The following is a 57,208-nucleotide window of genomic DNA, read 5'->3' as shown; positions in this document are numbered from 1 at the left end:
GACCAGCTGGGTGAGCCCCGGCTGGCTGATCTGCTCGGTCTTGGCGAGGTCGGTCAGCCGTTTCGGGCCGCTGGTGGCCAGTGTGTCCAGCACGGACAGTGTCGTGAACGACAGCTTCTGCACGGCGGGGAGCCGGATGTAGTAGCGGTTGAAGTTCTCGATCGCTCTGGTGAGGTCACCGACGTTCAAGTCGGTGTCGTGGTCGGCACGCTGAGTGAATGTCACCCTGGAAATGTATCGCAGATTTATATAAGCTCCTGATCGATCGCGTGCCGGCGCCTCGTCCAGGCGCACGGTGTGCATGGCACCTCGGCGCAACGGCGCGTCAGTGGACTTGTAGAGCGCTAGGTGAGGAACCCACCACATGACTGTGCGAATCGGCATCAACGGCTTCGGGCGTATCGGTCGCAACGTCTTCCGTGCGGCGGCCGCGCGGTCTTCGGAGCTGGAGATCGTCGCCGTCAACGACCTGGGCGACGTGCCCACGATGGCCCACCTGCTCGCCTACGACTCGATTCTGGGGCGTTTCCCCGAGGAGGTCGCCGCCGAGCCGGGCGCGATCCGCGTGGGTGACCGGACGATCAAGGTGCTCGCCGAGCGCGACCCGGGCGCCCTGCCGTGGGGTGACCTGGGCGTGGACATCGTGATCGAGTCCACCGGCATCTTCACCGACGCCGCGAAGGCGCGCTCGCACGTCGAGGGCGGAGCGAAGAAGGTCATCATCGCCGCTCCGGCCAGCGGCGAGGACATCACGCTGGTGATGGGCGTCAACGACGGTGACTACGACCCCGATCGCCACACCATCATCTCCAACGCCTCCTGCACCACCAACTGTCTCGCCGTACTGGCCAAGGTGCTGCACGACGCCGTCGGCATCGACACCGGCATGATGACCACGGTCCACGCCTACACGCAGGACCAGAACCTCCAGGACGCCCCGCACAAGGACCTGCGCCGGGCCAGGGCCGCGGCGCTGAACATCGTGCCGACCTCCAGTGGCGCCGCCAAGGCCATCGGTCTCGTCCTGCCGGAACTCGCCGGCCGGCTGGACGCCTTCGCCCTGCGGGTGCCCGTGCCCACCGGTTCGGTCACCGACCTCACGGTCACCACCCGCCGCGGTACGACGGTGGACGAGGTGAAGGAGGCGTACGCGGCGGCGGCCTCGGGGCCGTACAAGGGCCTGCTGTCGTACGTGGACGCGCCGTTGGTCAGCACCGACATCGTGGGCGACCCGGCCTCCTGTGTCTTCGACGCCGGGCTCACCCGGGTGTCCGGCCCGCAGGTCAAGGTCGTCGGCTGGTACGACAACGAGTGGGGTTACTCGAACCGTCTCATCGACCTGGCCCTGCTCGTCGGGTCGTCTCTGTAGTTCCTCGCCGGCCCGGCGTCCGCACCACCCGCACGTCAGCAACGGTCGGCCGCCGAAGCGGCGGCCGCCGCTTCGGCGCGCCCTGAACCGGCGCGCAGCGCACCCGACGCCAGCGATGCCGTCGGCGTGCCCGGATGCCCGACGAATCCCCTGCACGACGCTGCGAGGACAGGCTGATGAAGGAACTTCCGCGGTTACCTTTCGACAATCCGGACGTGCTCGGCATCGCGCCCCAGATGCGTGCACTGCAGCAGGAGGGGCCGATCACCAGGGTGGGGACCGCCGGTGAGGACGCCTGGCTGGTCACCCGTTACGACGAGGTGAGGGCGCTGCTCGCCGACCGCCGGCTCGGTCTGAGCAATCCCAAGCCGGACGGGTCGGCCAAGAGCGCGGCCAGGGCCTTCATGGTCGCGCTGATGGCCGGGGACGACTTCGACACCGAGACCGTCAGGCACACGCGGATGCGCCGGCTGCTGGTGCCCCGGTTCTCCACGCGCCGGATGCGGCTGATGAAGAGCCGGATCGAGCATCACGTGGACGAGCTGCTGGACCAGTTGGCGGCCAGTGCCCCGCCGGTCGACCTGCACCGTGCGCTGTCGTTTCCGTTGCCGACCATGGTGGTCTGCGATCTGCTCGGCGTGCCGCTGGCCGACCGGGAGCGGTTCGGGCAGTGGGCGAGGGGCACCTTCGACCAGAGCGACAACCAGCACTCGGCGAACACCTTTCAGCAGGTGGTCGACTACACGACGGAGCTGGTGGCGCGCAAGCGCACCGAGCCCGGCGACGACATCCTGTCGGAGCTGATCGCCGAGGACGACGGAGCGCTGTCCGACGCGGAGATCGCCCAGTTGGGCAACGCGGTGCTGCTGTTCGGCTACGAGACCACCATCGTCCGTATCGACCTGGGCACGCTGCTGCTGTTGCGCAATCCGGCGCAGTGTGCGCTGCTGGCGGAGAATCCGGACCTCGCGCCGGCCGCGGTCGAGGAGATCCTGCGCCTGGGCGTGGGCGGCAAGGGATCCAACGCGATCATCCCCCGCTACGCGCACAGCGACATCGCCGTCGGCGGGACGGTGATCCGGACCGGGGACGCGGTGATGCTGGCCATCGGCGCGGCCAACTACGACAGCCGGGCGTTCCCGGACAGCGATCTGTTCGACCTGGGCCGGCACAAGCCCAAGTCGCATCTGGCGTTCGGGCACGGCGTGCGGCACTGCATCGGCCGCACGCTGGCCCGGATCGAGCTGACCGCGGTGTTCGAGCGGCTGTTTCGCCAACTGCCCGGCCTGCGGCTGGCGGTGCCCGAGGAGTCGCTGCGCTGGCAGGAGCACCGGATCACCGGCGGGTTCGATGAAATCCCCGTCACCTTCTGAGTGGCCTCGCACGAGCGGAACCCTTCCCCCACGTACAGTCACGAGGACAAGGAACCATGACGGACACCTTCGGCGACTACGTCGACTGCACGCCTCTTCTCGACGACCGTGAGGCCCTCGACCGGTTCTACGACGAGCACGGCTACCTCTATCTGCGCGGTGTCCTGGACGGCGAGCTGGTGCGGACCGCCGCCGAGCAGATGCTCGAGGGCCTGGTCGCGCTCGGTCATGCCGCGCCCGGCACCACGCTCGACACCCTCACCATCGAGTCCTTCGAGGCGGTCGACGAGGTGGCGATGCACGACTACGTCAGGTACGACGACCTGTGGAACCACCCCTCGAGCCTCAAGGTCTGGGAGAAGGTGTTCGGCGAGCCCGTCTTCGTGTTCAAGTCGACGACGATCCGCTACTACCCCTCCGCCGCGGGCTCCGCGGAGCCGAGCTTTCTGACGCCGCTGCACCAGGACGGCTTCTACATAGGCCCGAACAAGGACTTCCGCACCGCCTGGATACCGCTGCTGGCGACGACCCGCGACACAGGCGGGGTCGCCGTCGCCGACGGCAGTCACAAGAAGGGGCCGCGCGAGCACGTCGTCACCGAGAACTTCCGCCGATTCGGCCACCCGGTGCGCGGTATCCCGGCGGAGGAGTTCGGCGCGGACGAGCAGCTGCTGTTCTCGCCCATGGAGCCGGGTGACGTGCTCGTCTTCCACGCCTTCATGTGCCACAAGTCCATCCCGAACGTGTCGCTGAACCCGGCCGGCATGCGGATGTCGATGGACACCCGCATCCAGCCCGCCTCTTCGCACCGCGGGTTCAACGCGCTGACCCCCTGGCCGCAGTCCGCGAAGGACGCCTCCAAGGGGATCATGTCGAAGATCACCGGCACCCCCACCACCGTCGAGTGACGGTGGTGCCCCGCACCCGTCTCAACCGTCCCCCCACACACGCCTGGTAGGCAGCGCATGACGAACCGCGAGGGCCTCCCCCCTCTGCAGGGGCCCACAGCGACACCGGAGTCCTCGACCCGTACACAACCGGCCGCCGCGGGGCTCGGCGGCATCGCCCTCGTGGTGGTGCTCACCGGATACGCCCTGTCCATCGTGGACGCCTCCATCGTCAATGTGGCGCTGACCTCGATCAGTGACGACCTCCACGGCGGCCCCGCCGCGCTGGAGCTGGTGGTGTCCGGCTACGGCCTCACCTACGCCCTCGGCCTGGTGCTGGGCGGACGGCTGGGCGACGCGTTCGGCAGGCGGCGCCTGTACGCCTACGGGCTGGCCGCGTTCACCGTCACCTCGGCGCTGTGCGGGGCCGCCCCGACCATCGAGTTCCTCGTCGCGGCCCGGCTGCTGCAGGGGGCCGCCGCCGCCATGCTCGTACCGCAGGTGCTGGCGACGATCCAGGCGGCCACGGCCGGCCAGGCGCGCGCCCGTGCGATCGGCCTGTACGGCGCGACCGCGGCCCTCGGCATGGTCGTCGGGCAGATCCTCGGCGGGCTGCTGGTCTCGCTGGACGTCGCCGGGATGGGCTGGCGGTCGGTCTTCGCGATCAATGTGCCGATCGGGGTGGCCGCGCTGCTGGCCGTCCGGCGCGTCCCGGCGACCAGGGCCGGCGCGAGGCCGGGCTTCGACCCGGTGGGCACCGTGCTGTTCGGCGTGACCATGGTCTGTGTCCTGGCCGTGGTGGTGGCGGGCCCCGACCTGGGCTGGCCGCTGTGGCTGTGGTCGCTGCTCGTGGTCGCCGCGGTGGGGGCGCTGGCGCTGGCGCGGGCCGAACGCGGACTGGAGGCGCGGGGCGGCTCACCGCTGCTGTCCCCGTCGGTGCTGTCGCATCCGGGGATGCGCAGGGGACTGGCGGCGGTGGTGCCGTTCTCGGCCGGCTTCGGCGCCTTCCTGTTCGTCTACGCGCTTCTCGCGCAGGGCCACTTCGGGTTCGACGGGCTCGCCTCCGGTGCGGTGCTGTCGCCGTTCGCCGTGGCGTTCTTCGCGGTCACGCTGTTCACCCCGAGGATCGCGTCGGCCCTGGGCGGCCGGATCGTCACCCTGGGCGCCCTCGTGCAGGGCGCGGGCGTGCTGCTGCTGGCGCTGGTCGTCCGGCTGGGCTGGCCGCATCCCTCCCTGGTGCTCGTGCTCGTCGGGATCGCCTTCTTCGGCATGGGCGCGGCGCTGATCGGCCCGACGCTGTTCCGGATGATCCTCGCCGACGTACCCTCCGCGCAGGCCGGCATGGGCAGCGGTGTGCTGGTGACCAGCCAGCAGATGGCGACCGCGCTGGGCGCGACCGTCGGCGGAACCCTCTATGTCTCCCTGGCCGGTGCGCTGTCGACGGTGTCGGCGGCCGTGGGCGTGCTCGCCCTGCTGGCGTGTTTCTCGGTGACCGTTCTCGTGATCAGCCTGAAGCTCCCCGACCCCGGCTGATGCCCGCGCTGCTCGAACGGCGCGATCTGATCCAGACCTTCTCGTGGGCAACGGCGCGCCGTTCGTCGGCGTGCCCGCGCGCAGAAGCGGAGGCAAGCCACGTGCACGTACAGGCAAGGGCAGCGGTGGTGACCGGCGCGGCCAGCGGTATCGGTCTCGCCCTCAGCGCCCGCTTCGCACGGGCCGGCGCCGGTGTGGTCATGGCGGACGTCGCGGGCGACGCACTGCACCGCCGGGCCGCCGAACTGGCCGCGCAGGGCGCCGACGTCACCGCCGTGACCGCCGACCTGACCGACCCGGACGCCGTCGAACGGCTCGCGGACACGGCGTTCGGCCTGCTCGGCGACATCGACGTGGTGTGCAACAACGCCGGGGTCCTCGGTCCGGTGGGACAGCCCCTGTGGGAGGTGCCGCTGGAGCGGATGCGGCAGGTGTTCGAGGTGAACCACTGGGCGCACGTCCTGGTGGCCCGTGCCTTCGTCCCCCGGCTGCTGGAGCGCGGCCGGCCCGCCCATCTGGTCCACACCGCTTCGATGTCCGCCTTCGTCGTCGGTGCGGGCAGCGCCGCCTACGCCGCCTCCAAGCACGCCGATCTCGCGGTGGCCCGCTCTCTGCGCGCCGATCTGAAAGGCACCGGGGTGCGGGTGTCGGTGCTGTGTCCCGGCCGGGTCGACACCCCCATGGTGCAGGGCCTGACGGCTCCGCGCGGCGCGGGCGGCGACACCTCGGTGAGCGCCGAGGACGTCGCCGACCTCGTGTGGGAGGCCCTGGGCTCCGACCGTTTCTATCTCTTCAGCAACCCCGACGCCCCGCTGCGGCTGCGCGATCAGTTCGACGACGTATGGCGTCATGTTTCCCTTCCGCCCCCTTCCCCCGAGGAGGAGCTGTGGCCCGCGCCGAAAGCGACGACCGAAGCGAGGAAACACCGGCCATCGACCTGGAGGCGGTGAGGGAGAAGTACCGGCAGGAACGCGACAAGCGCCGCTTCGGCCGCACCTACCAGTTCGCGCGCGGTGACTTCCGCCGGTACGCCCGCGACCCGTACACCGAGCGGCCAGAGCGCGAGCCGCTTGCCGACGAGGTGGACGTCGCCGTCGTCGGCGCCGGCATCGGCGGTCTGCTGACCGGCGCCCATCTGCGCAAGGAGACCGGCCTGGAGCGGATCCGGCTGATCGACGAGGCCGGCGACGTCGGCGGCACCTGGTACTGGAACCGCTTCCCCGGTGTCCGGTGCGACGTCGAGAGCTACATCTACATGCCGCTGCTGGAGGAGATCGGCACGATACCCACCGAGAAGTACGCCACCGGGCCCGAGATCTTCGCCCACCTGCAGAAGATCGCCCGCACGTACGACCTGTACCGCGACGCCCTGTTCCAGACCGCCGTCACCGAGCTGCGCTGGGACGAGGCCGCCGGGACGTGGCTGGTGAGCACGGACCGCGGGGATGTGTTCCGGGCCCGGTACGTGGCCATGTCGATCGGTCTGATGCACCGGCCCAAACTCCCGGCGCTGCCGGGCCTGGAGACGTTCGCCGGGCACTCCTTCCACACCAGCCGCTGGGACTTCGACTACACCGGCGGCGACAGCACCGGCGGCCTGACCAAGCTGAAGGACAAGACGGTCGGGGTCATCGGCACCGGCTCGACGACCGTCCAACTGGCCCCGCACCTCGCCGAGTGGGCCGAGCGGCTCGTCGTCTTCCAGCGCACCCCGGCCGCCGTCGACGTCCGCGGCAACCGGCCCACCCCGCCCGGCTGGGCGGACAGCCTCGAACCGGGCTGGCAGCAGCGCCGGATGGAGAACTTCCACGCGCTGACCTCCGGCGTTCCGCAGGACGAGGACCTGGTCCAGGACCGCTGGACCCAGACCACGGCCAAGCTGGCCGCCGCCATCCTGCCCACCGGCGACACGGGAGGCGACCCGAAGGAGCGGGCGCTCGCCGCCGAGCGGGCGGACTTCCTGAAGATGGAGGAGCTGCGCGCCCGCATCGACAGCGTCGTCACCGACCCCGCGACCGCCGCCGCCCTCAAGCCGTACTACCGCGTGTACTGCAAGCGTCCCTGCTTCCACGACGAGTACCTGCAGACCTTCAACCGGCCCAACGTGACCCTCGTCGACACCCAGGGGCGGGGCGTGGAGCGGCTCACCCCGGCCGGGGTGGTCGCGAACGGCCGGGAGTACCCGGTGGACTGCCTGGTGTTCGCCACCGGCTACGAGCACGAGTTCGCCGTCCCGTACACCGACCGCGCCGGCTACGACATCGTCGGCCGGGGCGGTGTGAAGCTGTCGCAGAAGTGGGCGGACGGGGCGCGCACCCTGCACGGACTGCAGGTGCACGGCTTCCCGAACTGCTTCATCCTGTCCAAGGTCCAGGCCGGCCGGCACGTCAACATCGCCTACATGCTGGGCGAGCAGACCCGGCACCTGGCGTACGTCGTCAGGTGCGTGGAGGAGCGCGGCCACCGGGTCGTGGAGGCGTCCGAGGCCGGCGAGAAGGAATGGGTGGAGGAGATCCTCCGGCTCGCCAGCAACGACCTCGACTTCCTGGAGAACTGCACGCCCGGCCTCTACAACAACGAGGGCGACCCGAGCGGGCTGCCGCTGCTCAACTCCAGTTACGGCGGCGGCTCGGTGGAGTTCGTGAACATCCTCAGGCGCTGGCGCGAGGCGGGCGACCTCGCGGGCCTCGAGCTGCGCTGACCACCCCATCCCCTCTGCGAAAGGCGGCAACGCCCATGGACGTAACGCCGATACCCGGCGCCGCTTTCGGCGCCGTCGTGCACGGCGCCCAGGTCACCGGCGAGACGGACGAGACCCAGGTGGAGGAGGTCTGGGCGGCGCTCGACGAGCATCTCGTCCTGGTCTTCCGCGGCCACGAGCGGCCCTCCTGCGAGGAGTTCCTGGCCTTCGGCCGCCGCTTCGGGTACATCCCGAAGACCGGTCTGACCAGCGGCGCGCACCCCGACCACAACGAGATCCTGATCGTCTCCAACCTGGTGGAGGACGGCCGCAAGATCGGTGTCGGCGACGCCGACTGGATGGGCTGGCACACCGACTACTCCTTCCGCCCCCGGGTCTCCCAGGTCGGCTTCCTGGAGGCCGTGGAAGTGCCGTCCTCCGGCGGCGGGCAGACCCTGTTCACCGACATGTACGCCCTGTACGAGTCGCTGTCGCCCGAGGAGCGCCGGCGCCTGCACTCCTACCGGGTCCGCCACGCGCTGCGCACCGGCTACGAGGAGACCATCGAGGAGGAGCTGCAGGGCGAGGTGTCCCTCGGTGAAAGCACTGAGGAGATCCAGCCCGAGGACGGCACCTCCACCATCCACCCGCTCATCGCCCGCAATCCGCGCACCGGCCGCCAGTCGGTGTACATCAGCACCCTGAACACGCAGCGGATCGTGGACCTCGCCCCGGACGAGAGCCGCAAGCTGCTCGACGAGCTGCTGTCGCACGCGGGCAAGCCCCAGTACACCTACGTCCACACCTGGCAGCCCGGGGACATCGTGATGTGGGACCAGCTCGGCACCGTCCACGCCAAGCAGGCCTTCGACCCGGCCGAACGGCGCATCATGCGCCAGGTCGTCAGCATCTTCGACGACCCGGCCGGCCCCTGGCGCGCGGAGGTGGCCGCATGAGCGCCGCTCCGGCCTGCCTCAGCCACAGCCGGGTCACGATCACCCCGGCGCTGCGCGCCGCCGTCGACCGGCTCGACCACCGCTCACGTCACCAGGCGGCCTACCACTTCGGCTGGATCACCGCCGGGGGTGCGCCCACCAGCGCGGATGCCGGCAAGGCCGTACGGCCGGCGCTCGCGCTGCTGTCGGCGCAGGCGGTCGGCGCACCGCCCGAGGTGGCCCTGCCCGGCGCCGTCGCCGTGGAGCTCGTGCACAACTTCTCCCTGGTGCACGACGATCTGATGGACGGTGACGAGGAGCGCCGCCACCGGCGCACGGTGTGGAAGCTGTGGGGTCCCTCCAGCGCGATCCTGACCGGTGACGCGTTGCTGGCGCTCGCCCAGGAGGTGCTGCTGGACACCGGGCTGCCGACGGCCGCGCCCGCCGCCCGGCTGCTGGCGCGCACCACCCGGCATCTGATCCGCGGCCAGGTGCAGGACCTGGCCTTCGAGCAGCGCGCGCACGTCACGGTCGCCGAGTGCGTCGACATGGCCGCGGGCAAGACCGGTGCGCTGCTGTCGGCGAGCGCCGCGATCGGCGCGGTCCTCGCCGGGGCGCCGGAGGCGACGGTGGACGCGCTGGCGCTGTACGGCGACCAGGTCGGGATCGCCTTCCAGCTCGTCGACGACGTTCTCGGCATCTGGGGGGACCCGGCCGCCACCGGCAAGCCGGTCCACTCCGATCTGCGCTCCCGCAAGAAGTCCCTGCCGGTGACCCACGCGCTGAACCAGGAGGGTCCGCTCGGCGCCGAGCTGGCCGCCTGGTTCACCACGCCCGGCGAACCCGGTGAGGAGGAGCTGCGGCGCGTGGCCGGCCTGATCGAGGGCGCCGGCGGCCGGGACTGGGCGCTGGCCGAGGCCGCGCGGCGGATGGCGCTGGCCGAGGAGGCGCTGCGCGCTGTCGAGCTGGACGCCGGCGCGCGGGACGAACTCCTCGCGCTGGGGCGGTTCGTCGTCGACCGCGAGGTCTGAGCCCGGGCCGGCCGCCGTACCCGTATGCCCCTTTTGCGACTTCCGACTCTCTGATCAGCGCAGCACGCCCGTCAAAGCACCACCGTGCCCGCTGCCCCTTTGCCACCCACTCCCGAGGATTCCCCCATGCCCCAGGACGTCGACTTCCACATACCCCTGCCGAGCCGGCAGAGCCCGGATCACGCCCGCGCCGACGCAGACCAGCTCGCCTGGCCGCGCTCGCTCGGGCTGATCAAGTCCGAGGCGGCGGCCGAACGCCATCTGCGCGGCGGCTACGCCGACCTGGCCTCCCGCTTCTACCCCCACGCCACCGGTGCCGACCTGGACTTGGGCGTCGACCTGATGTCGTGGTTCTTCCTCTTCGACGACCTCTTCGACGGGCCGCGCGGCGAGAACCCCGAGGAGGCCCAACAGCTCACCGACGCGGTCGCGGCGGCGCTGGACGGCCCCCTGCCCGACACCGCGCCCCCCATCGCCCACGGCTTCGCCGACATCTGGCGGCGCACCTGCGAGGGCATGACACCCGCCTGGTGCGCGCGCAGCGCCCGGCACTGGCGCAGCTACTTCCACGGCTACGTCGACGAGGCGGAGAGCCGTTTCTGGGACACGCCGTACAACTCGGCCGCCCAGTACCTGGCCGTGCGCCGGCAGACCATCGGGGTGCAGCCGACGGTCGACCTGGCCGAACGCGCGGGCCGCTTCGAGGTGCCGCACCGGGTCTTCGACAGCGCCGTGCTCTCCGCGGTGCTCCAGATCGCCGTCGACGTCAATCTGCTGCTCAACGACATCGCCTCGCTGGAGAAGGAAGAGGCCCGCGGCGAGCAGAACAACATGGTCATGATCCTGCGCCGGGAGCACGGCTGGTCCAAGGACCGCAGCGTCGCCCACATCCAGAGCGAGGTGCGCGTCCGCCTGGAGCAGTACCTCCTGCTGGAGTCCTGCCTGCCGCGGGTCGCCGACATCTACCGGCTCGACGAGGCCGAGCGCGTGGCCCTGGAGCGCTACCGCAACGACGCCGTGCGCACCGTGATCCGCGGCTCCTACGACTGGCACCGCTCCTCGGGCCGCTACGACGCCGAGTTCGCGCTCGCCGCCGGCGCCCAGGGCTACCTGGAGGAGCTCGGCAGCACCGCCCGCTAGCAGCGCCGCCCACCGGCTCAGTAAACACGGGAAGTTGAGAATCGAATGACCGAGCAGACCACCTTCTCGGCGGGAGCGGCGCCCGGGGCGCTGCCCGTCGTGGGACACGCCCTGCAGATGATGCGCCACCCCGTGAACTTCATGACGTCGCTGTCGGCCCACGGCGACCTGGTCGAGATCAGGATCGGCCCCACCAGGGCCTACGTACCGACCCACCCCGACCTGCTGCGGCACGTCCTGACCAACGACCGCATCTTCGACAAGGGCGGCGTCTTCTACGACCGCGCCCGGGACATCGCCGGCAACGGCCTGGTCACCTGCCCGTTCGCCGACCACCGCCGCCAGCGCCGGCTGATGCAGTCGGCGTTCACCCGCGGCCAGCTCAAGCGGTACGCCGAGGCCATGCGCGCCGAGATCGAGGCCACGGCGTCGCGCTGGCAGGACGGCATGGTCGTCGACGCCTTCAAGGAGATGTACGGCATGGCCCTGCGCACGGTCGGCCGCACCCTGTACTCCACACCCGTCAGCCCCGAATTGGCGGCCAGGGTGGAACGTTCCTTCGACGTCGTCCTCAACGGCCTGTTCCGGCAGATGTTCCTGCCGGCCTCGATCCGCCGGCTGCCCCTGCCCTCCCAGCGCCGCTACCGGAGCAACCTGGACTTCCTGCACGAGACCACCCAGCGGCTCATCGACGACTACCGCAGCTCCGACACCGAGCGCGACGACCTGCTCGCCGCCCTGATCGCCTCCCGCGACGACGACGGCGGCCGGCTCGGCGACAAGGAGATCCACGACCAGGTCATCACCGTCATGGCGGCCGGCACCGAGACCGTCGCCGGCACCCTCACCTGGGTCTTCTACCTGCTCTCCCAGCACCCGCGGATCGAGGCCGCGCTCTACGACGAGATCGACACCGTCCTGGGCGGCCGCGCCCCGCAGTGGGACGACCTGCCGAACCTCTCCCTGGCCGACCGGATCATCTCCGAGACGCTGCGACTGCACCCGCCGGCCTGGCTGTTCACCCGCCTCACCACCTCACCGACCCAGCTCGCGGGCCGCCGGCTGCCCACCGGCTCCACCGTCGTCTTCAGCCCCGCCGCGGTCGCCCAGTACGAGGGCGCCTTCGACAACCCCGAGAAGTTCGACCCCGACCGCTGGCTCCCGGACCGTGTCGCCCCGGCCTCCCGCCACGCCTACGTGCCGTTCGGCACCGGCGCCCGCAAGTGCATCGGCGACCTGTACGCACGCACCGAGGCCACCCTCGGGCTCGCCACCATCCTCGGCCGCTGGCGGGTCACCTGCGAGCCCGGCATGGACGTCCGCCCGGTGCCGCTGGCCACCGTCTACCACCCGCGCCGGCTGCGCCTGAGGCTGGACGCCCGCACCCCGCGCCGGACGGCCTCCGCCGTCCCCGCACCGGCCGGGGGCGACGCGGCGTGAGCGAAGCAAGGGGCGGGCGCTGGGCCCTGATGGAGCGCCAGGGGCACGTGCGGGAGGACGTCGTGCACCACCATGACGCCCCGCGACGGCCGTACCCGGCTCATGCCGACCGGGCCGGGTGGCCGGTCTTGGTCTGGTTCGGCTGAAGGAGGCGGGCGACGAAGACGCTGCGGCCGTCGGAGGCCTCCTGGGTCTGGATGCACAGGCCGATCTCGACCAGGCTGCCGTCACGACGCAGGGCCGGCACGGACACCGGGCGGCCGAGGATGCGGGAATGCCCGGTCAACAGCAGGGAGGTGAAGGACGCGACGTGGCGTTCCCGCAGGTCTTCCGGGATGATCCTGGTGATCCGCTGCCCGATGAGTGCGCCCGGTGGCCAGCCCAGCAGGTCGGACGCCGCGGCGTTGGCGGCGATGATCCGGTCACCGTCGTCGGCGGCGATGGTCGGGGTGCCGCTCGCCTGGAGCCGGCTGGGATCCCAGGCGGCCAGCTCGGGGGGCGTCGTGCTGGGCTCGCGGGGCATCTCGGTCCAGGCCGTGGGCCGGCGGCCGGTGAGCTGGGCGGTGATCTGCCCGAGGAGCCAGCGGTTGAGGGCGTGGATCTGCGGCAGGGCCGGCCGGGTCAGCAGCCGCCCCTGGCGCGCCGCCTCCTGGACCAGGTCGAGGACGCGGCACAGGGTGTGCACGCCGTCCTCGGCGTCGTCGGGGATCTCCATGCGCACGGTGTGCAGGTCCCCGTGCGAGTGACGCTCGGCCGCCGCAGTCACCCTCGCCCTGACCAGGTGGTTCGTGTCGTGCGCGGTCTCCAGGTCGGCCAGCGGCACCGAGGGAAGGTCGCCCGCGGAGGCCGCCAGGAGGGATTCGCGCAGCAGCGCCTCGCGGTGCATCTGGGCCGCCTTGTGCAGCGCGCCGGGCAGATCGATCAGCTCGACGGGTGTCGATGCCGTGTGCGCGGGAGGCATGTCCCAGTCCGAGACCGGCGGCTCCGGGGTCTCGGGCCACAGTTCGAACCAGACCGTCTTGTGGTCCTCGCCGACCTGGACGCCGTGGCTGGAGGCCAGCTCCTCCACCAGGGCCAGCCCTCGTCCCGTACTGGCGTACGCCGTGCTGCTCGTGCGGGGCACCAGGACACGGCTCGGCTCCTGATCGCTGACCTCGATGTGCACCCGCCCGTCCACGGCCCAGGCCCGCACCTCCACCTGGGTGTGCGCGTGCACCACCGCGTTGGTCACCAGTTCGCTCACCAGCAGCTGCGCGGTGTCCGCCACGTCCGGGGCCACCCCGTCCAGGGCCTCCCGGACGAACCGCCGGGCGTCCCGGGCGCTCTGGGGCCGCGGAGGCAGCCGGCGGATCGGCGCACGAGCCGGACCGGGCATAGCCATGCCACCAGTGTGCCCGCCACCGCGGTCCCTGTCGTCTCCGGTGATCACTCACGCCGTACGGTGCGAAAGTGCCGGTCAGCGGCGTGTCAGAGCCGTGTCAGGCCGCCCGGGCACCATGAATCACGTGAACGGCGCCGCGGGAGGACCGCGAGGCCGGGAGCGAGGAGAGGTGCCCGGAGCGGCTGATCGGGGACCAGGGGCGCACGCCCCAAGTCGGATCCCTTCGAGGGTCCACGCAGGTTCGAATCCTGCCCTCTCCGCCGATCGACTGTCCGGCTTCATTTCTTGGGTGCCGGGGAACCGGCCGATGCCGTGAGGCGGCGCAGGGCCGCTTGGGCGGGTGGGCCCCAGGTGGGCTTGCCGCCCGGACGGCCGTGGACGCCTGCGTCTGCGATGAAGAGGCAGGCGAGGGCTTTCAGCAGCGCCCAGCCGCGGGCACGGCGGCGGGTCGCTAGGTCTGGTGCCGGCTGGTAGGCGTCGTAGAAGCGGTCGACGGCCCCGTCCGGCAGCAGGAGCCACGCGGCGGCGAGGTCGCAGGCCGGATCGCCCGCGAAGAGGTCGCCGAAGTCGATCACGCCGCAGAAGGTGCCGTCCTCGGTGAGGACGTTGGCCGGGTGCAGGTCGCCGTGGAGCCACAGCGCGGGGCCCGTCCAGTCGGGTGCGGTGACGGCGTCCTCCCAGACCTGGCGTACGGCGTCCGGGTCGGGGAGCAGGCCCCGTTCGGTGGCCGAGGCCAGCGCCTTTGCGCATTCCTCGGCGTAGTCGGCCAGCGGGTCTCCGCGGTCGCGGCCTGCCGGTGCGCCGTCGGGGGCCGGCCGGTGGAGGGACGTCAGGAAGCCGGCCAGGGTGTCGGCCGCCTCCGTGGCGCGCGTTGCGGGGGAGCGGTCGGCGGGTGTGCCCCGCACCCAGGTGGTGACGATCCAGGGCCGCGGGAATCGTTCGGAGGGCTCGCCGAGGCGCTGGGGGACGGGGACCGGCAGGGGAAGACGCGGGGCGAGTACGGGAAGCCACGCGTGCTCCTTGCGCAGCAGCGCGTCCGCGGACGGCGTCGCCCAGGGCAGCCGGACGGCGAGGTCGTCGCCAAGTCGCCACAGCTGGTTGTCCCAGCCCCGGGCGCCGAGCCTCACGGGGAGAGCGGCCAGGTCGGGGTGCTGGTCGCGCAACAGGTCCCGGACCAGTTCCGCGGTGATCTCCGTCTCGGTGTGGGTCATGCGGAGTCACCGTAGCCGGGGTGTGGCCCGCCCGTTCCGGTATCGAAAAATCGCCGGTCAGTGCGGCATCAGAGCCGTGTCAGGCCACTTGGGCACCATGAATCACGTGAACGGCGCCGCGGGAGGACCGCGAGGCCGGGAGCGAGGAGAGGTGCCCGGAGCGGCTGATCGGGGACCAGGGCGCAAGCCCCAAGTCGGATCCCTTCGAGGGTCCACGCAGGTTCGAATCCTGCCCTCTCCGCCGATCGACTGTCCGGCAGTTGAGGGCGGGCCTGGCGGGGTTGGTACCAAGTAGGTACCATCGGGGTATGCCATCGCTGAACGTGTCGTTCTCCGAAGAGGAGATGGAAGGCGTCCGTGCCGCCGCTGCCGCGGAGGGCAAGAGCCTCAAGCAGTACCTGCACGATCTCGGGGTGCGGGAGATGCACCGCAAACGGTTCGTCGCCGGTGCCGTGGCCTGGGCCGACCGGCTGCGCGGCGAGTTCGACGACGCGTTTCCGGACGAGGTGCCGCCCTCCCGCCGGGGTGGCGGGGCCGCGGCCGCCTGATGGTGCTGCACATCGACGTGTCCTGGCTGCTCGACGTCCAGGAGGCGGCCCTCGGGCACGAGGACGTGACGGTGACCGACTACTCGGCGCTGGTGGCGGCCGTGGCGCGGCACAAGACCAAGATGCCGACGCTGGAGACGGCCGATCCGGACGCCGCGTGGCGCGCGGCCGCGCTGCTGCACACGATCGTGCGTCTCGAGCCGCTCCCGCACCGCAACAGCCTCTTCGCCGCCTTCGTGGCCGCCCAGTACATGGACCAGTCCGGTGAGGGCATCGACCCGCCGTACGGCGCCCTGTCGGATCTCGTGCGCAAGGTGCGGGACGCCCGGCTGAGTGTGTATGCCGTCGCCGAGGCGCTGCGTTCCTGGAAGATCTGACGGGCGGGTACGGCGGGGGCGCGCCTCAGGGCTTCAGAGACTGTGCGCACTGATGTCGCCGTGGGGGGTGGTGGCGCGGATGTCGAGTTCGGCGGCGCCGTCGTTCTTGAGGGAGTTGCTGATACGGCCGTGGCCGGTCCCGGCGTCCAGGGCGGCCGAGACGCCGGCGGCGGCGCCGACCGTGATGTTCCCGCACTCGGTGCGGAGCACGACCCTGCCGCGTACCGCCTCGGTGATCCGGATGTCGCCCCGTGCGGTGCTGATCTCGGCGGGGCCGCCCAGCCGGCCCACCTCGACGTCGCCGTCGACCGCGGTCAGGCGCAGGCTCGCGGCCTCCTCCACCTTGATCTGGCGGTACGCGCCGTCGAAGACGACGTCGCCGAGGCGGCCGGCACCGTGGAGCTCGCAGCCGGCGGTCCTGGCCTCGACCCGGGAGCCGGCGGGCAGCTTCACGGTGACCTCCAGGGACCCGGAGCCGAAGAGCTGGTTCCCCGACTCGGAGGTGCGGATCCGCAGGACGCCGTCGGCATAGGCGACTTCCGCGCGCTCGGCGCTGTGCACGTCGCGCTTCTTCGAGGGGTCGGCGGGCAGCACCTCGACCACGGTGTCGGCGCGGTCGGCGGCGATGAACCGGATGCGTCCGGCGGGGATGTCCAGGACGGCGGAGATCGGGGCGGGGGTGTCGAACTTGTTCTGCATCGTACTCTCCCTTGCGCTGACGGCTCACTGTTTCCCAACACCGGAAACGCTACGTTGCTTTCCAAGTTCACGCAACGATGGTTTTGCTGAGAGACAGCATTATCCGAGGTCACGACCTATCAATCATTGCAACGATGTCTCGTTTAACGCAACGATTGTGAGGCCGGTCGTTGCAACGCAGTGACGATGAACGCTATGGTGGAGGCGTCAGGGAACACCGAGCGGCGCCAGAGAGCACCGTGGCGCGTGAAGGAGTGCACCGATGCCGGGAGGCAGGCTCACCCAGGCCGAACGCCAGCAGATCGCGCTGGGGCTGGCCGACAGCCTCCCCTACGCCGAGATCGCGCGGCGACTCGGCCGCCCGACCTCCACTATCACGCGTGAGGTGATGCGCAACGGCGGCCCCACCGGCTACCGCGCCGACCTGGCCCACCGCGCCACCCAGCACCGCACGCACCGGCGCAAACAGGCCGCGCCCCGGGGACCGCAGGCGCTGCCGCAGCCGTACGGACGCGACGCCGAGGCCGTGCGCGAGTACCAGGAGACCCTCACCACCGTCTTCATGACCTCCGGCCTGCCCAAGATGATGGCCCGGGTGCTGGGCTGCCTCTACACCACCGACACCGGCAGCCTCACCGCCGCCGAACTCGCCGAGCGCCTCCAGGTGAGCCCGGCGTCCATCTCGAAAGCGATCACCTTCCTCGAGAGCCTGGACCTCGTCCGCCGCCAGCGCGACGAGCGCCGCCGCGAGCGCTATGTCGTCGACGACGACCTGTGGTACCAGTCGATGATCCGCAGCGCCCGGGCCAACGACCAGTTCATCGAGACCGCGCGCCAAGGCGTCACCATCCTCGGCCGCGGCACCCCGGCCGCCGCCCGCCTCGAGAACGCCGCCCGCTTCCTCGACTTCGTCAGCGAAGCGCTCATCCGCGCCGCCGAACAGGGCCGCGACGTCCTCTACACCAGGACCGGAACAACCCCGGACCACTCCGCCGAACCGCATCCGGACGACGGATCCACGACCGCACCGACCGCCACCGGCTGAGCCGGCCGCCGAAGCGGACGCAGGCGAGGGGAAGCGCGAGGGCAAGGCAGCAGGACCGAGCGGCGCGAGGCACGGCCCGGACGAGCGGGGTGGCGAAGGGCGGACCGGACAGGCCCGCTGACCGGCTCTCCACGGGCGCTCTAGCAGGGCGTGGCACGGTGCGCGGAGCGGTTGTGTCTCGTTCGCCTCAGCCTGCCGGAAGGAAGCCGACCGATGGCCCGCGGATCACTGAACGTGCGTTCGACAGCGGCGAGCAGGAGCCGGCGTCCGGGGTGAGTCCCGTCGGCTGAGCCGCCCGGCCGGCACCTCTTGTGCGTTTCTCTCCAGGAAACGTTTCCGTGCTCGAAAAAATCAGGCCGCCCAGAAAAGGCCGTGCCCTGAATTCGGCATGCCCTTTTTTCCATACGGACAACCGGGCTCGGAAAATTACTGGCCTCTTGCTCGAGCGCCATTGGAGCGGCCCGGAAAAGTCTTGACCGACCCCTTCCGGATAATTAATGTAACCGACACCTGTCGACCGCAGGAATCATCAATGAATTCGCAAAGGGGTAAGGGAATGTCCCTCAACGACAAGCTCAAGGCCACCGACGACGAGGCTCTGCTCCAGGCCGCCGACGCCGAGGTCGAGGAGCTCTCCAACCAGTCGCGCCCGATGCTGATCTCCGAGATCAACGAGGCCTGACCGGCTGCTTCAACAGGGATCCCGGGGGCGGCGGCGCGTCGCTCCCGGGACCGTTCGGAACCAGACGCCATGAAGGATCCTCCGTGGGTACTGAACATCCGCTCACTCGTCTCATAGACGAAAAAGACTTGCTGGGCACGTACTGGAACAAGAAACACGGATTGTTCAAGCAGGCATGTCCGGTGGACGGCTTGATTCATGAGTCCGATATCCAGGACATGCTCGACACGGGGCTGCTGCGCTGGCCGTACTTCACCCTCCTGAAAGAGGGGCAGCAGCCGGAGATCCTCGCCTTCACCAAGACGCGGAATGTGGCCGGGAGCCCGGTACCGGGCTTCGCCGACGCGGCGAAGGTGCGCTCGCTGCTCGCGGCCGGCGCGACCATGAAGATGAACCAGCTCGAGGACTGGCACCGTCCGCTGGGCACGCTGATGCGGGAGATCGAGGCTCGCCTGCCCGCCGAGCTCAAGACGTACGTGTTCTACACGCCGCGTGACAACACGGGCATGCTGCCCCACCGCGACGGGTCCCACGTCCTCGCGGTCCAGGTCGCCGGCGCCAAGGAATGGCGGATCTACGACGAGCCCCGGGAGATCGACTCCCGCTCCGGTCTCGATGTGGACGTGGACAGCCACGCGCACTCCTTCGTCATGGAGCCGGGCGACGTGCTGTACCTGCCGCACGGCATGCCGCACGTGGCGACGGCCCGCGAAGGGACCTCGCTGCACGTGACGTTCACCATCACCGAACCCACTCCGCGGGACCTCGTCGAGTCCCTGATGACCCTCTTCGCCCAGGACTGCGACCGCGTACGGGAAGGCGATCCGCGCGCGACGCTCGAGGAGACGGCGGACGCGGTGACCAAGGCCCTGCTCGACCATGTGAACTCCGTGGACGCACAACTCCTCGTCGACACGGCAGTGGCCGCGATGAGGGACAGGACGGCGTGAATCCATGACCACCACGAAGAGTGCGCAGCGACTGACCGAACTCGTCGGCGACGCCGACGCCTTCCTCGCCGATGCCTGGGGGGTGCGTGCCGCCACGTTCCGGTCCGCCGCCGTCCCCGCACTGCTCTCCGCCGCCCAGATCTGGGACGCGTTCGACTACGGGCTGCTCGTCACCCCGTACTTCGGCGTCACCCGTGACGGGGTGAGCGCGCCGGCCGCGGACATCACCGTGACCCGCAAGGTGCAGCAGAAGCCGAGGGCGCGGTACGCGAACGCCGCGGGCGTGCGGAAGTGGTTCGCCGCGGGCTACACGGTCGCCCTGCGTCAGCCCGATCACTGGCATGCCGGTCTGAAGGACCTCGTCGGCGCGCTGCGCGAGGAGTTGCGGGCCGACGTACGGTCCTCCGTGTTTCTCAGCCCGCCGCCGGCCCGGGACGACGCCGAGGACGGGACGCGGGTCGGTACCGAGGCGGCCCATCTGTTCGTGCTGCAGCTCGAGGGCGAGACCCGGTGGAGCGCCGGTGAGGAAGGCCGCCGTACGCGGACGGCGCTGACCCCGGGAGACGTCCTGTACATCCCGCCGGGGCACGAGCACACCGTGGTCGCGCACGAGGGCAGCGCCCTGTACGCCACCTTGAGCGTGCAACAGCCCAGCCCCCGCGACCTGGCCGAGGTCGCGCTGGCCGGGTTCTTGAGGAGCGCACCGGCGGAGGCGATCGCGGGCAGGCACCACTACATGTCCCTGGACGAGAAGGTCGGCTGGCTGCGCCGTGAACTGACCGCCCATCTCGCCGGGCAGGACATCGACGACCTGGTGGCGACGGCGGTCGGGATACAGCAGCGCGCCGGACAGGCCTGAGAGCATGACGGGGGTGTCGCAGAACCAGGGCCCGGGGGCGGCGGCCCTCACGACGCTGCTGGCGCACCCACGGGTTCAGGTGGCTCACCGTCTCGGCTCCGGTCTGCTGATCGAGGCGGAGCTGCGGCGGCCCGGCCGCCGGGACCTCGTGCCGTTCGTCCTCGGCTATGCGCACGGGCCCGGCGGTGACCCGGTCATGGAGCACGCTCACGCCGCGGCGTCATCGGTGACGGTCACCGAGGGCGGCGGCTATCTGTTCCTGTCCGACCGCAGGTCCGGCGACGCGGCGGCGTGCGGCCACGGCGGCCGCTCCCTGTGGCGGCACCGGCCGCAGACACCACGCGAGCCGCAACTCGTCCTGGGCGCGCCGCGCGGTGTCGTCTCGTACGCCGCGGCAGGGGCGACGGCCGTCGCGGCCGTCTGGGTCAGGGCCGGGGCGACGTCCCTGGCCGAGGACCAGCGGCTGCGCGCCGCCGATCCACCGGACCGGGACACGGTCACGCTGGTGCGCGGTGATCTGTGGCCGCAGTCGCAGTACCACACGCCGGGCGAGGTGCTGCGGGTGCTGCGCGTCGGCCTGTCCGACGGCGCGCAGGGCCCGGGGGCCGGCGAGCTGATCGAGCTGCCGCTCGCGGAGGATGTGCGGCTGACCGGGGAACTGGCGCTGACGCCCGACGGCCTGCGGTGCGCCGCGGGGGTGGCGCGTTTCCTGCGTGGTGGGCACCGGCGCCATGGGCTGCTGGTGTTCGCCCTGTCGGATCCCGCGGGCGCGCGTGCGGTATGGGCGGACGACGACGATCTCTCGGAGCCGGTCGCGGCTCCCGACGGCTCCTGGTTCGCGTGTACGGCGGAGCGGATCGCGCGCCCCGGGCTCGGCCCGCGGCAGGAAGCGGTGCTGGTCGCCTCCGACGGCTCCGCGGTCGTCCGCGCCGCGCGCCGGCACGCCAACTGGCTGCGGCCTCGCGCCTGGTGCGGGGCGGACACGCTGCTGTGCACCGGCGAAGAGGAGGGCCGGCGGCACCTGTGGCGGCTGCGGACCGGCGACGGCGCGGTCGAGCGGGTCGAGGCCGGGGGCTCCGTGCAGGCGGTGACCGTGTCGAGCGGCGAACTGCTGGTGGTGCGCTCCCGGATCGACCTGCCTCCCGAGGTGGTGTCCCTTCGGGCGGATGCGGCCGCCGCCGGGTCCGCCGCCGGGACGCGGCCGTCCGGGCCGGCCCTGGTGGCCGCTCCGGCCGCCGCCGCCACCCCGGCGGGGCGCATGGAGCGAGGGAACTACCGGGCGCCGGACAGATCGACGTGGCACAGCTGGTTGTGCCTGCCCGCCGCCGACCCCGGGCAGCCGCTTCCGGTGCTCGTCTGGTGCCACGGCGGGCCGTTGCTCAGCTGGACGGACTGGTCGTGGCGGTGGAATCCGTGGCCGTTCGTGGCCGAGGGCTACGCCGTACTCATGCCGGATCCCCCGCTGTCCACCGGATACGGGCAGCAGGCCGTGGAACGCGGCTGGGGCCGCTGGACCTCCGAGGTCGCCGCCGTCGCGGCGGCCCAGGTGGAGCACGCGCTGGCGCACCCCCTGCTCGACGCGGGCCGGGTCGCCGTCATGGGGGGCAGCTTCGGCGGCTACCTGTCGCTGGCCCTCGCCACGCTGCTGCCCTCGGTCCGCCTTGCCGTCAGCCATGCGGGCTGGGCCGACTTCGCCGCGGTCGCGCGGGTGTGCGATCTGCACTGGCACTGGCTGCGGGAGTACGGCGCCGTGGACGAGGCAGCCGCCTACCGCCGAGAGAGCCTGCCGCTCGAGGCGATCGGGTCCGCCACCCGGGTGCTGCTGTCCCACGGGTGCCTGGACACGCATGTCCCGGCCGGCGAGTCCCGCGCGATGTACCGGTCCCTGGACGGCCGGGGTGTCGACGTGGAGCTGATGCTCCTGCCCGACGAGGGACACAGCATTCGCAAACCCGCCAATGCGGCGGCCTGGTTCCGATGGGTCCTGGAGGCGTGTCATGCCGCCCTGGGCAGCCCGTCCCTGGTGAAGGGATCCCGTTCACGATGACCACAGCCGTGCTGAAATCGCCGGCCGGCGCCGGCCGCCGGCACTGGTTCCCGCACGAGTCCGAGAATCCGATGACGGCCTGCGGCACCTCGCTGCGCACCCGCACCCTGGAGGAGACCGAGGCGCTGGCGCAGACGTCCCTGGAGCGCTGCGGCATCACACGGATCGCCGACGTCACCGATCTCGACGTCCTCGGCATCCCGGTGTTCCACAGCATGCGCCCGGCGGCGGCCCCCGGCCTGAACACGGTGACCAGCGGCAAGGGGGCGACCCCGCGGGCCGCGCGGGTGTCCGCCATGATGGAGGCGATCGAGCGGACCTGGTGCGAGCCGCCGACCGACCCGGCGCCGCCGCTCGCCTCGTACGCCGAACTGCGCCGGCGGGGCGTGCCGGTGCTCGACCCCAGGCGGCTGATCCTGCGGCGGGGGCACACCTGGACCGAGGACGCGCTCATCCACTGGTGGCCGGTGCGGGAGCTGTTCAGCGACACCGAGGTGTGGGTTCCGGCCCTCGCGGTGTTCACTCCCTACCCCCACGAGTGCAAGATGGCCAGCTCGAACGTGATCGGTCTCGCGGTCGGCAACAGCCCGCAGGAAGCGCTGCTGCACGGGCTGCTCGAGGCCATCGAGCAGGACTGCACGGCGTTCGGCGAGACGCTCAGGCGCGGTCACCGCGTCCGCCTCGACTCGCTGCCCGAGGGCCCGGCCGCGCTGGTGGAGCGGTTCCAGAGCAAGGGCGTCAACGTCCAGGTCTTCAGCTACGTCAACGAGATCGGGGTGCCCGCCATGTTCGCCACCACCGACGACACGCACGCCGAGGACGGCATGCTGATCAACGGGGGCGGCGGCGCCCACCTCGACCCGCTCGTGTCGGTCACCCGCGCCCTGACGGAGGCGGCCCAGTCCCGGCTCGCGGTCATCAACGGGGCCCGGGAGGACCTCAACAGCCAGGCCTACCGGCGGCACGCGTCGTACGAGGCCATGCGGGAGATGCTGCACGCCTGGAGCGCCGAGCGCGCGGAGATCGACTTCGGGGAGCTGCCCAACACCAGTACCGGCACCACACGGGGCGACCTGGAGCGCGTGCTCGACGGGCTCGACAAGGCGGGTCTGTCGCTGGTGTTCGCCGCCGAACTCGCCCCGGACGACTTCCCGTTCTCCGTGACCCAGGTCATCGTGCCCGGGCTGGAGGTGTACCACCACGACAACGCGCGGCTCGGTACGCGGCTGCGCCGCGCGATGGAGGCCGCGGGGATGGCGAGGCCCCTGCGATGACCGACACGACCACCGATCTCGTCGTCTTCACCGGCCCGTCCCTGCGTGCGACGGACCTGCCGGCGCTGCGCGACCTCGCCGCCCGGCTCGGCCGCCGTCTCCAGCTGCGCCCGCCGGTGCGCAGGCTCGATCTGCTGGACCTGGCCGATTCCGCCGCCGCGACGGAAGTCCTCATGCTGGACGGGGAGTTCGGGCAGCGGCTGGCCGTCAGCATCGCCGAGGTGCGCGCGGTGCTGGCCGCCGGGCAGCCGCTCACCGGCGCCTCCTCCATGGGCGCCCTGCGGGCCGTGGAATGCCGCACGCTCGGCATGAGGGGCAGCGGCTGGGTGTTCGAGCAGTACCTGTCGGGGGCCGTCGACTCCGACGGCGACGTGGCGCTCCTGTACGACCCCGAGGACTTCACGCCGGTGACGATCCCTCTGGTGAACGTGCGCTGGCTGCTGGCGCAGAAGCGGGGTGCGGGGCTGCTGTCGCCCGCCGCGGCGGGGGCGGCGCTGCGGGTGGCCAAGGGGCTGCACTTCCGCGACCGGCGCCCCTCCGTGCTGCTGCGGCGGTGGCGGCAGGAGCTGCCCGCGGACGCGGTGGAGGTCCTCGGGCCGGAGCTGGCGGACGAGCGGCGCGACGGCTGGGACCGCAAGCGCCTCGACGGCCTTCAGGCGGTGCGGGCCGCGCTGGGCGCGGACGAGCCAGTGGCTGCGTGACGGGCGGGTCCCGGGGCCGCGTGGTCCCGGGGCCGCCATCGGTCACCGCGGTGGCGCGCCGCCGGTCAGGTTCCGTTCCCAGAAGATCTCGTCGCGCCAGGCCCCGCCGATGTGGAGGTGGGCGTGGGCGACGCCCCAGGGCGTGAAGCCGTTGCGGCGCAGTACGGCGTGGGAGGCGAGGTTCTCCAGCTGGGTGTGCGCCTCCGCGCGGTGCAGGCCCAGCTCCTCCTTCATCACGCGCAGCACCTGGGCCACCGCGCGGCCGGCGTGCCCGTGGCCCTGGGCCGCGGTCGCCACCCAGTAGCTGAGGAAGCCCTTCTGCAGCGGTCCGCGCAGGATGGTGCTCACCGTCACCTGACCGACGACGGCGCCGCCCGCGACGATGACACCCGGCCAGCCGCCGCCGCTGCGATGGGTGGCGAGGAGCTGCTCGATGCGGGCGGCCTGGTGTTCCGCGGTGTGGAACCCCTGCGGCCTGGCCGGCTGCCAGCGCGCGAAGTCCTCGGCGTCGCGCTCCAGGTGGGCCGCGAGCGCCGGGGCGTCGGCCACCTCGATCAGCCGTACCGAGGTGGTGGCCGCGGCGGAGGGGGGTGTGGGTGACACGGAAGCGGGCTCCTTACGCGGCGTGCTGGCCTTGTCTGCCGTAGTCCGTGGGGTGCGCCGGGGTCTTGGCGGGGTCGCGTTCGACGATCGGCTCGAGGATGTCGTCGATGCGGGCCAGCACGTCGTCGTCGAGCTCGACACCGGACGCCGCGGCGGTCTCGGCGATCTGCCCCGGGGCGGTGGCGCCCACGACAGCGCTCGACACCTGCGGGTTGTGCAGCACCCAGGCGAGCGCCAGCTGCGGCATCGTGACGTCCAACTCGGCTGCGATCTTGCCGAGTCGGGACACCCGGTCGAGGACGTTTGCGGTGAGCGCGCCGACCGAGAACTGGGAGCGTGCCGGTCCGCCGGCCCGTGAGCCGGGCGGCAGCGGCGCACCGGAGCGGTACTTGCCGGTCAGCAGTCCCTGCGCCAGCGGCGACCACACGATCTGGCCGATTCCCTCGCGCGCGCACAGCGGAAGCACCTCGGCCTCGATGACCCGCCACAGCATGTTGTACTGCGGCTGGTTGGAGATGATCCGGTCGAAGCCCATCTCACCGGCGATCTTCAGTGCGGCGGCGATCTGGCCGGCGGTCCACTCCGAGACGCCGATGTAGAGCACCTTGCCCTGCCGGACCAGGTCGTCGAAGGCCCGGAGGGTCTCCTCGAGCGGGGTGCGCGGGTCGTAGCGGTGCGCCTGGTAGATGTCGATGTGGTCGGTGCGCAGCCGGCGCAGCGACCCGGCGGCCGACTCCATGATGTGCTTGCGGGACAGCCCCCGGTCGTTGGGGCCCGGCCCGACGGGGGCGCACACCTTGGTGCTGATCACCACCGACTCCCTGCGGGCGCCGGACAGCACCCGGCCGAGCACGGTTTCCGCCAGCGTTCCCGCGTACGCGTCAGCGGTGTCGAACGTCGTGATCCCCTGCTCGAGCGCCTCACGGGCGACCGCCTCCGCCGAGTCCTCGGTGGTGCTGATCCAGCTGCCGTAGGCGATCTCACTGATCTGCAGGCCGCTCCTGCCCAGCGTGCGGTGTCTCATGGCGAGGCAGCCTAGGGGCCCGGTGCGCGGCGCCGTACAAGCCTCGGTCGCTGCTCCAGCGGACCTCGACCGCGGCTGTTGCACGCGCTCATAGCGTCTCCACCACATCTGAGTCGCAGGCGCACGGCGAGCCGTGAGGAGCGTAACGAGCGATGCCATCCCTACAGCGCGTGGCCGCCGCGGTGGTCCCACGGCCCGGCCGTGAACGGCTCCTGTCGTGGGTCAATCTCGCCTACGCGGTGGGCCGCGGGGTCTTTCTCAGCGGCAGCGTCGTCTACTTCACCACCGTGTCCGGGCTGTCGCCGACGCAGGTGGGGCTGGGCACGTCGGCCGCGGCTCTGTCGGGGTTCGCGGCCTCCTTCCTGTGCGGTGCGGCCGCCGACCGGCTCGGGGCCAGGCGGATGCTCGTCGCGCTGTTCGCGCTGCAGGCCGCCGGGTTCGCGCTGTACCCCGCCGTGCGTTCCGCGGGGCTGTTCTACGTGTTGATCGTCGCGGTGGGATTCGTCGAGTACGGTGTCGGGCCGACGTTCGGCGCCTTCGTCGGCTCACTGATCGAACCCGCGGAACGCGTGCAGACCCGGGCGATGCTGCGCACCATGTTCAACATCGGGTTCAGCGCCGGCAGCGGGATCACGGCGCTGGCGCTCGCCGGCGGCGGCGCCCTCGTCAGGGCGTTGCCCTGGCTCAGCGCCGCGCTGCTGCTCGGTGCCGTGCTGCTGATCCTGCGGCTGCCCCGCACCATCGCCACCGCCGCCCCGGCCGCCGGCACGGCACGCCGGTTCGGCGCCCTGCGCGACGTACGTTTCGTCGCCCTGACGGCACTGTCCGCGCCCCTGGCGCTGCACGCGTCCGTCATGCTGGTCGTCCTGCCGCTGTGGGCGGTGTCGCGTACGGACGCCCCGCACGCCCTCGTTCCGCTGCTGCTCGTCGCCAACACCGTCGTCGTCGTGCTGTTCCAGGTCTCGGCCAGCAAGGGCGCGGAGACGGTGCGGGGCGCGGCGCGGCTGGCCCGGCGGTCGGGTGCGTGGCTGGCCGCCGCCTGTGCTGTGGCCGCCACCGCCGCGTACGGCGACGCCCTGACGGCGTCCGTCGTCCTGGGCGTGTCGGTGCTGCTGTTCACGATGGCCGAGCTGCAGCAGTCGGCGTCGGGGTGGGGCCTGTCGCACGGGCTCGCACCGGACCACGCGCAGGGCGAGTACCTGGGCACGTTCCAGCTGCACATGGTGGCGCAGGGCGTGCTCGGGCCCGGCATCGTCTCGGCGGCCGCGCTCTCCTGGGGGGCGTGGGGCTGGGCGGCGGTCGCGGTGGCGGTGCTGGCGGCCGGCCTGCTGATCGTGCCGCTGGCGGCCGCGGCGGAGCGCGGTACGGCCGGGGCGGGGGCCGGCGCGCCGGCCCCCGCGGTGAAACAGCTCTCCGGGTCCTCCTGAAGGCGGGACCCGGCCGAGCACGGACTTCCTGAGCAAGGATCTTCTGAGGTGGGAGCCCTGACCCATGACGCAGACCAAGGCCGGCTACGAGGACCTGCGCGACCTGATGGCGCGCATGACCGGTGACGAGAAGCACGCCAAGGCGGCGACCTCGACGCTCGATGTGCTGTGGGTGCTGTACGACCGCGTGCTGCGGGTGACCCCGGACATGGCCGAGGACCGCGACCGGTTCTATCTGTCCAAAGGACACGGCCCGATGGCGTACTACGCGGTCCTCGCCGCGAAGGGGTTCCTGGACCCGGCGGAGTTCGAGCGGTTCGGCGCCTTCCGGTCCCCGCTGGGGCATCACCCCGACCGGCTGCTCGTTCCGGGCGTGGAGATCTCCAGCGGTTCGCTCGGGCACGGGCTGCCGCTGGCGGTCGGTACGGCCCTGGGGCTGCGCGCGCGGGGCATCCTCGAGCCGCGGATCTGGGTGCTGCTCGGCGACGGCGAACTCGACGAGGGGTCGAACCACGAGGCGATCGCCTACGCGGCGCGGGCCGGTCTCGACCGCCTGCACGCCGTCGTCATCGACAACGGGTCGGCGACGCAGGGCTGGCCGGGCGGTCTGGAGACCCGCTTCGCCGTAGAGGGCTGGTCGACCGCGCGGGTGGACGGCCGGGACCACGCCGCGCTGGAAGCGGCGTTCACCGCGCCGGTCTCCGGTCGGCCCCGGCTCGTGGTGGCCGAGGTGGACGAGCCCGGCGACAACCACTGACACTTCGGGAGGGCCCATGGCCGGAATCATGCGTGAGCGCTTCGTCGAGGTGACGACGGACCTGCTCGACACCCACGACCGTCTGTCGCTGCTCACGGCGGACCTCAGCGCCAAGCTGTTCGACGAGGCGCGCGCCTCGCATCCCGCCCGGGTCGTCAACCTGGGCATCCGCGAGCAGCTGCTCATCAGCGTCGCGGGCGGTATGGCGCTGGCCGGGATGCGGCCGATCGCGCACAGCTTCGCGCCGTTCCTGATCGAGCGTCCCTTCGAGCAGATCAAGCTGGATCTCAACCATCAGGGCGTCGGCGCCGTCCTGGTCAGCGCCGGCGCGTCGTACGACATCGCCGGTGGCGGCCGCACCCACCAGTCGCCCGGCGACGTGGCGCTGCTGTCCACGCTGCCGGGCTGGACCATTCACGTCCCGGGTCATCCGGACGAGGCCGAGGCGCAGTTGAGGGAGGCGGCGGCCGGCGACGGCCTGGTGTACATCCGGCTGTCCAACCAGGCGAACGAGCGGGCGCACGCGCTGCGGGGTGGTGCGCGGGGCCATGGGTTCCGGGTGCTGCGCCGGGGCGCCGCGGGCACCGTCATCGCGATCGGCCCGCTCGCCGACACGGTGCTGGCGGCGACCGAGGGGCTCGATGTGAGCGTCCTGTACGGCGCCACGGTCCGCCCGTTCGACGGCACGGCGCTGCGAGCGGTGGTGGCCGAGCAGCGCGAGCCGTCCGTCGTCATCGTCGAGCCGTACCTGGCGGGGACGTCCGTGCCGGAGATCGGCGCGGCGCTGCGGGACCTGCCGCACCGCGTCCTCGGACTCGGCGTCGGCCTGGAGGAGCTGCGCAACTACGGCACACCGCGCCAGCACGCCATCGCCCATGGGCTGGGCAGCGCGGGGCTGCGGCTGAGCATCACGTCGTTCCTGGGGAAGTGAGCGGGGCCGTCTCCGTCCAGGTGACCGGCAGTTCGTGGACGCCGTAGATGTTCATGTTGGTCCTGAGCCTGACCTGATCGGCGGGGACGGCGAGTTCGAGGGCCGGGAAGCGGCGCAGCAGGCCGGTGAAGCCGGCGCGCATCTCGATGCGGGCCAGTTGCTGGCCGAGGCATTGATGGACGCCGTGGCCGAAGGACAGATGACCGCGGGCCGTGCGGTGGATGTCCAGGGTGTCGGGGTTGTCGAAGCGCTGGGGGTCGTGGTTGGCGGCCAGCAGCGAGACGACGACGGTCGATCCCTTGCCGATCGTCTCGCCGCCGAGCTCGATGTCCTCCGTGGCGTAGCGGAAGAAGATGTCGGCGACGGACAGGTAGCGCAGGAGTTCCTCGACGGCATCGGGCATCAGGCCGGGGTCGGCGCGCAGTTCGGCCAGCTGATCGGGGTGTTCCAGGAGCGCGAACGTGCCGAGCCCCAGCATGTTGACGGTGGTCTCGTGGCCGGCGAGCAGCAGCAGGAAGGCGATGCCGGTCAGTTCCTCGATGGTGAGGTCGTCACGGCGGGCCAGGTCGGACAGGATGTCCTCGCCGGGGGTGGCGCGTTTGCGCGTGACCAGGTCGGTCAGGTACGTGGTCAGGCCGGTGTACGCGGCGATCTTCTCCTCGAGCGCCACGTCCTTCTCCATGAACGTGGCCGTGTCGGCCTGGAAGCTCCCCCGGTCCGCGTAGGGGACGCCGAGCAGTTCGCAGATCACCAGCAGGGGCACCGGCAGCGCGAACTCCTTGACCAGGTCGACCGGCGGGGTCAGGCGCGCCATCTCGTCCAGTTGCCGCTCGGCGATGGCGGCGATGTGCTCTTCGAGCTCCTTCATGCGTTTGACGGTGAAGGCGCCGGTGAGCATGCGCCGCAGCCGGGTGTGGTCCGGCGGGTCCATGCTGATGAACAGGCCCGGCACCTGCGGGGACGGCTCGGTGACGGCGGGCATGCCGGGGACCTCGTACGGGATGTGCAGCGGGCCGATGTCCTGGCGGGAGCTGAACCGGGTGTCGGCCATGAGCCGGCGGACCGCGCTGTGGCCGGTGACTAACCAGCCCTCGTGACCGTCGGGGAAGACCATGGGGCTGACGGGGCGGACATCGCGCAGCCGGGAGATGGCGCGGGGCGGGTTGAAGGGGCCCGCGTCGCGGTCCATGGGCAGGCCGTGGGGGACGGAAGGCGTTCGAGTCATCGGGTTTTCCCTTTCGGCGTCGGGGGCTTCGCTGGTGCTGCGGGCCGTCGCGGCCGGGGTGCGCCCGGCCGCGCCCGTGCGGGGTGCGGGCGTGAGGCTCAGGCGGCGACGGCGGTGCCGGGGGCGGTGCCGGCCTCTTCCCGCGCCAGCTTGCCGAGCAGCTCCATGGCTGCGGTCAGCGTGCTGAGGACACGGTCGGCGAGTTCGGCCGCGGAGGTGAGCTTGTCCTGGTCGCTGAAAGTGACGGGCATGGTGGGCTCCTTTACGTCGTACGCCGCAGCCGGCGCCGTTCCGTTTCCGTGGCCCCATCATGGCACACCTCTGGCGTCATTACGAGCCAATGTGCGCCACATATGGGCCACGCTGAGGCCATCCGCGTGGCGCGACCCGTAAAACCGCAGCCCTTCGGGGACTTCCCGCCAGGAGAGCGGATGCGAGGAGCGACTGCATCTGGTTGCCGACCTGCGCCTTCATCGCTTTCCGCGCCCGCCCGAGCACCTGATGGCTGGAAGAGCATCATGCACGGCTCCACGCGGTGCCATCTCTGTGCCATGATGGTGCCATCGGTGGCGCACTCTTTGGTCCCAGGAGCCCGGAGAGTGCGCCTTGGTCGGAGTGAGCCGGCAGAGGGGCGGATCATGGAGACAGCACGCAGCCATCGGCAGGCAGCACCCGGCGCCTTCGCCGCCTTCGCCCGCTTCGTGCTCTGCGGGGGCGGAGTGGGGCTCGCCTCCAGCTTCGCCGTGGCGGCCCTCGCCTCCTGGATCCCCTGGGTCCTGGCCAACGCCGTGATCACCGTGGCGTCCACGCTGCTGGCCACCGAGCTGCACGCCCGCTTCACCTTCGGCGCGGGCGGCCGCGCGACCTGGCGCCAGCATGTGCAGTCGGCCGGGTCCGCGACCGCCGCGTACGCGGTGACCTGCGTGGCGATGGCCGGCCTGCAGCTGCTGGTGGCGGCGCCCGGTCCGGTGCTCGAGCAGGTCGTCTACCTGTCGGCCTCCGCGCTCGCCGGGATCGCGCGGTTCGCGGTGCTGCGCCTCGTCGTCTTCGCGCGGGGCCGCTCGCAGGCCGTGGCCGCCGGCCGCACCGCCCGTCCGGCACCCGCGGCCGTGGCCCAGGCCTCGGCCCCGGCCGGCCCCGCCACGCTCTGCCACGCCGCCTGACCGTTCGGGCGACCGGAGGTGTCGGCCCTCGGCGAGAGGGTGCCGGAATGCCGAAGCGGCAGGCGGCGCGTGGCGTTCCAACGCCCTTCGACGGCCGCTCGAGCGGGGGCGGGCACCGTGGGCGCAGGCGCGCAGACGTGTGCGCGGCCTGCATCGCCCCGGCAGCCGGAAGGAAGTCCGTACCCATGGCCCCAAGTCCGTGGAACGCGAGGTTCGAGACGATTCTCCGGCGGGGCCTGCCCGGCCTGGGCAAGAGCGAGGCGCCCGCCGCCGACGTGCCGATGGAGGCGTACGGGCTCGACTCCATGGCCCTCATCGGGATCGTCAGCGCCCTGGAGTCCGCCTACGGTGTCAGCCTCGCCGGCCAGGTCACCGTGCCGGTGCGCACCCTGACCGCGGGCCACCTGTGGGGCATCGTCTCGGCCGCGCTGCAGCCGGCCTGGGACACCGGCCGGCCGTCCCCGGCGAGCGGTACGGCGCGTGGCCAGGCCCCCTGGATCATGGCCTGACCGGCCTTCGGCGGGGCGTCCTGGGCGGGCGCCCGGTCGGTGCGGCCGTGCCGCCCGAGCCGGCCGGTGACACCTGCGGGCCGGGACGCGGTACGCCGGGCGCCCGCCGCGGCGGGGCACGACTCGAAAACGCCTGCAGAGCGCTTCGCGGCCCGCTCGAGCGCGCGGCCGCCGCTGCCGTCGCGCGGCTATCGTCCGAACTCCCACCTCTGGTCCGGGACCCGGGTCGTCGGGCCGGACGCCGGAGCGTCCCGTCGATGGAGCCACCATGCGAAAGGCCGAAGAGCCCCAGCTGCGTCTGTTCGTCTTCCACCACTCCGGTGGATCGCACCTGATGTACCGGGACTGGCCGGCCTGCTTCCCGGCCGGCTGGGACGTGCGGATCCCCGACGCACCGGGCCGCGGGCCCCGTGACGAACGCCCCGCGATGAGCGACACGGGAGCCCTGCTCGACTACTTCCTGCACGAACTGGACACCCGGCTGACGGGCCGGTTCGCGTTCTTCGGGCACAGCATGGGCGGGCTCGTCGCGTACGAACTGACCCGCCGGCTGATCGACCTGGGGCGCACCCCGCCGGTCTGGCTCGGTGTGTCCGCACGCGGCACGCTGCTTCCCGACGGGGACCCCGCGGGCCGGCATCTGCTGTCCGACGCGGAACTGCGCCGGGAACTGGTGGCGATGGGCGGTACGTCGTCGTCGGTCCTGGACCACGACGAGCTGTGGGAGCTGTTCTCGCCCACCATCCGCGCGGACCTGCGCATCAGCGAGACCTGGCGCACCAAGCCCCTCACCGCGCCGCTGCCGGTGCCGCTCTCGGTGTTCGGCGGCACCCAGGACCACGTGGCGCCGCCGCACCGTCTGGACGGCTGGGCGGCCGCCTCCGAGCACTTCCTGGGCCTGCGTCTGTTCGACGGCGGCCACTTCTACTTCCAGGGCCGGCTCCCGGAGGTCGCCGGGCGGATCCAGGACGACGTGCGCCGCGCCCTGCTCCTGGCGGCGGCACCGTCCGAGGCCGCGTGATGACCGTCCTCGAGCTCGCCGCACCGGCCCCGGTACGCGGCGAGTCGACCGAGTTCCGGCTGCTCGGCCCGGTGGCCGTGCACGACCGGGCGACGGGTACCGGCATCGTGCCCTCCGGCCCCAAGCAGCGGGCCCTGCTCGCCACCCTGGTCATCCACGCCGGCGAACGCCTGCCCGTGGACACCCTGGTGGAAGAGCTGTGGGGCGACCGGCCCCCGGCCAACGCGCCGAACGCCCTGCACACCCACGTCGCCCGGCTGCGCCGGCTGCTGCCCGCCCCGGGCCACGAGTGGATCAGCACTCTGCCCACCGGATACCTGCTGACCCTGGGGCACGCCTCGACCGACGTGGCCCGCTTCACCCGGCTGTCCGGCCAGGGCAGGGCGGCGGTCCCCGCCGATCCCCGGTACGCGACGGAACTCCTGCGCCGCGCCCTGTCGTTGTGGCAGGGACCGGCCCTGCAGGACTGCCGCCAGGGCCCCGTCTGCACCGCCGAGGCGGACCGTCTCGAGGAGCAGCGCCTCAGCGCCCTGGAAGCCCTGTACGAGGCCAGCCTGAACTGCGGCAGGTATGCCGAGATCACCTCTGACCTGGAGCGGCTCACCGCCGACCACCCGCTGCACGAACGCTTCTACGACCTGCTGATGGTCGCCCTGTACCGGTGCGGCCGGCAGGCGGAGGCGCTCGGCGTCTATGAACGCGCCCGCCGCCGTCTGGTCACCACCCTCGGCATAGAACCGGGTCCGGCCCTGCGGTGCCGGATGGAGGCGATCCTCAACCACTCGCCCACGCTGACGGCATGGCGTCCCCGCCGCCCGGACCTGGCGACGGAGATGGCGCATCTGCAGGCCCGCATCGACCAACTGGTACGCGACCAGGAGGAGTTGCTGCGCCGGATGCGGGAAGCGCGCGAGGACCGCTAGCGCGGCCGCGCCCCGTCGTCGGCGTACGCACCGGTTCCACCGGTGCTCAGGCCTTGGCGCGGCGGATGTCGATGTTGCCGTGGCGGGTGCGGGCGCGGACCTCGACGGTGTCGTCGGTCTTCTCCGGTGCGGGGGAGGTGGTGAGGGTGTTGCGGACCTGGCCGGAGCCGGAGCTGACGTCGAGCCAGGCGGCGGTGCCGGGGCGGACGCCGACCTCGATGGCGCCGTAGGCGGTCTCGAGCTGGACGGTGCCGCGGGCGACTTCGCCCACGCGCAGGGTGCCGTGGGCGGTGGTGGCGGTGACCGAGGCCTCGGCGCGGTGGATCTCGATGTCGCCGTTGGCGCCGTTGATGCGTACCTCGCCGGTGGCGGCGGCGAGGGTGGTGGTGCCGTGGGAGTTCTTCAGGACGGCGGGGCCGTCGACGACGCCGACGCGCAGGCTGCCGGAGCTGGTGGTGATCTGCGCCGCCCCGTCGACGCGGTCGACGGTGACCGAGCCGTGGGAGGCGGTCAGCTGCAGCGGGCCGGTGGCCTCCAGGCGCACGTCGCCGGAGGAGGTCTTCACGCGGGTCCGGCCGAGCCGGCCCTCGCCGAGGACCTGGGTCCAGGCGCCGGTGACGTCGAGGCTCGAGCCGGTGGGCAGGTCGACGGTGACGTCGACGGTGCCGGTCCGGCCGAACAGGCCGGACTTGGGTGTCCTGACGGTCAGGGTGCCGCCGGCACAGGTGACCTCGGTCTGCTCGGCCGTGCGCACGTCCTGGGCCTTCTTCGGGTCCCGGGGCCTGACCTCGACGACGGTGTCGGTGCGCTCGCCCGCGGTGAACTGGATGGAACCGGCGTCCACACGCGCCGTGACCGAGATCGCCTCGGGAGTGTCGAAAGAAGGCATGGCTGTCCCCTCCTGCTTCAAGTCGTCAGGGTGTCCCCGCCGACGGGGGCGTGGTGCGGTGACGTGCTGCGGGTGCGGTGCGGGCCGGGGTCAGTGCACCCAGCCGGTGAAGCTCTGGCCGACCGCCTGGGCGCGTTCCGGCATCCGGGGCCGGCTGCCGCCCTCGACCGCGGCCGACACCGCGCGCACCAGCCAGGCGTTGACCGACAGGCCCTCACGGCTCGCGGCCTCCTCGCACCGGGCCTTCAGATGGGCCGGCAGCCGCAGGTTCACCCGGGCGGTGCCGCCCTCGTCCCCCTCGGCCGCGGCCGGCGTCCCGTGCGCGTGGACCGGCGCGGCCGGCTCCGCCGGCAGTCCGCCGCCCGCGGGCGGGGGCGTGACGACGAAGTCCGGCTCCAGTCCGCGCAGCCGCAGATCGACCGAACCGGGCGCCAGCTCACGGGTGATCTCGTCCACCGCGGCGGAGAGCACGTTCAGCAGCGTCAGCCGGGTCGCCGACTCCAACGGAGCGGTCAGCCGCTCGGCCAGCTCACGGGCGTCCTCCCCGCCGGCCTCGGCGGCCACCGCCAGCTCGCGGCGGAGAGTGTCGACATACGGCGTCAAATCCATGACGCCATCATTGCACCACAATGGCACCATACGCAAGCCCCGATGACACCCCGCCGGGCCGGCGTCTGCCCTCCGTCACCCCACCTGCGGGGACACGGGTGAGGGCCGCCTGAGCCATCATGGCACCACGCGCTCTCGTGCGCTTTCGATGGTGCCGTCCACCGCCGTGTGACGCAGTATGGCACCAGATGGCACCACTCTGCCACCAGGCCCGGTCCACCACCGCCACACCGCCTGTCCGTCGATGTTCCGTCACTCTTCGAGTGCTTCTCGTTCGAGGGCGTCCATCGTGTCTCCAACTGGGCCGCAACCATCTGGAGTGCCATGTCCCGTCGTCCGTTCACCGACCTGCACCAGGACCGGTACGCCGTGCGCACCGCGGGCATGACGGCCTCGGAGATCCGCGCGCTGTTCGCGGTCGCCAGCAGGCCGGAGGTGGTCTCCCTGGCCGGCGGCATGCCGAACCTGGCCGCGCTGCCCCTGAAGACGCTCTCGGCGCAGGCCGCGCAGATCATCGCGGAGGACGGCCTGACGGCGCTGCAGTACGCGTCGGCGCACGGCCTGCCGTTGCTGCGGGAACAGATCTGCGAGGTGATGACGCTGGAGGACATCGCGGCGCACCCGGACGACGTGGTGCTGACGGTCGGCTCGCAGATGGGCCTGGACCTGGTGACCCGGCTGTTCTGCGACCCGGGTGACGTGGTGGTGGCCGAGGGGCCGTCGTACGTCGGTGCGCTGGGCTCGTTCGCCGCGTACCAGGCGCAGGTCGTGCACGTGGCGATGGACGAGCACGGCCTGGTGCCGGAGGGGCTGCGGGCGGCGCTGCGGCAGGCCGTGAACGACGGGCGGCGCGTGAAGCTGCTGTACACGATCCCGAACTTCCACAACCCGGCCGGCGTGACGCTGGCGGTCGAGCGGCGGGCGGAGATCCTGGAGATCTGCCGCACGTACGACGTGCTGGTCGTCGAGGACAACCCGTACGGCCTGCTGGGCTTCGACGGCCGGGCCTATCCGGCGCTGCGCTCGCTGGACCCGGACAACGTGGTGTACCTGGGCTCGTTCTCCAAGACGTTCGCCTCGGGCCTGCGGGTCGGCTGGGTGCTGGCGCCGCGCGCGGTGCGGGAGAAGCTGGTGCTGGCCATGGAGTCGGCGACGCTGTGCGCGCCCACGCTCAACCAGATGATCGTGTCGCGCTATCTGGCCACGCACGACTGGCAGGGTCAGATCGAGATGTTCCGGGAGAACTACCGCGAGCGCCGCGACGCGATGCTGTCCGCGCTGGAGCGGTACCTGCCGCCGGGCTGTACGTGGACGAAGCCGGACGGCGGGTTCTACGTGTGGGTGACGGTGCCCCGGGGCGTGGACACCAAGGCGATGCTGCCGCGCGCGGTGGACGCCCGGGTGGCGTACGCGTCGGGCAGCGGGTTCTTCACCGACAAGTCCGGCAGCCGCCAGATGCGGTTGTCCTACTGCTACCCGGCGCCGGAGCGGATCCGCGAGGGCGTGCGCCGGCTGGCCGCGGTGCTGGAGTGTGAACTGGACCCCGCGCGCTCCTTCGGCGGCGTCGGCTCCGGCCGGACCCCTTGATGCTCACTGGGGCTGGTTCCCGTGCTTGCGGGAGGGCTGCGCCTTGTACTTGGTGCGCAGCACGGCGAGCGCGTCGACGAGCCTGATCCGGGTCTCCGCGGGGTCGATGACGTCGTCCACCAGGCCGCGTTCGGCGGCGTGGTACGGGTGCATGAGCCGGTCCCGGTACTCCTTGATGTACTGCTCGCGGGCCGCCTCGGGATCGGCGGCGGCAGCGATCTCGCGCCGGAAGACGACGTTCGCGGCGCCCTCCGCCCCCATCACCGCGATCTCGTTGCCGGGCCAGGCCAGCGACAGGTCGGAGCCGACGGAGCGCGAGTCCATGACGATGTAGGCGCCGCCGTAGGCCTTGCGCAGGATCAGCTGGATGCGGGGAACCGTGGCGTTGCAGTACGCGTACAGGAGTTTCGCGCCGTGCCGGATGATGCCGCCGTGCTCCTGGCCGACGCCGGGCAGGAATCCGGGGACGTCCACCAACGTCACGAGCGGAATGTTGAAGGAGTCGCACATCTGCACGAAGCGGGCCGCCTTCTCGCTGCCGTGGACGTCGAGGACGCCGGCGAGCGCGGCGGGCTGGTTGGCGACGATCCCGACGACATGGCCGTCCAGCCGGGCCAGGGCGCACACCACGTTGGGCGCCCAGGCCTCGTGCACCTCGAAGAACTCGCCGGCGTCGACGAACTCCTCGATGACCCCGCGCACGTCGTAGGCGCGTTTCTCGTCGGACGGCACCAGGTCGCGCAGGGCCGGGGTGAGCCGGTCGGGCCGGTCGGTACACGGTTCCGCGGGCGGCAGTTCGCGGTTGTTGGCGGGCAGGTAGGACAGCAGGTAGCGGACGTCGGCGAGGCAGCTGGCCTCGTCGTCGTAGGCGAAGTGGGCGACCCCGGACAGCGTGGTGTGGGCGTCGGCGCCGCCCAGCTCGTCGTGGCTGATCCGCTCCCCGGTGACGGCCTGCACCACCTCGGGGCCGGTGATGAACATCTGCGCGGTGCCGCGCACCATGAACACGAAGTCGGTCAGCGCCGGGGAGTAGGCCGCCCCGCCCGCGCAGGGGCCCAGCATGACGCTGATCTGCGGGATCACCCCGGAGTTGCGGACGTTGCGCTGGAAGATCCCGCCGTACCCGGCGAGCGCGGTCACGCCCTCCTGGATGCGCGCTCCGGCGCCGTCGCACAGGCCGACGATCGGGGCGCCGGCCGTGGCGGCCATGTCCATGATCTTGTGGATCTTCTCGGCGTGCGCCTCGCCGAGGGAGCCGCCGAAGATGCGGAAGTCGTGGGCGTAGGCGAAGACGGTACGGCCGTACACCCGGCCCCAGCCGGTGACCACGCCGTCGGTGTAGGGGCGCCTGTCCTCCAGGCCGAAGCCGCTCGCCCGGTGTCTGCGCAGGCCCTCGACCTCGGTGAACCGGCCGTCGTCGAAGAGGAGCCCGAGCCGCTCGCGGGCGGTGAGCTTGCCCTTGGCGTGCTGTGCCTCGGTGGCCTTGTCGCCGGGTCCGAGGCGCATGGCGTCACGTGTGGCCTCGAGTTCGGCGACCGTGCCGCGCTGCTGCCCGACCGGCGTGTCGTCCAGGGCGGTCATGGGTGTTCCCTTCCGGCCGTCGTGATGACCTGTCCGTCGTGATGACCCGTCCGTCGTGATGCACCAGCGGCCAGCCTCCGCGACGTCGCTCGAAGCCGGTTGGAGCGCTGGATGACGACGGCTCCGGCCGCGCCGGCCCTCCACCGCTGCGCGACCATCCGTCGAGCGCGGGAGGGGATGCTCTCGAGCCGTGAGCTCCGGTGTGACGGCCATGAGCCGTGGCGGAGCCCCGGACAGCCCGTCGGCGCCCCCACCATCCCCCGAGGGCACCGGCGGGCTTCACGCGTGCCCGGAGCCGCGGCCGCGGAAGCCGCCTTGTAGGCCTTGTCCCGCCGGCGGGACAAGGCAAGCCGGACAGCGGCGGGTCTCCTCCGGCACCGAGTTGTGTTGAACCGCCGGTCCACGGGCCTGACCGTGGAGCCGGTGCAACGACGTCAAAGGCGCGGCGGAACGAGGGAGAACGACGTGGGAGACACCCGCATGGACACGGACGTGGTGATCGCGGGCGCCGGGCCCACGGGCCTGATGCTCGCCTGCGAACTGCGCTTGGCGGGCGCCGACGTGGTGGTGGTCGAGCGGCTCCCCGAGCGGTCGGGCGAGTCACGCGCGGGCGGGATCCACTCCCGCACCCTGGAGGTCCTGGACCAGCGCGGCATCCTGGACCGCTTCCTGGCGGAAGGCGAACTGCAGCCGGTGGGCCACTTCTCCGGCCTCTACCTCGACTTCGACGAGTCCGAGTCCCGCCACCCCTACCCCCTGATGATCCTGCAGTCCGCCATCGAGCGGCTCCTGGAGGAACGGGCCGGCGAACTCGGCGTGCGGGTGCGCCGCTCGGCCGAGGTCACCGGCATCAGCCAGGACCAGGACGGCGTGAGCGTCACCGTCGGCCCGGGCACCGGGCAGGCGACGCTGCGCGCCCGCTACCTCGTCGGCTGCGACGGCGGACGCAGCACCGTGCGCAAACTGGCGGGCATCGACTTCCCCGGCACCGAGCCGACCATGACCGCGCTCATCGGCGACGTCGAACTGCCCGACCTGCCCGAGGACTACGTCTGGGTGCGGCGTACCCCGGTCGGCGACTACTCGGCCATCGCCTTCGAGCCGGGCTGGCACCGGGTGATCACCTCCGAGTACGACCGCGTCCCCGGCCGGGAACCCGTCACCTTCGAGCAGCTGAAAGAGTCGCTGATCAGGGTCGCGGGCACCGACTTCGGGATGCGCAACCCCCGCTGGGTCTCCCGGTTCAGCGACGCCGCACGCCAGGCCGCCCGGTACCGGGAGGGCCGGGTGCTCCTCGCGGGCGACGCGGCCCACATCCACTTCCCCGCCGGCGGCCAGGGCCTGAACATGGGCGTGCAGGACGCCGTCAACCTCGGCTGGAAACTCGCCGCCGTCGTGCGCGGCCAGGTACCCGAGAGCCTGCTGGACACCTACCACGCCGAGCGCCACCCCGTCGCCGAACGCGTGCTGCACAACACCCGGGCGCAGTCCGCGCTGGTCCGCCCCGGCCCCCAGACGGAGGCGCTGCGCGAGGTGTTCGGCTCCCTGATGGTCTTCGACGACGTCAACCAGTACCTGCGCCACATGCTCAACGCCCTCGACATCCGCTACCCCGCCGACGGCGACCACCCGCTGACGGGCCGCCGGGTCCCGGACGCCGACCTGGAGGCGCCCGAAGCCACCCGTGTCCACGAACTGCTGCACACCGCCCGCCCCGTCCTGCTGGACCTGCACGGCAGCGCCGAGCTCACAGCCGCCGCCAAGGGCTGGGGCGACCGCGTCGACGTCGTCGAGGCGCGCAGCGAAGACGCGCACTGGACCGTCCCCGCCATCGGCGACATCCCCGCCCCCGCCGCACTCCTCGTCCGCCCCGACGGGCACGTCGCCTGGGCCACCGACGACACCACCCCCCACACCCCCGCCCTCACCACCGCCCTCACCACCTGGTTCGGGCCGGCCCTGCAGGGATGACACACCGCCCCCAACGCACGGACGACCGGTCCCGTCACGAGCGGGCACCGGCCGTCCGGCACTGACGAAGGGACACACCGACAGTGAACAGCACGTGGTTCCGACGCTTCACCACGGCCTCGGGGGACGGGCCGCGGCTCGTGTGCTTCCCTCACGCCGGGGGCTCCGCGACGGCGTTCAAGGACCTGGCGCACAGGCTGCCCGCCACCTTCGACGTGGTGGCGGTGCAGTACCCCGGGCGCCAGGACCGTTACGCGGAAACGCCGTACACGGCCCTGCTCCCGCTCGTGGAGGCGGTGGCCGGGGAGCTGGCCCGCGAACTGGCCGCGGACCCCGGACGGCCGTACGCCCTGTTCGGCCACAGCATGGGCGCGCTCGTCGCGTTCGAGACGGCGCGGCTGCTCGCCCGCGGCGAACTGCCGGATCCGCAGCGGCTGTTCCTCTCCGGCCGGGGCGGCCCGGAGACCGACAGCCTCCCCTACCACCTCTACGACGACACCGATGTGCTGGCCGACGTGCGCAGGCTGGGCGGCACCGACCAGGCCATGCTCGCCGACCCCGACCTCCTGGAGCTGGTGCTGCCCGCGCTGCGCGCCGACTACCGGGCACTGGGCACCTACCGCTGGTGCGGGGGTGAGCCGCTCGCCGCTCCGGTGACCGCCCTGACCGGGGACAGCGACCCGATGATGACGGTCGAGGATGCTCATACCTGGCGGGCGCACACCACCGGCGACTTCGCCGTGAAGGTCTTCTCCGGCGGCCACTTCTACCTCTTCGACCACCTGGAGGGGGTCGCCGCGGCCGTCACCGAGGGGCTGCTCAGCGAAGCCGCCGTTTCCTGAACCGGCCGCAGCCAGCAGTGGGCCCGGCCGACCGCCCATGGTCGGCCGGGCCCTTGCCCGTCCCTCACGCGTAGGTGTAGAAGCCGCGGCCGGACTTCCTGCCCAGCAGGCCGCCCTCGACCATGCGCAGCAGCAGCGGCGGAGGCGCGTACAGCGGCTCCTTGAACTCCTCGTACATGGCCTGCGCGATGGCCACGGTCGTGTCCAGGCCGATGAGGTCGGCGAGCCGCAGCGGCCCCATCGGGTGCGAACAGCCGTACTCCATGCCCTGGTCGACGACCTCGGCCGGGGCCAGGCCCGACTCGACCATCCGGACCGCGGACAGCAGATACGGGAACAGCAGCGCGTTGACGAGGAAGCCGGCCCGGTCCGGGGAGGCGATCGGCTTCTTGCCGAGGACGTCGCGGACGAAGACCAGCGCCCGCGCGCTCACCTGCTCGTCCGTCAGCACCGAGGAGACCAGCTCCACGAGCGGCAGCGCCGGCACCGGGTTGAAGAAGTGCATGCCGAGCACCTGGCCCGGGCGCCGGGTCGCGGCGGCGAGTCGCACGACCGGGATCGAGGACGTGTTGGTCGCCAGGATCGCGTCCGGGTCCTCGACGATCTTGTCGAGGGTGGCGAACAGGTCCACCTTGAGCTGCTCGTCCTCCTTGACCGCCTCGATCACCAGCCGGCGGTCCGCCAGCTCGGCGAGGTCACGGGTGTACGACACCCGGGCGAGCGCCGCGTCACGCTCCTCGGCGGTCAGTTTGCCCTTGGCCACGCCCCGGTCGAGGGACGCGGCCAGCCGCTTGGGCGCCGTCACCAGCGACGACTCGGAGAACACCGCGACCGTCACGTCCAGCCCGGCCTTCGCGCACAGTTCGGCGATGCCGGTGCCCATGATGCCGCTGCCGGCGACACCCACCCGGTCGATGCCGGCTCCGGTGCCGTGCGTGGTCGTGGTCATGCGGTCCCCCAGGTCAGAAGTGACGCTCCGATCGACATGCCGCCGCCGAACCCGGCGAGCAGCACCAGGTCGCCCGGCGACAGCGCTCCCGTGCGGCTGGCCTCGTCGAGGGCGACCGGCACCGAGGCGCTGCCGACGTTGCCGTACCGGATCAGGGTGCGGTGGGTCTGCGCGGCGCCCAGCCCGGTGCGCTCGACGACCTCGCCGAGCATCACGCCGTTCGCCTGGTGCGGTATGAAGTGGTCGACCGCGCCGATGTCCACGCCGGCCCTGCGGGCCAGCGCGAGCAGTGCCGGCGGCACGTGCTCGGCGACGAAGTCCCGTACCCCGCGGCCGTCCATCTTGAAGAAGTGGCCGCCCTCCGCGACGGTCGCCGCCGACGCCGGCCTGCGGCTGCCGCCGGCCTCGACCCGGATGAGGTGGTGGGCGTCACCGCGGCTGGACAGGTCGCTCGCGATGATGCCGTACGGCTCCGGCACCGCCCCGACGACCGCCGCACCTGCGCCGTCGGCGAACAGGACGGCCGTCCTGCGGTCCGTGAAGTCCAGGATCCGCGAGTACACGTCCGCCCCGATCACCAGCACCCGGGCCTCGGGGCGCACGGTCACCAGGCTGTGCGCCAGCGCCAGTGCGTAGACGAAGCCGCTGCACACGACGTTGACGTCGAAGCAGGCCGCGCCGTAGGCGCCCAGGCCGTGCTGCACCAGGTACGACGTGGGCGGCTGCGGGAAGTCGCCGGTGGAGGTCGAGACGATGACGTAGTCGATCTGGTCGGCGGTCAGCTCCGCCTGGGCCAGGGCGCGTTCGGCGGCTTTCACCGCCAGGTCGGACGTGGCCTCGTGTTCGGCGGCGTAGCGCCGCGACCGGATCTGCGTCTTGCGTTCGATCCACTCGGCGGTGACGCCGACGCGCTCGGCGACCTCCTCGTTGCCCACCTCGTGCTTCGGCAGGTAGGAGCCGGTGGACAGGATGCCGATGCCCATGTCATGACACCTTTGCGGATGCGGGCGCGCCGGCACCGCGCAGCGGATTGAGCCGCGCGGCCCCGATCTTCTCCCGCAGTGCGGGATCGGTGACGCCGAGTCCCTCCTCGGGCGCGAGGCAGAGCACGCCGACCTTTCCGGTGTGCCTGTTGTTCTGCACCAGCCGTGCGGCCTCGCCCACCTCCTTCAGCGGAAAGACCTCGGAGAGAACCGGGGAGAGATGCCCGAGCTGGAAGAGCCGGTTGCACTCCGCCTGCTCCTGCAGGTTGGCCGCGTGGCTGCCCACGATCCGCTTGAGGTTCATCCACAGGTAGCGGTTGTCGAAGTGGTGGTCGTAGCCCGTGCTGGACCCGCAGGTCACGACCGTGCCGCCCTTGCGCACGACGAACACGGAGATCCCGAACGTGGCCCGCCCGACGTAGTCGAACACGACGTGCGGGTCCTCGCCGACCTGCCGCCGGATCTCCCGCCCGAGCCGCTTGCCCAGCTCGATCGTGCGCTGCGGGGTGAGCGCCTCGTCCCCGCCCATGCCGATCTCATTGCGGTTGATCACCACGTCGCAGCCGAGCCGGCGCAGCGCCTCGGCCTTGCGTTCGGAGCTGACCACGCCGACGGCGATACCGCCCGCGTTCTTCACCATCTGCACCGCGTACGCGCCGAGACCGCCCGTCGCACCCCAGACGAGCACGATGTCGCCCTGCTTGATCCGGGCGCCGTTGTCGCCGACCAGCATCCGGTAGGAGGTCGCCGCGGTCAGCAGCACACTCGCCGACTCCTCCCAGGTCAGATGGGCCGGCTTGGGAAGCAGCTGGCTGGCGCGCACCACCGTGTAGTGGGCGAGCCCGCCGAAGTTCGTCTCGTAGCCCCAGATCCGCTGCCCGGCCCCGAGCATGGCGTCGCCGTGCGTCGCCGGTTCCTGGTCGTCGACCTGGACACAGCTGACGACCACGTGGTCGCCCGTCTTCCAGTGCCGTACCCCGGCCCCGACCCGTACGACGACGCCGGAGGCGTCCGATCCCACGACGTGGTGCGGCAGCTCGTGCCGGGCGGCGTATCCGCCCTGGCGTGCGTAGCGCTGGAGGAACTCGAAGGTGGGCACCGGCTCGAACGTCGCCGACCACACCGTGTTGTAGTTGATGGAGCTCGCCATGACGGCGACGACCACCTCGTCCGGCGCGATGTCCGGCATCGGAACCGGTCCGACGTGCAACGACTTGCGGACGTCCTTGTCCCCGACGCCGTCGAACATGCCGAGATCGCCGGCCAGGAGGTGTGCGGCCTCGTATTCCGAGGGCAGTTCGTGTCGCCCGATCTCATCCGGGCCGGCCCCGGACAGCAGGGCTTCTGTCAAGGAATCCATGACTCCCTTTCTCCTTCGCAGTGCCACGGGAAAACCGCTGCTGACTGGACCAGAACGGGTAACTCCACAGACCGGAAAGGCGGTTGAGCGGCCAACGGCGCTCAGAGGACGGCGCCCTCCCTGGTCCGCCTGCGCAGGCTCGGCCTGCTGGACCGGCCGAGGTCCTTCAACATGTCCGACAGGCCGATGACGGTGCGCGCCGCGAACAGCCTGCGGATGGACACCTCCTGCTTCAGCTCCGCCCGGATCAGGCCGACGAGCCGGATCGCCCGCAGCGAGTTGCCGCCGAGGTCGAAGAAGTCCTCGTCGATGCCGACCCGGTCCAGTTCGAGCACGTCGGCGAACGCCGCGGCCAGGATCCGCTCGGTGTCGTTGCGGGGCGCCCGGTAGGTGCGCTCGTCGAACGCGGGCTGCGGCAGCGCCGCCCGGTCCACCCTCCCGTGGGCCGTCACCGGCAGGCGGTCCAGCACCGTGAACACCGACGGCACCATGGACTCCGGCAGCCACCCGGCGGCGAACCGGCGCAGCTCGTCGGCCGAGACGGTCTGGCCGCCCACCGGGACGACGTAAGCCACCAGGTGCTGCTGCCCGGAGCCGTCCTCCCGGACGGCCACCACCGACTGCGCGAGCCCGGTGTGCTCGGACAGCACCTCTTCGACCTCGGCGAGTTCGACCCGGACGCCGCGTACGTCCACCTGGGCGTCGGCCCGGGCCACGTACTCGAGCCGGCCGTCGGTGCCCCACCGCACCCGGTCCCCGGTGCGGTGCATGAGAGCGCCGGCCGGGCCGAACGGGCAGGGCACGAAGCGCTCCGCGGTCGGTCCGGGCCGTCCGGGGTAGCCGCGTGCCACGCCGGGCCCGGCCACGTACAGCTCTCCGGTCACGCCGACGGGGACCGGCGCCAGGCCCGGGCCCAGCACGTAGAGGGCGGTGTTGTCCATCGGGCGGCCGACCGTGCCCGCGTGCCGCACCGGTTCACCGGCGGCCAGGCGGTGGCATGCGGCGAACACGGTGGATTCGGTCGGGCCGTGGCCGTTGACGATCGTCAGCTCGGGGCAGGCCTGACGGACCCGGCGCACCGCGGCCGCGGACACGCGGTCGCCGCCGGTCCACACCTCGCGCAGCCCGGCGAGGCTCTCGGGGCGCTCGGCCGCGATCGCCGAGAACAGGCCCGCGGGCAGCCACGCCGCGGAGATCTCGTGGTCCGCGCACGCCTTGCCCAGCGCGTCGCTGCCGGACTCCCCGGGGGGAGCGACGACCACGCGGCCGCCGCCGAGCAGGGGCACCCACAGCTCGAGGGCGAGCGCGTCGGAGGTGTGCGGCGTGTGCCACAGCACGGTGCCGTGGCCGGCTTCCCGCCAGTGGCGGTCCAGGACGAACCGCTCCATGTTCCGGTGCGTCAGCCCGACCCCTGTGGCCTCCCCGGCCGGCCCGGAGCCGTACAGCACGGCCAGCAGGTTGTCCGGACGCGGCGGCAGGGGGGCCTCGCCGGCGGCGCTGTCGTCGCCGGCGGTGTCCGGCACGAGGTCGTCGAACACGATCGCCGGCACGTCCAGGCCCGCGAAGAGCAGTCCGGCCGTCGCCGCGTCGGTGAGCAGTGCGCGGGCCGAGGCCTCGCCGATCCGGGAGGTGATGCGCTCCGCCGGGAGCGCCGGGTCGAGGGGCAGGTAGGCTCCGCCCGCCTTCACCACGCCCAGCAGGGCGACGGCGAGCTCCACCGACCGGGGCATCGCCACCGCCACGACCGTCTCGGCTCCGACGTGCCGCCGGCGCAGCGCCCGGGCCACCCGGCTGGAGCGCTCGTCCAGCTCCCGGTAGGAGACCGTGACGTCGCCGGCGACCAGCGCGACGGCGTCGGGGTCCCGCTCCACCGCCCGGGCGAACAGCTGGGGAACCGTCAGTCCCGGCAGCGGCGCGGCGGTGTCGTTCGGCGCCTTCAGCACCTGGTGCCGTTCGGCGCCGCCGACCACGTCGAGCGCGCCGACCGGCTGCGCGCCGGCGGCCACCACGGCGCGGACGTACGCGATCAGCTCCTCGCCGATGAAGCGCAGTTCCGCGCGGTGGTACAGGCTCGCGGGGGCGTCGAGCCGGATGTAGAGGTCGCTGTCGGGGCTGCCGTCGGTGTAGACGCCGATCGACAGTTCCTCGAACGTGCCGGTCGTCGCGCCGGAGTAGCGCGCCGGGCTGTCGCCGAAGCGGAGCTGCTCCACGAACTCGACGACGTTCACGACGGCGCCGTAACTGCCGCGGCCGCTCAGGACGGTTCCGCTCGCGCGCTGGATGTCCGAGTAGTGGCACGCGGTGTGGTCGAAGAGGTCGTACGTCTCCTCGACGAGCGCGTCGGCGACCTCGGTGAAGGTCGCGCCGAGGCCGATGTTCACCCGCACCGGCACCACGTTCACCGCCAGGCCGGGCGTCCGGCTCGCCACGCCGACCCGGTTGCCCACGGCCAGCGACAGCAGGAACTCCGGCCGGTCGCAGCGGTGCCGCAGGAACACCGCCGTGGCCGCGGTCAGCATCTGCGACATCCACAGGCCCATGGACTGCGCGGTCTCGGTCCACACGTCCGCCTCGGCGCGGGGCACGGTCAGCGTCCGGCTGACCATGCCGATGGTCTCGGCCACCTCCGACCAGCGGTCGGCGCTGCTCAGCGGTTCGGACAGCGCGGAGCGCTGCGCGTCGGACAGGGCGACGCGCGGGACCTGCGCGGGCGGGGGCGCGTCGGTCAGGTAGTCCCGCCAGAACGCGCAGTCCTCGGCGAACTTCGGGGAGGCGAGGTAGTCCGTCGCCTCGGTCGCGAAGGACTCGGCGTCCCAGGGGTGCGGCAGCTGCGGTACCCGCTCGCCGCGCACCAGCGCCGTGTAGACCTCGGCGAGGCGCTTCGACAGCAGGCCGCCCGCGCCGAACCCGTCCGAGACGAGGTGGTGGTAGGCGATCACCAGCAGGGAGCGGGCCGGCGCGAGTTTGACCACGCCGAGCCGGAACAGCAGGTCCCGCTCCAGGTCGAACGGCCGGCGCACCAGGTCGGCCAGGGCGTCGCGGGCCGCCTGCTCGGGATCGGCCTCGGCGCTCAGATCCAGGAAGAACGGCCGCCAGTCCCCCAGTTCGCGGGGGATGAGGCGCAGTCCGCCGCCGTCGTCGGCGAAGTTGACGCGCAGCACCTCCGCCTCGCCCATGACGTGCAGGAACGCGGACTGGATGACCGCCGTGTCCAGCTCGCCGTCCACATCCCACATGGTCAGCGCATGGTTCGGCGTGTCGGGAGCCATTTGCTGCGCCCGCCACATGCCTTTGTGGGCAGAGGACGCACCGAAGGAACGCACAGAGACCAACCCCTCGACAGAACAAACCGGGACACCGGAGGAATTCGCAGATCTCCCCCATCGTCAGGGGGGTGGATCGGGCCGTTCAAGACACGTTGGTTCCCGGCGGGACACGCCGCTGCGGAGGCTTGTGGTGTCCCGCCGGCGGGACACTGCTACGCGGCCATCAAGGACACGATGTGCCCGGCGATCAGTCGCGCGGTCGGGTGCCGCAGCACCATGTTCGCCTTCAGTTTGAGTCCGGTCGAGGCGCTCAGGCGTTTGCTCAGCTCCATCGACAGCATCGAGTCGAAGCCGATCTCCCAGAACTTCTCGTCGGGGTCGATGGACGCGCTGGAGGGGTGTCCGAGCACGACGGCGGCCTTCTCCAGGACGTGGTCGAGGACGAGGGTCCGCGCTTCGTCGTCGGAAAGGGCGGAGATCTGCTCCGGCAGCGGGACGGCCTGGTCGTCGTCCGCGGGCGGCTCCGGCGAGGACGCCTGGGCCGCCACCGCCGCGGTGGGCGAGGAGGTCAGCCAGTACCGCTGCCGCTGGAACGCGTACGTCGGCAGGTCCACCCGCCGGCGGGTGCCGAACAGGGCGCCGAAGTCCACGGACCCGCCCCGCACGTACAGCTGGGCCAGCGAGCCGAGCACGGCCTGCACCTCGTCGCGGTCCCGCCGCACCGACGACAGGACCAGCGCGTCGTCCACGTCCTCGACGATCTCCTGCACCGGGACGTTCAGCACGGGGTGCGGGCTCATCTCGATGAACACCCGGAAGCCGTCCTCGGCCAGCCGCCGCACGGACGTCTCGAAGAGGACCTTCTCCCGCAGGTTGTCGTACCAGTAGCCGGCGTCCAGCCCTGCGGTGTCGGTGATCTCGCCGTACAGCGTCGAATAGAAGGGCATCGCCGACGACTTCGGGTTCACGCCGGTCAGCGCGCCGGTCACCTGGTCGCGGACCCGGGCCACCTGGTGGGAATGGGAGGCGTAATCGACCGGTATTCTCCGCGCCTGGGCGCCGTCGGCCCTCATCTTCTCGACGAATTCGTCGAGGGCCTCCGGTTCCCCGGACACCACCACGGAGCGGGGCCCGTTGACCACGGCGACGCTCACCCGGCCGCTCCACGGCGCCAGCCGCTCCTCCACGACCTGTGCGGACTCCGCGACCGAGGCCATCCCGCCGAGCCCCTTCAGCTCGATCAGGGCCTTGCTGCGCAGCGCCACGATCCGGGTGGCGTCCCTGAGGGACAGCGCGCCGCAGACGTGGGCGGCGGCGATCTCGCCCTGGCTGTGGCCCACCACCGCGGCCGGTTCCACGCCCCAGGACCGCCACAGGGCGGCCAGGGACACCATCACCGAGAACAGCGCCGGCTGCACCACGTCCACCCGGTCGTAGGTCGGCGCCCCTTCCACGCCGCGCACCACGTCGAGCAGCGACCAGTCGACCCACTCGGCCAGTGCGGCCGCGCAGGCGTCGAGGGACTGCGCGAAGACGGGGAAGGCCTCGTACAGCTCCCGGCCCATGCCGGCCCACTGCGAGCCCTGACCGGGGAACACGAAGGCGACACCGCCGAGGTTCTGGGCGACGCCGCGCACCACCCCGGGGCAGTCCCTGCCCTCGCTCAGCGACGCCAGGCCGCTCAGCAGTTCGTCCCGGTCGCGGCCGAGGACCACCGCGCGGTGCTCGAACCGCGACCGGCTCGACACCAGCGACCAGCCGGCGCCGGCGAGGTCCAGGTCCGCGTCGGCGGCGAGGACGTCGCGCAGCCTGCCCGCCTGCTGCTCCAGCGCCTTCGCCCGCTTGCCCGACACCACCCACGGCACCAGGCCGCCGGCCACGCCCGCGTCCGGGCCGGGCTCCGGCGACCGCTCCTCGGGCGGCGCCTCTTCCAGGATCACGTGCGCGTTGGTGCCGCTGACCCCGAACGACGACACCCCGGCCCGCCGCGGACCGTCCCCCCTGGGCCACTCACGTCCCTCCACCAGCAGCTCGACCGCGCCGGAGGACCAGTCGACGTGGTGGGAGGGCCTGTCGATGTGCAGGGTCTTCGGCAGGTACCCGTGGCGCATGGCCAGCACGGCCTTGATGACCCCGGCGACTCCGGCGGCGGCCTGGGCGTGACCGATGTTCGACTTCAGGGATCCCAGCCACAGCGGCCTGCCCGGGTCCCGGTCCTGGCCGTAGGTCGCCAGCAGGGCGTCCGCCTCGATGGGATCCCCGAGCGCGGTTCCGGTGCCGTGGGCCTCGACCAGGTCCACCTCGGCGGGCGAGATTCCCGCGTTCGCCAGGGCGGTGCGGATCACCTTCTCCTGGGCGCGGCCGTTGGGCGCGGTCAGCCCGTTGCTGGCCCCGTCCTGGTTGACCGCGGAGCCGCGCACGACGGCCAGCACCGGGTGGCCGTTGCGCCGGGCGTCGGACAGCCGCTCCAGGAGCAGCACCCCCACGCCCTCGGCCCAGCCGGTCCCGTCGGCCGCGTCCGCGAAGGCCTTGCACCGGCCGTCGGCCGACAGCGCCTCCTGCCGGGAGAACTCCACGAACATCGCGGGCGTCGCCATCACCAGCGCCCCGCCCGCCAGCGCGAGCGAGCACTCCCCCGACCGCAGCGACTGCACGGCCATGTGCAGGGCCACCAGCGACGACGAGCACGCCGTGTCCACCGACACCGCGGGGCCGGTCAGCCCCAGTTCGTACGCCACCCGGCCGGAGGCGACGCTCAGCGCGCTGCCGTACAGGAAGTAGCCCTCCAGCTCCTTGTGGCCGCCCTCCAGGAAACGCCACCCGTACTCGGAGGAGCTGACCCCGGAGAAGACGCCGACGTCGGATCCGCGCACGTCGGCGGGGACGATGCCGGCCCGCTCGAAGACCTCCCAGGACGTCTCCAGCAGCAGGCGGTGGTGCGGGTCGACGGCCAGCGCCTCACGCGGGCTGAGGTGGAAGAAGTCCGCGTCGAAACCGGCCACGTCGGCCAGGAACCCGCCCTGCCGCGTGTACGCCTTGCCGGCGGCGCCGCGGTCGGGGTCGTACACGTCCCGCCAGCCACGGTCCTGCGGGAAGTCGCCCACGACGTCCCGGCCCTCCCGGATCACCTCCCACAGGTCCTCGGGCGTCGACACGCCTCCCGGGTAGCGGCACGCCATGGCCACCACGGCGATCGGCTCGCCACGGCCGGCCTTCAGGGCCTCGTTCTCCTGCCGGAGGCGGTCGCGCTCCTCGATGAGCGTGCGGAGCGCCCGCTGGACCCGGTCCGTGCCGTCCGCGGTGCGATCTGCGGAGTTGGTCATGTCACTCACCCCTTCTCGCCCAGAGCCAGGTCGACCAGTGCGTCCAGGTCCAGGTCCGACAGTTCTTCCGCGGCGGCGTCCGCGTCCGCCACCGGTGCGTCGCCGCCCGGCCCGGCCGCCTCGGCGCACGCCAGGATCTGCTCCAGGAGGCCCGCGCCGCGCAGGCTGTCGATCGAGACGGTCCGCAGCACCTCCCGGATCTCGGCGTCCTCGGCCTTCCCGGCGTCCTCGGCCGGGCCGGTGTCCGGTTCCGGTTCCGGGCGCAGGCGGCCGCACAGGTGCTCGCTCAGCTCGCGCGGGGTCGGGTAGCTGAAGACGAGGGTGGACGACAGCCGCAGTCCGGTCGCGGCGGACAGCCGGTTGCACAGTTCCACCGCGGTCAGCGAGTCGAATCCGAGCTGGGTGAACGCCTGGTCGATGTCGACGGCCGTCCCCGAAGGGTGGCCGAGCACCACGGCGGCCTGGTCGCGCACCCACTCCAGGGCGGCTGCCCGTGCCTCGTCCGCCGGCAGGGCGGCCAGCTGCGCGGCCAGTGACAGCGAGCCGCCGGCCTTGGCCGTGCCCGCGGTGGTGCGGCGCGGCCGGCCGCCGTCGGCGAGGTCGCGCAGCAGCGGCGGAATGTCGTCACCGGCCTTGCCCCGCAGCGCGGCGATGTCCAGCCGGGCCGGGACGAGGACCGGCTTGCCGCTCGCGCAGGCCGCGTCGAACAGGGCCAGCGCCTCGGGGGTCGGCATCGCGGCGATGCCCGTGCGCCGCAGCCGGGACAGGTCGGCCTGGTCCAGCTCCCCGGTCATGCCGCTGCTCTGCTCCCACCAGCCCCAGCACAGCGAGGTGCCGGCCAGGCCGGATGCCCTGCGCCGGGCCGCCAGACCGTCCAGGAAGGCGTTGGCGGCGGCGTAGTTGGCCTGGCCCGCGTTGCCGAGGGTGCCCGCGAGGGCGGAGAACTGGATGAACGCCGACAGGGGGCGGTCCTGCGTCAGCTCGTGCAGGTTGACCGCACCGCCGGCCTTGGCGCGCAGCACGCGGTCGACGCTCTGCGCGGTCAGCGACTCGACGGTGCCGTCCGCGAGGACGCCCGCCGCGTGCACGACCGCGGTCAGCGGGTACCGGCCGGGCAGATCCGCGAGCAGGTCCGCGACGGCGGCCCGGTCCGCGACGTCGCACGCGACGACCCGTACGGCCGCGCCCGCGCCCTGAAGGTCCGCGACCAACTCGGGCACCCCGTCGGCCGCCGTTCCCCGGCGGCTGGCCAGCAGCAGGCTGCGTACGCCGTGTTCGGCGACGAGGTGCCGGGCCACCAGCGAACCGATGCCCCCGGTGCCGCCGGTGACCAGCACGGTGCCGCCGCCGAGGCCGTCGCCCACCTCGAGGACGAGCTTGCCGATGTGGCGGCCCTGGCTCATCTCGCGGAAGGCCCGGCGCGCGTCGCGGACGTCGCGCAGGGAGACCGGGTTCAGCCGCAGCCGTCCGTCGGCGAACAGCTCCATGACGGCCCGGAACATCTCGTGGATCGCGTCCGGGCCCGCCTCGTACAGGTCGAAGGCCTCGTAGTCGACTCCGGGGTGGTCGGCCGCCACCCGGCGGGGGTCGCGGATGTCCGTCTTGCCCATCTCGACGAAGTGGCCGCCGTGGGGCAGCAGCGTCAGCGAGGCGTCGACGAACTGGTGGGCGAGGGAGTTCAGCACGACGTCGACGCCGCGGCCGCCGGAGGAGCTTTGGAACTTCTCGGCGAACTCAAGGTCGCGCGACGACGCCAGGTGCGCCTCGTCCAGCCCCAGGCCGCGCAGCACCGGCCACTTGGCCGGGCTGGCGGTGGCGTAGATCTCGGCGCCGGCGTGCCGGGCCAGCTGTACGGCGGCCATCCCGACGCCGCCTGCCGCGGCGTGGATGAGGACCCGCTGCCCCTTCTTGAGGTCCGCCACGCGGAAGAGCCCGTGGTAGGCGGTGAGGAAGGTGCACGGCACGGACGCCGCCTCGGCGTAGCTCCACCCGTCGGGGATGGGCATGAGCATGCGGTGGTCGGCCACGGCGGTGCGGCCGAAGGCGCCGGTGAAGATGCCCATCACCCGGTCGCCCGGCGCCAGACGTGTCACGTCGTCCGCCACCTCGAGGACGACTCCGGCGCCCTCGCTGCCGAGCCCGGCGTCGATGGCCGTCTTGTCCACCAGGCCCAGCGCGATCGTGACGTCACGGAAGTTCAGGCCCGCGGCCTGGACGGCGATACGGACCTGACCGCTCGTCAGGGGCGCCTCGACCTCGGGGCACGGCACCCAGGTCAGGTTCTCCAGAGTCCCCTTGTGCGGGATGCCGAGCCGGTGGGCGCCGGCCGCCGGCGGCTCGATCCGCTGGTCGTCGGCTGCGGCCGGGGCCAGGCGCGGCACGAGCAACACGCCGCCGCGCAGGGCCAGTTGGGGCTCGTCGAGGGCGAGCACGTCCGGGAAGCGCGCCCAGGACGCGTCCGCGTCGTCGATGTCCACCAGCCGGAACCTGCCGGGGTGCTCGGTCTGCGCGGACCGGATCAGGCCCCACGCGGACGCGCCGGGCAGGCTGTCGACGCCCTCGCCCGCACCGGTGTCGACGGCCCGGCGGGTGAGCACCACGAGCGTGGACGCGGCGAGGGACTCCTCGGCGAGGAACCGCTGGACCCCCTCCAGCAGGAGCTTGTCCGTGTCGGCGACCGCGGTGAGCAGGTCGGGGCCGGCGGCGGCGAAGTCGTCCGGGCACAGGACGATGTGCCGGGGCGCCTGCCCCGCGAGGACCTCGTCCATGGACGCGCGGAGCACGGCGCTGTCGCCGTCCGCCCCGGCGAGCCGGGAGGCCAGGCCGCTGCTCGCGCCGAGGACGGCCCACGGCCCGCGGTAGGTCTCCTGCCCGCCCTCCTCGACCGGCCGCCACCGCACTTCGTACGGCGAGCGCTGCTGTCCGCCGCGCGCCGAGTGGACCTGATCGGCACTGGCCGGACGGAACGTCAGCGCCCCGACGGACGCGATCGTGCGGCCGTGCTCGTCGGCGACCGACAGGGACACGGCGTCCTCGCCTGCCGGGGACAGGCGGACCTTCACGGTCGTACCGCAGCTCCCGGACAGCTCCACGCCGGACCAGGAGAAGGGCATCCGGCCCTGCTCGCCCGTCACCTCGATGACACCGCCGGCGATCGACGCGTGCAGGACGGTGTCCATCAGGGCCGGGTGCAGGGCGAAGGCGCCGCCCGCCGGATCCTCGGCGGCATCCGGCAGGGTGGCCAGCGCGAACAGGTCGTCGCCGCGCTGCCAGACCTCGCGCAGCCCGCGGAACGCCGGACCGTAGTCGAAGCCCGCGTCCGCGAAGTCGTCGTAGAGGGCGTCGATGCCGAGCTGCCGGGCCCCGGCCGGGGGCCATGTGGCGAGCGCCCGCGTGTCGTCCGCGCGGGCGGCCGCCGGCCCGGTGGCCGGTGCCAGGCTGCCCATGGCGTGCCGGGTCCAGCCGCCCACCGCCGGGCCGTCCTCGCCGGGCCGCGAGTACACGTCCAGGGAGCGGCGTCCCGTCTCGTCCGCCGCGCCGACGACGACCCGCACCTGCACGTCGCCCGAGTCGGGCAGGATCAGGGGGACTTCCAGGGTGAGTTCCTCGACCGTGCCGCACCCGACGTGGTCGCCGGCCGACAGCGCCAGGTCGAGGTGGGCCGTCGCCGGTACGACGACCGCGCCGAACACGGCGTGGTCGGCCAGCCAGCCGTGGGTCCGCAGGGACCACAGGTCGGTGAAGACCACCTCGCCGGTGCCGGGGTGGTCCACGACGGCGCCGAGCAGCGGGTGGTCCGGGGCGGACAGACCGGCGGAGGCGACGTCCGCCGACTCCGTCCCGGCCCGCAGGTCCAGCCAGTACCGCTGCCGCTGGAACGCGTACGTCGGCAGGTCCACCCTGCGGCGCGTCCCGAACAGAGCGTGCCAGTCCACCCGCGCGCCCTGGACGTGCAGCTGGGCCAGCGCGCCGGTCAGCGCCTGCGGCCCGGTGCGGTCCCGCCGCGACGCCGACACGACCACCGCGTCGTCCACGCCCTGGCCGGCGAAGTTCTCCTGGGTGATGCTCGCGAGCGTCGCTCCCGGCCCCACCTCCACAAAGAGGCGTGCACCGGCCGCGCGGGCGCACTCCACCGCGTCGTGGAAGCGCACCGGTTCACGCACGTGGTTCACCCAGTACTCGACGGTCGTCAGCTCCTGGAGCGTGACCTCGCGGCCCAGCCTGGTCGAGACGATGGGGACCGCCATCTCGCCCGCGGGGAACTCCGTGAGCGAGGCCTTGAACGCGTCCAGGACCGGGTCCATGAGCGGGGAGTGGAACGCGTGGTCGACCGCGAGCAGCTTCGCCGAGGTGCCCTCGGCGACGAGCCGGTCGCGCAGGGCGTGGACCTGCTCGCGCAGGCCCGAGACCACGACCGACTCCGGGCCGTTGACGGCGGCGACGCCGACGCGGTCGTACGCGCCGAGCAGGGCGCCCACCCGGGCTTCCGAGGCGCGTACGGCCAGCATGGCGCCGCGCTCGGTGACCGTCTGCATCGTCCGCCCCCGCGCGGCCACGAGCCTGGTCGCGGTGTCCAGGTCGAAGACCCCGGAGACGTGGGCGGCGGCGATCTCGCCGACGGAGTGGCCGATCAGGTGGTCCGGCCGCGGGCCGTACTGCGCCAGGAGCCGGTACAGGGCGACCTCCAGCGTGAACAGCGCCGGCTGGGCGATGTCCGTGCGCTCGCGCTGCGCGGGTTCCAGCTCGTCTGCGAGGAGCAGGGGCTTGAGGGCGAAGGGGAGGTGCGCGTCGAAGCGTGCGCAGGTCTCGTCGAGGCTCTGCGCGAACACCGGGCAGGTGTCGTACAACTGCCGTGCCACACCGGACCACTGGCTGCCCTGCCCCGGGAACAGGAAGACGGTTTGGCCGAGTTCCCCGGCGACACCGCGGACCACCGCGGCGGACTCCTCGCCGGCGCTCAGCGAGGCCAGGCCGTTCAGCAGTTCGTCCCGGTCGTGGCCGAGGACGACCGCGCGGTGCTCGAACCGCGACCGGCTCGACACCAGCGACCAGCCGGCGTCGGCGAGGTCCAGGTCCGCGTCGGCGGCGAGGAAGTCGCGCAGCCTGCCCGCCTGCTGCTCCAGTGCCTTGGCGCTCCTGGCCGACACCACCCACGGCACCAGGCCGCCGGCCACGCCCGCGTCCGGGGCGCGCTCCTCCGCCTGCTCCTCGGGCGGCGCCTCTTCCAGGATCACGTGCGCGTTGGTGCCGCTGACCCCGAAGGCGGAGACACCCGCGCGGCGAGGCCGGTCCTGTGCCGTGGTCCACTCCCGGGCCTCGGTCAGCAGTTCCACCGCTCCGGCCGACCAGTCCACGTGGGTGGAGGGACGGTCCACGTGCAGGGTCTGGGGCAGCACCCCGTGCCGCATCGCCATGACCATCTTGATGATGCCGCCGACGCCCGCGGCCGCCTGCGTGTGGCCGATGTTCGACTTCAGCGACCCCAGCCACAGCGGACTGTCCGGATCCCGGTCCTGGCCGTAGGTGGCCAGCAGGGCGCCTGCCTCGATGGGGTCGCCCAGCGTCGTGCCGGTGCCGTGCGCCTCCACCGCGTCCACATCGCTCGCCTGCAGCCGGGCGTTCGCCAGCGCCGCCCGGATCACGCGCTGCTGCGCCGGCCCGCTCGGCGCGGTCAGCCCGTTGGACGCGCCGTCCTGGTTGATCGCCGAGCCGCGGATCACCGCCCAGATACGGCGCCCGTTGCGCCGCGCGTCCGACAGCCGCTCCAGGACCAGCATGCCGACGCCCTCGGAGAAGCCGGTGCCGTCCGCCGCGTCCGCGAACGCCTTGCACCGGCCGTCCGCCGACAGGCCCCGCTGCCGCGACATCTCCCGGAAGACCTGCGGCATCCCGACGACGGTGACACCGCCGGCCAGGGCGAGGCCGCATTCGCCCTGCCGCAGCGACTGCACCGCCTGGTGCACCGCCACCAGCGACGACGAGCACGCGGTCTCGGTCGACACCGCCGGGCCCTCCAGACCCAGCGTGTACGCCACGCGCCCGGACGCCACGCTCAGCAGGGAACCGATCTGCGCGTAGCCCGCGATGGCCTCCGGGGTGGCGA

General features: G+C 72.4%; 46 protein-coding genes and 2 tRNA genes (2 of these 48 only partly in view). 31 read left to right on the top strand and 17 right to left on the bottom strand.

The window, feature by feature from the left end:
• Positions 1-225 carry the 5' portion of a MarR family transcriptional regulator gene (locus AB0950_RS33010; protein WP_360160300.1) on the bottom strand. The gene continues 237 nt to the left of window position 1, outside the view, so the window shows 225 of its 462 coding nt (coding positions 1-225); it begins with the start codon at positions 223-225; its stop codon lies off the left edge, out of view.
• 139 nt (positions 226-364) lie between these two features.
• On the opposite strand from AB0950_RS33010, the gene gap reads away from it, so the two are divergent.
• The 10 genes from gap (at position 365) to ptlI (ending at position 12,388) form a co-directional block, all read left to right on the top strand.
• Positions 365-1,369 (top strand): type I glyceraldehyde-3-phosphate dehydrogenase, encoded by a 1,005-nt coding sequence (gene gap, locus AB0950_RS33005; protein WP_360160299.1) that lies wholly within the window; start codon positions 365-367, stop codon positions 1,367-1,369.
• Between the two features lie 176 nt (positions 1,370-1,545).
• The gene (gene penM / locus AB0950_RS33000; protein ID WP_366780070.1) at positions 1,546-2,742 is read left to right on the top strand and encodes a pentalenolactone synthase; all 1,197 of its coding nucleotides are present in this window, start codon (positions 1,546-1,548) and stop codon (positions 2,740-2,742) included.
• 56 nt (positions 2,743-2,798) lie between these two features.
• Complete coding sequence (gene ptlH, locus AB0950_RS32995) at positions 2,799-3,650, top strand: 1-deoxypentalenic acid 11-beta-hydroxylase (RefSeq protein WP_360160297.1); 852 nt, start codon at positions 2,799-2,801, stop codon at positions 3,648-3,650.
• 57 nt (positions 3,651-3,707) lie between these two features.
• Positions 3,708-5,162 carry an MFS transporter gene (locus AB0950_RS32990; RefSeq protein WP_360160296.1) on the top strand — a complete coding sequence of 485 codons (1,455 nt, stop codon included), beginning with the start codon at positions 3,708-3,710 and terminating at the stop codon, positions 5,160-5,162.
• Between the two features lie 101 nt (positions 5,163-5,263).
• The gene (ptlF, locus tag AB0950_RS32985) at positions 5,264-6,112 is read left to right on the top strand and encodes a 1-deoxy-11-beta-hydroxypentalenate dehydrogenase (protein WP_360160295.1); all 849 of its coding nucleotides are present in this window, start codon (positions 5,264-5,266) and stop codon (positions 6,110-6,112) included.
• Positions 6,049-7,863, top strand: coding sequence for a neopentalenolactone/pentalenolactone D synthase (ptlE, locus tag AB0950_RS32980; RefSeq protein ID WP_366780069.1), 1,815 nt, complete (start codon positions 6,049-6,051; stop codon positions 7,861-7,863). Before ptlF ends, ptlE begins: the two co-directional genes overlap by 64 nt.
• Positions 7,864-7,898: 35 nt before the next feature.
• On the top strand, positions 7,899-8,798 hold the full coding sequence (ptlD, locus tag AB0950_RS32975) for a neopentalenolactone/pentalenolactone F synthase (protein ID WP_360575158.1): 900 nt from the start codon (positions 7,899-7,901) through the stop codon (positions 8,796-8,798).
• Positions 8,795-9,808 (top strand): polyprenyl synthetase family protein, encoded by a 1,014-nt coding sequence (locus AB0950_RS32970; RefSeq protein WP_366780068.1) that lies wholly within the window; start codon positions 8,795-8,797, stop codon positions 9,806-9,808. Before ptlD ends, AB0950_RS32970 begins: the two co-directional genes overlap by 4 nt.
• A 126-nt stretch (positions 9,809-9,934) precedes the next feature.
• Positions 9,935-10,948 (top strand): pentalenene synthase, encoded by a 1,014-nt coding sequence (ptlA, locus tag AB0950_RS32965; RefSeq protein WP_366780067.1) that lies wholly within the window; start codon positions 9,935-9,937, stop codon positions 10,946-10,948.
• Positions 10,949-10,993: 45 nt separating this feature from the next.
• Positions 10,994-12,388, top strand: a complete 1,395-nt coding sequence (gene ptlI, locus AB0950_RS32960) for a pentalenene oxygenase (protein WP_360575155.1) — start codon at positions 10,994-10,996, stop codon at positions 12,386-12,388.
• A 100-nt stretch (positions 12,389-12,488) separates the two neighbouring features.
• On the opposite strand, the gene AB0950_RS32955 is transcribed toward ptlI, so the two are convergent.
• A complete protein-coding gene (locus AB0950_RS32955) occupies positions 12,489-13,769 on the bottom strand; it encodes an ATP-binding protein (RefSeq protein WP_366780066.1) in 1,281 nt (426 codons plus the stop codon).
• A 163-nt stretch (positions 13,770-13,932) separates the two neighbouring features.
• Here AB0950_RS32955 and AB0950_RS32950 point away from each other — a divergent pair.
• Positions 13,933-14,029: transfer RNA gene (locus AB0950_RS32950), tRNA-OTHER, on the top strand.
• A gap of 18 nt (positions 14,030-14,047) precedes the next feature.
• On the opposite strand, the gene AB0950_RS32945 is transcribed toward AB0950_RS32950, so the two are convergent.
• Positions 14,048-14,980, bottom strand: coding sequence for an aminoglycoside phosphotransferase family protein (locus tag AB0950_RS32945; RefSeq protein WP_366780065.1), 933 nt, complete (start codon positions 14,978-14,980; stop codon positions 14,048-14,050).
• 145 nt (positions 14,981-15,125) lie between these two features.
• Between AB0950_RS32945 and AB0950_RS32940 the strand changes: the two genes are divergently transcribed.
• From AB0950_RS32940 to AB0950_RS32930, 3 genes are all read left to right on the top strand, one after another.
• Positions 15,126-15,221, top strand: a tRNA-Leu gene (locus AB0950_RS32940).
• A 67-nt stretch (positions 15,222-15,288) separates the two neighbouring features.
• On the top strand, positions 15,289-15,528 hold the full coding sequence (locus tag AB0950_RS32935) for a hypothetical protein (RefSeq protein ID WP_360575152.1): 240 nt from the start codon (positions 15,289-15,291) through the stop codon (positions 15,526-15,528).
• Positions 15,528-15,905: a toxin Doc gene (locus tag AB0950_RS32930; protein ID WP_330343166.1), complete on the top strand. Its 378-nt coding sequence runs from the start codon at positions 15,528-15,530 to the stop codon at positions 15,903-15,905. Before AB0950_RS32935 ends, AB0950_RS32930 begins: the two co-directional genes overlap by 1 nt.
• Before the next feature lie 33 nt (positions 15,906-15,938).
• Here the strand turns inward: AB0950_RS32930 and AB0950_RS32925 are convergent, their stop codons facing one another.
• Positions 15,939-16,604: a DUF4097 family beta strand repeat-containing protein gene (locus AB0950_RS32925; RefSeq protein ID WP_360160286.1), complete on the bottom strand. Its 666-nt coding sequence runs from the start codon at positions 16,602-16,604 to the stop codon at positions 15,939-15,941.
• A gap of 262 nt (positions 16,605-16,866) precedes the next feature.
• On the opposite strand from AB0950_RS32925, the gene AB0950_RS32920 reads away from it, so the two are divergent.
• The 7 genes from AB0950_RS32920 to AB0950_RS32890 all read left to right on the top strand — a co-directional run bounded on the left by AB0950_RS32920 (position 16,867) and on the right by AB0950_RS32890 (position 24,162).
• Positions 16,867-17,649 carry a helix-turn-helix domain-containing protein gene (locus tag AB0950_RS32920; protein ID WP_360160285.1) on the top strand — a complete coding sequence of 261 codons (783 nt, stop codon included), beginning with the start codon at positions 16,867-16,869 and terminating at the stop codon, positions 17,647-17,649.
• Between the two features lie 556 nt (positions 17,650-18,205).
• Entirely contained in the window at positions 18,206-18,331 is a 126-nt protein-coding gene (locus tag AB0950_RS32915) for a hypothetical protein (RefSeq protein ID WP_279617438.1), read from the top strand.
• 191 nt (positions 18,332-18,522) lie between these two features.
• The gene (locus AB0950_RS32910) at positions 18,523-19,281 is read left to right on the top strand and encodes a cupin domain-containing protein (protein ID WP_360160284.1); all 759 of its coding nucleotides are present in this window, start codon (positions 18,523-18,525) and stop codon (positions 19,279-19,281) included.
• A 4-nt stretch (positions 19,282-19,285) separates the two neighbouring features.
• Positions 19,286-20,140, top strand: a complete 855-nt coding sequence (locus AB0950_RS32905; RefSeq protein WP_366780064.1) for a cupin domain-containing protein — start codon at positions 19,286-19,288, stop codon at positions 20,138-20,140.
• A gap of 13 nt (positions 20,141-20,153) precedes the next feature.
• The gene (locus tag AB0950_RS32900) at positions 20,154-22,187 is read left to right on the top strand and encodes a prolyl oligopeptidase family serine peptidase (protein ID WP_366780063.1); all 2,034 of its coding nucleotides are present in this window, start codon (positions 20,154-20,156) and stop codon (positions 22,185-22,187) included.
• Entirely contained in the window at positions 22,184-23,461 is a 1,278-nt protein-coding gene (locus AB0950_RS32895; protein WP_360575149.1) for a YcaO-like family protein, read from the top strand. Before AB0950_RS32900 ends, AB0950_RS32895 begins: the two co-directional genes overlap by 4 nt.
• Positions 23,458-24,162, top strand: a complete 705-nt coding sequence (locus AB0950_RS32890; protein ID WP_366780062.1) for a TfuA-like protein — start codon at positions 23,458-23,460, stop codon at positions 24,160-24,162. The genes AB0950_RS32895 and AB0950_RS32890 overlap by 4 nt, the downstream gene beginning before the upstream one ends.
• A gap of 42 nt (positions 24,163-24,204) precedes the next feature.
• On the opposite strand, the gene AB0950_RS32885 is transcribed toward AB0950_RS32890, so the two are convergent.
• Positions 24,205-24,765, bottom strand: a complete 561-nt coding sequence (locus tag AB0950_RS32885) for a GNAT family protein (RefSeq protein WP_366780061.1) — start codon at positions 24,763-24,765, stop codon at positions 24,205-24,207.
• Positions 24,766-24,778: 13 nt separating this feature from the next.
• Positions 24,779-25,789, bottom strand: a complete 1,011-nt coding sequence (locus AB0950_RS32880; protein ID WP_360575146.1) for an aldo/keto reductase family protein — start codon at positions 25,787-25,789, stop codon at positions 24,779-24,781.
• A 152-nt stretch (positions 25,790-25,941) separates the two neighbouring features.
• Here AB0950_RS32880 and AB0950_RS32875 point away from each other — a divergent pair, with 152 nt between their 5' ends.
• The 3 genes from AB0950_RS32875 to AB0950_RS32865 all read left to right on the top strand — a co-directional run bounded on the left by AB0950_RS32875 (position 25,942) and on the right by AB0950_RS32865 (position 28,904).
• Entirely contained in the window at positions 25,942-27,216 is a 1,275-nt protein-coding gene (locus AB0950_RS32875; RefSeq protein WP_366780060.1) for an MFS transporter, read from the top strand.
• Between the two features lie 64 nt (positions 27,217-27,280).
• Complete coding sequence (locus AB0950_RS32870; protein ID WP_360160276.1) at positions 27,281-27,973, top strand: transketolase; 693 nt, start codon at positions 27,281-27,283, stop codon at positions 27,971-27,973.
• Between the two features lie 16 nt (positions 27,974-27,989).
• The gene (locus AB0950_RS32865) at positions 27,990-28,904 is read left to right on the top strand and encodes a transketolase (protein ID WP_360575144.1); all 915 of its coding nucleotides are present in this window, start codon (positions 27,990-27,992) and stop codon (positions 28,902-28,904) included.
• On the opposite strand, the gene AB0950_RS32860 is transcribed toward AB0950_RS32865, so the two are convergent.
• Complete coding sequence (locus AB0950_RS32860) at positions 28,882-30,129, bottom strand: cytochrome P450 (RefSeq protein ID WP_366780059.1); 1,248 nt, start codon at positions 30,127-30,129, stop codon at positions 28,882-28,884. The genes AB0950_RS32865 and AB0950_RS32860 overlap by 23 nt on opposite strands.
• Positions 30,130-30,227: 98 nt before the next feature.
• Positions 30,228-30,380, bottom strand: coding sequence for a hypothetical protein (locus AB0950_RS32855; protein ID WP_360160273.1), 153 nt, complete (start codon positions 30,378-30,380; stop codon positions 30,228-30,230).
• A gap of 387 nt (positions 30,381-30,767) precedes the next feature.
• Between AB0950_RS32855 and AB0950_RS32850 the strand changes: the two genes are divergently transcribed.
• The 4 genes from AB0950_RS32850 (at position 30,768) to AB0950_RS32835 (ending at position 33,745) form a co-directional block, all read left to right on the top strand.
• Positions 30,768-31,292, top strand: a complete 525-nt coding sequence (locus AB0950_RS32850; protein ID WP_366780058.1) for a hypothetical protein — start codon at positions 30,768-30,770, stop codon at positions 31,290-31,292.
• Between the two features lie 185 nt (positions 31,293-31,477).
• On the top strand, positions 31,478-31,801 hold the full coding sequence (locus tag AB0950_RS32845; protein WP_366780057.1) for an acyl carrier protein: 324 nt from the start codon (positions 31,478-31,480) through the stop codon (positions 31,799-31,801).
• A gap of 268 nt (positions 31,802-32,069) precedes the next feature.
• Positions 32,070-32,822, top strand: a complete 753-nt coding sequence (locus AB0950_RS32840) for an alpha/beta fold hydrolase (RefSeq protein WP_366780056.1) — start codon at positions 32,070-32,072, stop codon at positions 32,820-32,822.
• On the top strand, positions 32,822-33,745 hold the full coding sequence (locus AB0950_RS32835; RefSeq protein ID WP_360160269.1) for an AfsR/SARP family transcriptional regulator: 924 nt from the start codon (positions 32,822-32,824) through the stop codon (positions 33,743-33,745). The genes AB0950_RS32840 and AB0950_RS32835 overlap by 1 nt, the downstream gene beginning before the upstream one ends.
• Before the next feature lie 46 nt (positions 33,746-33,791).
• On the opposite strand, the gene AB0950_RS32830 is transcribed toward AB0950_RS32835, so the two are convergent.
• Complete coding sequence (locus AB0950_RS32830) at positions 33,792-34,634, bottom strand: DUF4097 family beta strand repeat-containing protein (RefSeq protein WP_360160268.1); 843 nt, start codon at positions 34,632-34,634, stop codon at positions 33,792-33,794.
• 90 nt (positions 34,635-34,724) lie between these two features.
• Positions 34,725-35,243 carry a hypothetical protein gene (locus AB0950_RS32825; protein WP_360160267.1) on the bottom strand — a complete coding sequence of 173 codons (519 nt, stop codon included), beginning with the start codon at positions 35,241-35,243 and terminating at the stop codon, positions 34,725-34,727.
• Positions 35,244-35,567: 324 nt separating this feature from the next.
• Here AB0950_RS32825 and AB0950_RS32820 point away from each other — a divergent pair, with 324 nt between their 5' ends.
• On the top strand, positions 35,568-36,830 hold the full coding sequence (locus AB0950_RS32820) for a PLP-dependent aminotransferase family protein (RefSeq protein WP_360160266.1): 1,263 nt from the start codon (positions 35,568-35,570) through the stop codon (positions 36,828-36,830).
• A gap of 3 nt (positions 36,831-36,833) precedes the next feature.
• Here the strand turns inward: AB0950_RS32820 and AB0950_RS32815 are convergent, their stop codons facing one another.
• Entirely contained in the window at positions 36,834-38,411 is a 1,578-nt protein-coding gene (locus AB0950_RS32815) for an acyl-CoA carboxylase subunit beta (RefSeq protein WP_360160265.1), read from the bottom strand.
• 480 nt (positions 38,412-38,891) lie between these two features.
• Between AB0950_RS32815 and AB0950_RS32810 the strand changes: the two genes are divergently transcribed.
• Both AB0950_RS32810 and AB0950_RS32805 read left to right on the top strand, forming a co-directional pair.
• Positions 38,892-40,382: an FAD-dependent monooxygenase gene (locus AB0950_RS32810; RefSeq protein ID WP_360160320.1), complete on the top strand. Its 1,491-nt coding sequence runs from the start codon at positions 38,892-38,894 to the stop codon at positions 40,380-40,382.
• 83 nt (positions 40,383-40,465) lie between these two features.
• The gene (locus AB0950_RS32805) at positions 40,466-41,224 is read left to right on the top strand and encodes an alpha/beta fold hydrolase (RefSeq protein WP_366780055.1); all 759 of its coding nucleotides are present in this window, start codon (positions 40,466-40,468) and stop codon (positions 41,222-41,224) included.
• 64 nt (positions 41,225-41,288) lie between these two features.
• Here the strand turns inward: AB0950_RS32805 and AB0950_RS32800 are convergent, their stop codons facing one another.
• From AB0950_RS32800 to AB0950_RS32775, 6 genes are all read right to left on the bottom strand, one after another.
• Positions 41,289-42,173 carry a 3-hydroxybutyryl-CoA dehydrogenase gene (locus AB0950_RS32800; protein WP_360160263.1) on the bottom strand — a complete coding sequence of 295 codons (885 nt, stop codon included), beginning with the start codon at positions 42,171-42,173 and terminating at the stop codon, positions 41,289-41,291.
• Entirely contained in the window at positions 42,170-43,156 is a 987-nt protein-coding gene (locus AB0950_RS32795) for a ketoacyl-ACP synthase III (RefSeq protein ID WP_360160262.1), read from the bottom strand. The genes AB0950_RS32800 and AB0950_RS32795 overlap by 4 nt, the downstream gene beginning before the upstream one ends.
• 1 nt (position 43,157) lies before the next feature.
• Positions 43,158-44,516, bottom strand: a complete 1,359-nt coding sequence (gene ccrA / locus AB0950_RS32790; protein ID WP_360160261.1) for a crotonyl-CoA carboxylase/reductase — start codon at positions 44,514-44,516, stop codon at positions 43,158-43,160.
• Positions 44,517-44,617: 101 nt separating this feature from the next.
• Complete coding sequence (locus tag AB0950_RS32785; protein ID WP_366780054.1) at positions 44,618-47,839, bottom strand: amino acid adenylation domain-containing protein; 3,222 nt, start codon at positions 47,837-47,839, stop codon at positions 44,618-44,620.
• Positions 47,840-47,994: 155 nt separating this feature from the next.
• Entirely contained in the window at positions 47,995-51,105 is a 3,111-nt protein-coding gene (locus AB0950_RS32780) for an acyltransferase domain-containing protein (RefSeq protein ID WP_366780053.1), read from the bottom strand.
• Positions 51,106-51,110: 5 nt separating this feature from the next.
• Positions 51,111-57,208, bottom strand: partial view of a type I polyketide synthase gene (locus AB0950_RS32775; protein WP_366780052.1) — the 3' portion only. The gene runs 493 nt beyond the window's last position; only the last 6,098 of its 6,591 coding nucleotides appear in the window; its start codon lies beyond the right edge, outside the window; the stop codon is at positions 51,111-51,113.

It is taken from the genome of Streptomyces sp. NPDC007189 (assembly GCF_040703635.1).
Classification (GTDB): domain Bacteria; phylum Actinomycetota; class Actinomycetes; order Streptomycetales; family Streptomycetaceae; genus Streptomyces.
Note: the sequence above shows the minus strand (reverse complement) of the source record. Positions and strands in the feature narration are given on the sequence as shown.

What these genes read in the sequence shown, in the direction of transcription:
- gap (WP_360160299.1), top strand. Translation starts at nt 365, where the DNA reads ATGACTGTGCGAATCGGCATCAACGGCTTCGGGCGTATCGGTCGCAAC.
- penM (WP_366780070.1), top strand. Translation starts at nt 1,546, where the DNA reads ATGAAGGAACTTCCGCGGTTACCTTTCGACAATCCGGACGTGCTCGGC.
- ptlH (WP_360160297.1), top strand. Translation starts at nt 2,799, where the DNA reads ATGACGGACACCTTCGGCGACTACGTCGACTGCACGCCTCTTCTCGAC.
- AB0950_RS32990 (WP_360160296.1), top strand. Translation starts at nt 3,708, where the DNA reads ATGACGAACCGCGAGGGCCTCCCCCCTCTGCAGGGGCCCACAGCGACA.
- ptlD (WP_360575158.1), top strand. Translation starts at nt 7,899, where the DNA reads ATGGACGTAACGCCGATACCCGGCGCCGCTTTCGGCGCCGTCGTGCAC.
- AB0950_RS32970 (WP_366780068.1), top strand. Translation starts at nt 8,795, where the DNA reads ATGAGCGCCGCTCCGGCCTGCCTCAGCCACAGCCGGGTCACGATCACC.
- ptlA (WP_366780067.1), top strand. Translation starts at nt 9,935, where the DNA reads ATGCCCCAGGACGTCGACTTCCACATACCCCTGCCGAGCCGGCAGAGC.
- ptlI (WP_360575155.1), top strand. Translation starts at nt 10,994, where the DNA reads ATGACCGAGCAGACCACCTTCTCGGCGGGAGCGGCGCCCGGGGCGCTG.
- AB0950_RS32955 (WP_366780066.1), bottom strand. Translation starts at nt 13,769, where the DNA reads ATGGCTATGCCCGGTCCGGCTCGTGCGCCGATCCGCCGGCTGCCTCCG.
- AB0950_RS32945 (WP_366780065.1), bottom strand. Translation starts at nt 14,980, where the DNA reads ATGACCCACACCGAGACGGAGATCACCGCGGAACTGGTCCGGGACCTG.
- AB0950_RS32935 (WP_360575152.1), top strand. Translation starts at nt 15,289, where the DNA reads ATGCCATCGCTGAACGTGTCGTTCTCCGAAGAGGAGATGGAAGGCGTC.
- AB0950_RS32930 (WP_330343166.1), top strand. Translation starts at nt 15,528, where the DNA reads ATGGTGCTGCACATCGACGTGTCCTGGCTGCTCGACGTCCAGGAGGCG.
- AB0950_RS32925 (WP_360160286.1), bottom strand. Translation starts at nt 16,604, where the DNA reads ATGCAGAACAAGTTCGACACCCCCGCCCCGATCTCCGCCGTCCTGGAC.
- AB0950_RS32920 (WP_360160285.1), top strand. Translation starts at nt 16,867, where the DNA reads ATGCCGGGAGGCAGGCTCACCCAGGCCGAACGCCAGCAGATCGCGCTG.
- AB0950_RS32915 (WP_279617438.1), top strand. Translation starts at nt 18,206, where the DNA reads ATGTCCCTCAACGACAAGCTCAAGGCCACCGACGACGAGGCTCTGCTC.
- AB0950_RS32905 (WP_366780064.1), top strand. Translation starts at nt 19,286, where the DNA reads ATGACCACCACGAAGAGTGCGCAGCGACTGACCGAACTCGTCGGCGAC.
- AB0950_RS32895 (WP_360575149.1), top strand. Translation starts at nt 22,184, where the DNA reads ATGACCACAGCCGTGCTGAAATCGCCGGCCGGCGCCGGCCGCCGGCAC.
- AB0950_RS32890 (WP_366780062.1), top strand. Translation starts at nt 23,458, where the DNA reads ATGACCGACACGACCACCGATCTCGTCGTCTTCACCGGCCCGTCCCTG.
- AB0950_RS32880 (WP_360575146.1), bottom strand. Translation starts at nt 25,789, where the DNA reads ATGAGACACCGCACGCTGGGCAGGAGCGGCCTGCAGATCAGTGAGATC.
- AB0950_RS32875 (WP_366780060.1), top strand. Translation starts at nt 25,942, where the DNA reads ATGCCATCCCTACAGCGCGTGGCCGCCGCGGTGGTCCCACGGCCCGGC.
- AB0950_RS32870 (WP_360160276.1), top strand. Translation starts at nt 27,281, where the DNA reads ATGACGCAGACCAAGGCCGGCTACGAGGACCTGCGCGACCTGATGGCG.
- AB0950_RS32865 (WP_360575144.1), top strand. Translation starts at nt 27,990, where the DNA reads ATGGCCGGAATCATGCGTGAGCGCTTCGTCGAGGTGACGACGGACCTG.
- AB0950_RS32860 (WP_366780059.1), bottom strand. Translation starts at nt 30,129, where the DNA reads ATGACTCGAACGCCTTCCGTCCCCCACGGCCTGCCCATGGACCGCGAC.
- AB0950_RS32855 (WP_360160273.1), bottom strand. Translation starts at nt 30,380, where the DNA reads ATGCCCGTCACTTTCAGCGACCAGGACAAGCTCACCTCCGCGGCCGAA.
- AB0950_RS32850 (WP_366780058.1), top strand. Translation starts at nt 30,768, where the DNA reads ATGGAGACAGCACGCAGCCATCGGCAGGCAGCACCCGGCGCCTTCGCC.
- AB0950_RS32845 (WP_366780057.1), top strand. Translation starts at nt 31,478, where the DNA reads ATGGCCCCAAGTCCGTGGAACGCGAGGTTCGAGACGATTCTCCGGCGG.
- AB0950_RS32840 (WP_366780056.1), top strand. Translation starts at nt 32,070, where the DNA reads ATGCGAAAGGCCGAAGAGCCCCAGCTGCGTCTGTTCGTCTTCCACCAC.
- AB0950_RS32835 (WP_360160269.1), top strand. Translation starts at nt 32,822, where the DNA reads ATGACCGTCCTCGAGCTCGCCGCACCGGCCCCGGTACGCGGCGAGTCG.
- AB0950_RS32830 (WP_360160268.1), bottom strand. Translation starts at nt 34,634, where the DNA reads ATGCCTTCTTTCGACACTCCCGAGGCGATCTCGGTCACGGCGCGTGTG.
- AB0950_RS32825 (WP_360160267.1), bottom strand. Translation starts at nt 35,243, where the DNA reads ATGGATTTGACGCCGTATGTCGACACTCTCCGCCGCGAGCTGGCGGTG.
- AB0950_RS32820 (WP_360160266.1), top strand. Translation starts at nt 35,568, where the DNA reads ATGTCCCGTCGTCCGTTCACCGACCTGCACCAGGACCGGTACGCCGTG.
- AB0950_RS32815 (WP_360160265.1), bottom strand. Translation starts at nt 38,411, where the DNA reads ATGACCGCCCTGGACGACACGCCGGTCGGGCAGCAGCGCGGCACGGTC.
- AB0950_RS32810 (WP_360160320.1), top strand. Translation starts at nt 38,892, where the DNA reads ATGGACACGGACGTGGTGATCGCGGGCGCCGGGCCCACGGGCCTGATG.
- AB0950_RS32800 (WP_360160263.1), bottom strand. Translation starts at nt 42,173, where the DNA reads ATGACCACGACCACGCACGGCACCGGAGCCGGCATCGACCGGGTGGGT.
- AB0950_RS32795 (WP_360160262.1), bottom strand. Translation starts at nt 43,156, where the DNA reads ATGGGCATCGGCATCCTGTCCACCGGCTCCTACCTGCCGAAGCACGAG.
- ccrA (WP_360160261.1), bottom strand. Translation starts at nt 44,516, where the DNA reads ATGGATTCCTTGACAGAAGCCCTGCTGTCCGGGGCCGGCCCGGATGAG.
- AB0950_RS32780 (WP_366780053.1), bottom strand. Translation starts at nt 51,105, where the DNA reads ATGACCAACTCCGCAGATCGCACCGCGGACGGCACGGACCGGGTCCAG.